This is a genomic window from Seohaeicola nanhaiensis (assembly GCF_042654245.1).
Taxonomy (GTDB): Bacteria; Pseudomonadota; Alphaproteobacteria; order Rhodobacterales; family Rhodobacteraceae; genus Seohaeicola_A; species Seohaeicola_A nanhaiensis.
Genome location: NZ_JBHSGI010000033.1, coordinates 1 through 53,821 on the forward strand (window position 1 = coordinate 1; position 53,821 = coordinate 53,821).

Annotated in this window: 60 protein-coding genes (1 of these 60 cut by a window edge); 31 read left to right on the forward strand and 29 right to left on the reverse strand. The window is 67.7% G+C overall.

What is annotated here, in order from left to right:
• Both ACFO5X_RS21185 and ACFO5X_RS21190 read right to left on the reverse strand, forming a co-directional pair.
• On the reverse strand, positions 1 to 474 hold a 474-nt coding region (locus ACFO5X_RS21185), incomplete at its 3' end, for a DUF4262 domain-containing protein (protein WP_380721037.1).
• A 66-nt stretch (positions 475 to 540) separates the two neighbouring features.
• Complete coding sequence (locus tag ACFO5X_RS21190) at positions 541 to 1,581, reverse strand: aromatic ring-hydroxylating dioxygenase subunit alpha (protein WP_380721040.1); 1,041 nt, start codon at positions 1,579 to 1,581, stop codon at positions 541 to 543.
• An 81-nt stretch (positions 1,582 to 1,662) separates the two neighbouring features.
• Here ACFO5X_RS21190 and ACFO5X_RS21195 point away from each other — a divergent pair, with 81 nt between their 5' ends.
• Positions 1,663 to 2,640 carry an amidohydrolase family protein gene (locus ACFO5X_RS21195; RefSeq protein WP_380721043.1) on the forward strand — a complete coding sequence of 326 codons (978 nt, stop codon included), beginning with the start codon at positions 1,663 to 1,665 and terminating at the stop codon, positions 2,638 to 2,640.
• Between the two features lie 216 nt (positions 2,641 to 2,856).
• On the opposite strand, the gene ACFO5X_RS21200 is transcribed toward ACFO5X_RS21195, so the two are convergent.
• A complete protein-coding gene (locus tag ACFO5X_RS21200; RefSeq protein WP_380721046.1) occupies positions 2,857 to 3,801 on the reverse strand; it encodes an L-threonylcarbamoyladenylate synthase in 945 nt (314 codons plus the stop codon).
• 138 nt (positions 3,802 to 3,939) lie between these two features.
• Between ACFO5X_RS21200 and ACFO5X_RS21205 the strand changes: the two genes are divergently transcribed.
• From ACFO5X_RS21205 to ACFO5X_RS21225, 5 genes are all read left to right on the forward strand, one after another.
• Positions 3,940 to 5,646: an acyl-CoA dehydrogenase gene (locus ACFO5X_RS21205; RefSeq protein WP_380721049.1), complete on the forward strand. Its 1,707-nt coding sequence runs from the start codon at positions 3,940 to 3,942 to the stop codon at positions 5,644 to 5,646.
• A 9-nt stretch (positions 5,647 to 5,655) separates the two neighbouring features.
• Positions 5,656 to 6,696 carry an MBL fold metallo-hydrolase gene (locus ACFO5X_RS21210; RefSeq protein ID WP_380721052.1) on the forward strand — a complete coding sequence of 347 codons (1,041 nt, stop codon included), beginning with the start codon at positions 5,656 to 5,658 and terminating at the stop codon, positions 6,694 to 6,696.
• 113 nt (positions 6,697 to 6,809) lie between these two features.
• Positions 6,810 to 7,295, forward strand: a complete 486-nt coding sequence (locus ACFO5X_RS21215; protein WP_380722340.1) for a DUF6173 family protein — start codon at positions 6,810 to 6,812, stop codon at positions 7,293 to 7,295.
• A gap of 57 nt (positions 7,296 to 7,352) precedes the next feature.
• Entirely contained in the window at positions 7,353 to 7,487 is a 135-nt protein-coding gene (locus ACFO5X_RS21220; protein ID WP_380721055.1) for an aa3-type cytochrome c oxidase subunit IV, read from the forward strand.
• Positions 7,488 to 7,501: 14 nt separating this feature from the next.
• Positions 7,502 to 8,113: a hypothetical protein gene (locus ACFO5X_RS21225; protein WP_380721058.1), complete on the forward strand. Its 612-nt coding sequence runs from the start codon at positions 7,502 to 7,504 to the stop codon at positions 8,111 to 8,113.
• Here the strand turns inward: ACFO5X_RS21225 and ACFO5X_RS21230 are convergent.
• Positions 8,102 to 8,446 (reverse strand): AzlD domain-containing protein, encoded by a 345-nt coding sequence (locus tag ACFO5X_RS21230; RefSeq protein ID WP_380721061.1) that lies wholly within the window; start codon positions 8,444 to 8,446, stop codon positions 8,102 to 8,104. The two genes, ACFO5X_RS21225 and ACFO5X_RS21230, sit on opposite strands and share 12 nt — an antisense overlap.
• A complete protein-coding gene (locus ACFO5X_RS21235) occupies positions 8,443 to 9,159 on the reverse strand; it encodes an AzlC family ABC transporter permease (RefSeq protein WP_380721064.1) in 717 nt (238 codons plus the stop codon). The genes ACFO5X_RS21230 and ACFO5X_RS21235 overlap by 4 nt, the downstream gene beginning before the upstream one ends.
• Positions 9,160 to 9,208: 49 nt before the next feature.
• Here ACFO5X_RS21235 and ACFO5X_RS21240 point away from each other — a divergent pair, with 49 nt between their 5' ends.
• The 7 genes from ACFO5X_RS21240 (at position 9,209) to ACFO5X_RS21270 (ending at position 15,268) form a co-directional block, all read left to right on the forward strand.
• On the forward strand, positions 9,209 to 10,099 hold the full coding sequence (locus tag ACFO5X_RS21240; protein ID WP_380721067.1) for a formate dehydrogenase accessory sulfurtransferase FdhD: 891 nt from the start codon (positions 9,209 to 9,211) through the stop codon (positions 10,097 to 10,099).
• Positions 10,096 to 10,635, forward strand: coding sequence for a hypothetical protein (locus tag ACFO5X_RS21245; protein ID WP_380721072.1), 540 nt, complete (start codon positions 10,096 to 10,098; stop codon positions 10,633 to 10,635). Before ACFO5X_RS21240 ends, ACFO5X_RS21245 begins: the two co-directional genes overlap by 4 nt.
• Entirely contained in the window at positions 10,635 to 11,243 is a 609-nt protein-coding gene (gene mobA, locus ACFO5X_RS21250; RefSeq protein WP_380721075.1) for a molybdenum cofactor guanylyltransferase MobA, read from the forward strand. The genes ACFO5X_RS21245 and mobA overlap by 1 nt, the downstream gene beginning before the upstream one ends.
• Positions 11,240 to 11,731: a molybdopterin-guanine dinucleotide biosynthesis protein B gene (mobB, locus tag ACFO5X_RS21255; RefSeq protein ID WP_380721078.1), complete on the forward strand. Its 492-nt coding sequence runs from the start codon at positions 11,240 to 11,242 to the stop codon at positions 11,729 to 11,731. The genes mobA and mobB overlap by 4 nt, the downstream gene beginning before the upstream one ends.
• Positions 11,728 to 12,537 carry a molybdopterin guanine dinucleotide synthesis gene (locus tag ACFO5X_RS21260; RefSeq protein WP_380721081.1) on the forward strand — a complete coding sequence of 270 codons (810 nt, stop codon included), beginning with the start codon at positions 11,728 to 11,730 and terminating at the stop codon, positions 12,535 to 12,537. Before mobB ends, ACFO5X_RS21260 begins: the two co-directional genes overlap by 4 nt.
• Positions 12,534 to 13,787, forward strand: a complete 1,254-nt coding sequence (locus ACFO5X_RS21265) for a molybdopterin-binding protein (RefSeq protein WP_380721084.1) — start codon at positions 12,534 to 12,536, stop codon at positions 13,785 to 13,787. The genes ACFO5X_RS21260 and ACFO5X_RS21265 overlap by 4 nt, the downstream gene beginning before the upstream one ends.
• Before the next feature lie 146 nt (positions 13,788 to 13,933).
• Positions 13,934 to 15,268: a hypothetical protein gene (locus tag ACFO5X_RS21270; RefSeq protein WP_380721087.1), complete on the forward strand. Its 1,335-nt coding sequence runs from the start codon at positions 13,934 to 13,936 to the stop codon at positions 15,266 to 15,268.
• 19 nt (positions 15,269 to 15,287) lie between these two features.
• Here the strand turns inward: ACFO5X_RS21270 and ACFO5X_RS21275 are convergent, their stop codons facing one another.
• The 3 genes from ACFO5X_RS21275 to ACFO5X_RS21285 all read right to left on the reverse strand — a co-directional run bounded on the left by ACFO5X_RS21275 (position 15,288) and on the right by ACFO5X_RS21285 (position 17,286).
• Positions 15,288 to 16,304, reverse strand: a complete 1,017-nt coding sequence (locus ACFO5X_RS21275) for a hypothetical protein (RefSeq protein WP_380721089.1) — start codon at positions 16,302 to 16,304, stop codon at positions 15,288 to 15,290.
• A 13-nt stretch (positions 16,305 to 16,317) separates the two neighbouring features.
• Entirely contained in the window at positions 16,318 to 16,788 is a 471-nt protein-coding gene (greA, locus tag ACFO5X_RS21280) for a transcription elongation factor GreA (protein ID WP_380721091.1), read from the reverse strand.
• Positions 16,789 to 16,905: 117 nt separating this feature from the next.
• Complete coding sequence (locus ACFO5X_RS21285) at positions 16,906 to 17,286, reverse strand: VOC family protein (RefSeq protein ID WP_380721094.1); 381 nt, start codon at positions 17,284 to 17,286, stop codon at positions 16,906 to 16,908.
• Between the two features lie 87 nt (positions 17,287 to 17,373).
• On the opposite strand from ACFO5X_RS21285, the gene soxR reads away from it, so the two are divergent.
• From soxR to ACFO5X_RS21310, 5 genes are all read left to right on the forward strand, one after another.
• Entirely contained in the window at positions 17,374 to 17,871 is a 498-nt protein-coding gene (soxR, locus tag ACFO5X_RS21290) for a redox-sensitive transcriptional activator SoxR (RefSeq protein ID WP_380721097.1), read from the forward strand.
• Positions 17,868 to 18,713 (forward strand): isocitrate lyase/PEP mutase family protein, encoded by an 846-nt coding sequence (locus ACFO5X_RS21295; protein WP_380721100.1) that lies wholly within the window; start codon positions 17,868 to 17,870, stop codon positions 18,711 to 18,713. Before soxR ends, ACFO5X_RS21295 begins: the two co-directional genes overlap by 4 nt.
• 86 nt (positions 18,714 to 18,799) lie before the next feature.
• A complete protein-coding gene (locus tag ACFO5X_RS21300) occupies positions 18,800 to 20,449 on the forward strand; it encodes an electron transfer flavoprotein-ubiquinone oxidoreductase (protein WP_380721103.1) in 1,650 nt (549 codons plus the stop codon).
• A 171-nt stretch (positions 20,450 to 20,620) separates the two neighbouring features.
• Positions 20,621 to 22,336 (forward strand): tetratricopeptide repeat protein, encoded by a 1,716-nt coding sequence (locus tag ACFO5X_RS21305; RefSeq protein ID WP_380722342.1) that lies wholly within the window; start codon positions 20,621 to 20,623, stop codon positions 22,334 to 22,336.
• Positions 22,323 to 23,159, forward strand: coding sequence for a 4-(cytidine 5'-diphospho)-2-C-methyl-D-erythritol kinase (locus ACFO5X_RS21310; RefSeq protein WP_380721107.1), 837 nt, complete (start codon positions 22,323 to 22,325; stop codon positions 23,157 to 23,159). Before ACFO5X_RS21305 ends, ACFO5X_RS21310 begins: the two co-directional genes overlap by 14 nt.
• Here ACFO5X_RS21310 and ACFO5X_RS21315 read toward each other — a convergent pair.
• Positions 23,156 to 24,154: a polyprenyl synthetase family protein gene (locus tag ACFO5X_RS21315; RefSeq protein WP_380721110.1), complete on the reverse strand. Its 999-nt coding sequence runs from the start codon at positions 24,152 to 24,154 to the stop codon at positions 23,156 to 23,158. The two genes, ACFO5X_RS21310 and ACFO5X_RS21315, sit on opposite strands and share 4 nt — an antisense overlap.
• Before the next feature lie 56 nt (positions 24,155 to 24,210).
• Between ACFO5X_RS21315 and ACFO5X_RS21320 the strand changes: the two genes are divergently transcribed.
• The 3 genes from ACFO5X_RS21320 (at position 24,211) to ACFO5X_RS21330 (ending at position 25,466) form a co-directional block, all read left to right on the forward strand.
• Positions 24,211 to 24,426, forward strand: a complete 216-nt coding sequence (locus ACFO5X_RS21320; protein ID WP_380721117.1) for a putative signal transducing protein — start codon at positions 24,211 to 24,213, stop codon at positions 24,424 to 24,426.
• Positions 24,423 to 25,184, forward strand: coding sequence for a tRNA1(Val) (adenine(37)-N6)-methyltransferase (locus ACFO5X_RS21325; protein WP_380721120.1), 762 nt, complete (start codon positions 24,423 to 24,425; stop codon positions 25,182 to 25,184). Before ACFO5X_RS21320 ends, ACFO5X_RS21325 begins: the two co-directional genes overlap by 4 nt.
• A gap of 117 nt (positions 25,185 to 25,301) precedes the next feature.
• Positions 25,302 to 25,466 carry a YdcH family protein gene (locus ACFO5X_RS21330; RefSeq protein WP_380721123.1) on the forward strand — a complete coding sequence of 55 codons (165 nt, stop codon included), beginning with the start codon at positions 25,302 to 25,304 and terminating at the stop codon, positions 25,464 to 25,466.
• Here ACFO5X_RS21330 and yddG read toward each other — a convergent pair.
• The 5 genes from yddG to ACFO5X_RS21355 form a co-directional block, all read right to left on the reverse strand.
• Positions 25,463 to 26,329, reverse strand: a complete 867-nt coding sequence (gene yddG / locus ACFO5X_RS21335) for an aromatic amino acid exporter YddG (RefSeq protein WP_380722344.1) — start codon at positions 26,327 to 26,329, stop codon at positions 25,463 to 25,465. The genes ACFO5X_RS21330 and yddG overlap by 4 nt on opposite strands.
• A gap of 11 nt (positions 26,330 to 26,340) precedes the next feature.
• Positions 26,341 to 27,288, reverse strand: a complete 948-nt coding sequence (locus ACFO5X_RS21340; protein ID WP_380721126.1) for a transcriptional regulator GcvA — start codon at positions 27,286 to 27,288, stop codon at positions 26,341 to 26,343.
• A 288-nt stretch (positions 27,289 to 27,576) separates the two neighbouring features.
• Positions 27,577 to 28,299 carry an acetoacetyl-CoA reductase gene (phbB, locus tag ACFO5X_RS21345; protein ID WP_380721129.1) on the reverse strand — a complete coding sequence of 241 codons (723 nt, stop codon included), beginning with the start codon at positions 28,297 to 28,299 and terminating at the stop codon, positions 27,577 to 27,579.
• Positions 28,300 to 28,479: 180 nt separating this feature from the next.
• Positions 28,480 to 29,655, reverse strand: a complete 1,176-nt coding sequence (locus tag ACFO5X_RS21350) for an acetyl-CoA C-acetyltransferase (RefSeq protein WP_380721132.1) — start codon at positions 29,653 to 29,655, stop codon at positions 28,480 to 28,482.
• A 128-nt stretch (positions 29,656 to 29,783) separates the two neighbouring features.
• Complete coding sequence (locus ACFO5X_RS21355; protein WP_380721135.1) at positions 29,784 to 30,626, reverse strand: EAL domain-containing protein; 843 nt, start codon at positions 30,624 to 30,626, stop codon at positions 29,784 to 29,786.
• 117 nt (positions 30,627 to 30,743) lie between these two features.
• Between ACFO5X_RS21355 and ACFO5X_RS21360 the strand changes: the two genes are divergently transcribed.
• Positions 30,744 to 31,310: a DNA-3-methyladenine glycosylase I gene (locus tag ACFO5X_RS21360; RefSeq protein ID WP_380721138.1), complete on the forward strand. Its 567-nt coding sequence runs from the start codon at positions 30,744 to 30,746 to the stop codon at positions 31,308 to 31,310.
• 74 nt (positions 31,311 to 31,384) lie between these two features.
• Here the strand turns inward: ACFO5X_RS21360 and ACFO5X_RS21365 are convergent, their stop codons facing one another.
• The 4 genes from ACFO5X_RS21365 to ACFO5X_RS21380 all read right to left on the reverse strand — a co-directional run bounded on the left by ACFO5X_RS21365 (position 31,385) and on the right by ACFO5X_RS21380 (position 33,337).
• Entirely contained in the window at positions 31,385 to 31,744 is a 360-nt protein-coding gene (locus ACFO5X_RS21365) for a hypothetical protein (protein WP_380721141.1), read from the reverse strand.
• A gap of 85 nt (positions 31,745 to 31,829) precedes the next feature.
• Positions 31,830 to 32,213, reverse strand: coding sequence for a hypothetical protein (locus ACFO5X_RS21370; RefSeq protein ID WP_380721143.1), 384 nt, complete (start codon positions 32,211 to 32,213; stop codon positions 31,830 to 31,832).
• Positions 32,214 to 32,278: 65 nt separating this feature from the next.
• Positions 32,279 to 32,632 carry a hypothetical protein gene (locus tag ACFO5X_RS21375; protein WP_380721146.1) on the reverse strand — a complete coding sequence of 118 codons (354 nt, stop codon included), beginning with the start codon at positions 32,630 to 32,632 and terminating at the stop codon, positions 32,279 to 32,281.
• Positions 32,633 to 32,767: 135 nt separating this feature from the next.
• Positions 32,768 to 33,337, reverse strand: coding sequence for a TlpA family protein disulfide reductase (locus ACFO5X_RS21380; RefSeq protein WP_380721149.1), 570 nt, complete (start codon positions 33,335 to 33,337; stop codon positions 32,768 to 32,770).
• A gap of 22 nt (positions 33,338 to 33,359) precedes the next feature.
• On the opposite strand from ACFO5X_RS21380, the gene argH reads away from it, so the two are divergent.
• From argH to ACFO5X_RS21405, 5 genes are all read left to right on the forward strand, one after another.
• The gene (argH, locus tag ACFO5X_RS21385) at positions 33,360 to 34,751 is read left to right on the forward strand and encodes an argininosuccinate lyase (RefSeq protein WP_380721151.1); all 1,392 of its coding nucleotides are present in this window, start codon (positions 33,360 to 33,362) and stop codon (positions 34,749 to 34,751) included.
• On the forward strand, positions 34,748 to 34,915 hold the full coding sequence (locus ACFO5X_RS21390; RefSeq protein ID WP_380721154.1) for an argininosuccinate lyase: 168 nt from the start codon (positions 34,748 to 34,750) through the stop codon (positions 34,913 to 34,915). Before argH ends, ACFO5X_RS21390 begins: the two co-directional genes overlap by 4 nt.
• A gap of 125 nt (positions 34,916 to 35,040) precedes the next feature.
• Positions 35,041 to 36,231 (forward strand): sugar-transfer associated ATP-grasp domain-containing protein, encoded by a 1,191-nt coding sequence (locus tag ACFO5X_RS21395; RefSeq protein ID WP_380721156.1) that lies wholly within the window; start codon positions 35,041 to 35,043, stop codon positions 36,229 to 36,231.
• A gap of 117 nt (positions 36,232 to 36,348) precedes the next feature.
• Positions 36,349 to 37,614 (forward strand): diaminopimelate decarboxylase, encoded by a 1,266-nt coding sequence (gene lysA / locus ACFO5X_RS21400; RefSeq protein ID WP_380721159.1) that lies wholly within the window; start codon positions 36,349 to 36,351, stop codon positions 37,612 to 37,614.
• Between the two features lie 33 nt (positions 37,615 to 37,647).
• A complete protein-coding gene (locus ACFO5X_RS21405; protein WP_380721162.1) occupies positions 37,648 to 40,233 on the forward strand; it encodes a TIGR02302 family protein in 2,586 nt (861 codons plus the stop codon).
• Positions 40,234 to 40,236: 3 nt separating this feature from the next.
• Here the strand turns inward: ACFO5X_RS21405 and ACFO5X_RS21410 are convergent, their stop codons facing one another.
• Positions 40,237 to 41,007, reverse strand: coding sequence for a zinc-ribbon domain-containing protein (locus tag ACFO5X_RS21410; protein ID WP_380721165.1), 771 nt, complete (start codon positions 41,005 to 41,007; stop codon positions 40,237 to 40,239).
• Between the two features lie 179 nt (positions 41,008 to 41,186).
• Between ACFO5X_RS21410 and ACFO5X_RS21415 the strand changes: the two genes are divergently transcribed.
• The 4 genes from ACFO5X_RS21415 to ACFO5X_RS21430 are packed head-to-tail and all read left to right on the forward strand — an operon-like array spanning position 41,187 to position 44,092.
• Complete coding sequence (locus ACFO5X_RS21415; protein WP_380721168.1) at positions 41,187 to 41,864, forward strand: cell division ATP-binding protein FtsE; 678 nt, start codon at positions 41,187 to 41,189, stop codon at positions 41,862 to 41,864.
• Positions 41,861 to 42,760: a cell division protein FtsX gene (locus ACFO5X_RS21420; RefSeq protein WP_380721171.1), complete on the forward strand. Its 900-nt coding sequence runs from the start codon at positions 41,861 to 41,863 to the stop codon at positions 42,758 to 42,760. Before ACFO5X_RS21415 ends, ACFO5X_RS21420 begins: the two co-directional genes overlap by 4 nt.
• Entirely contained in the window at positions 42,760 to 43,500 is a 741-nt protein-coding gene (locus tag ACFO5X_RS21425; protein WP_380721174.1) for a lysophospholipid acyltransferase family protein, read from the forward strand. The genes ACFO5X_RS21420 and ACFO5X_RS21425 overlap by 1 nt, the downstream gene beginning before the upstream one ends.
• Complete coding sequence (locus ACFO5X_RS21430; protein ID WP_380721177.1) at positions 43,478 to 44,092, forward strand: pyridoxamine 5'-phosphate oxidase family protein; 615 nt, start codon at positions 43,478 to 43,480, stop codon at positions 44,090 to 44,092. The genes ACFO5X_RS21425 and ACFO5X_RS21430 overlap by 23 nt, the downstream gene beginning before the upstream one ends.
• On the opposite strand, the gene ACFO5X_RS21435 is transcribed toward ACFO5X_RS21430, so the two are convergent.
• The 10 genes from ACFO5X_RS21435 to sucC form a co-directional block, all read right to left on the reverse strand.
• Positions 44,093 to 44,452, reverse strand: coding sequence for a hypothetical protein (locus ACFO5X_RS21435; protein WP_380721180.1), 360 nt, complete (start codon positions 44,450 to 44,452; stop codon positions 44,093 to 44,095). It lies immediately after the preceding gene.
• Positions 44,449 to 45,255, reverse strand: coding sequence for an arylamine N-acetyltransferase family protein (locus ACFO5X_RS21440; RefSeq protein WP_380721183.1), 807 nt, complete (start codon positions 45,253 to 45,255; stop codon positions 44,449 to 44,451). Before ACFO5X_RS21440 ends, ACFO5X_RS21435 begins: the two co-directional genes overlap by 4 nt.
• A gap of 6 nt (positions 45,256 to 45,261) precedes the next feature.
• Positions 45,262 to 46,650 carry a dihydrolipoyl dehydrogenase gene (lpdA, locus tag ACFO5X_RS21445; RefSeq protein WP_380721186.1) on the reverse strand — a complete coding sequence of 463 codons (1,389 nt, stop codon included), beginning with the start codon at positions 46,648 to 46,650 and terminating at the stop codon, positions 45,262 to 45,264.
• 92 nt (positions 46,651 to 46,742) lie between these two features.
• Positions 46,743 to 47,132 (reverse strand): MAPEG family protein, encoded by a 390-nt coding sequence (locus ACFO5X_RS21450; RefSeq protein WP_380721189.1) that lies wholly within the window; start codon positions 47,130 to 47,132, stop codon positions 46,743 to 46,745.
• A gap of 40 nt (positions 47,133 to 47,172) precedes the next feature.
• Positions 47,173 to 47,412, reverse strand: coding sequence for a hypothetical protein (locus ACFO5X_RS21455; RefSeq protein WP_380721192.1), 240 nt, complete (start codon positions 47,410 to 47,412; stop codon positions 47,173 to 47,175).
• 75 nt (positions 47,413 to 47,487) lie between these two features.
• Positions 47,488 to 49,002, reverse strand: a complete 1,515-nt coding sequence (gene odhB / locus ACFO5X_RS21460) for a 2-oxoglutarate dehydrogenase complex dihydrolipoyllysine-residue succinyltransferase (RefSeq protein ID WP_380721195.1) — start codon at positions 49,000 to 49,002, stop codon at positions 47,488 to 47,490.
• Entirely contained in the window at positions 48,999 to 51,959 is a 2,961-nt protein-coding gene (locus ACFO5X_RS21465; protein WP_380721198.1) for a 2-oxoglutarate dehydrogenase E1 component, read from the reverse strand. The genes odhB and ACFO5X_RS21465 overlap by 4 nt, the downstream gene beginning before the upstream one ends.
• 144 nt (positions 51,960 to 52,103) lie before the next feature.
• On the reverse strand, positions 52,104 to 52,991 hold the full coding sequence (sucD, locus tag ACFO5X_RS21470) for a succinate--CoA ligase subunit alpha (RefSeq protein WP_380721201.1): 888 nt from the start codon (positions 52,989 to 52,991) through the stop codon (positions 52,104 to 52,106).
• A gap of 96 nt (positions 52,992 to 53,087) precedes the next feature.
• Positions 53,088 to 53,552: a hypothetical protein gene (locus tag ACFO5X_RS21475; RefSeq protein ID WP_380721204.1), complete on the reverse strand. Its 465-nt coding sequence runs from the start codon at positions 53,550 to 53,552 to the stop codon at positions 53,088 to 53,090.
• On the reverse strand, positions 53,549 to 53,821 hold the end of the coding sequence (gene sucC, locus ACFO5X_RS21480) for an ADP-forming succinate--CoA ligase subunit beta (protein WP_380721207.1). It continues 921 nt past the right edge of the window; the window shows 273 of its 1,194 coding nt (coding positions 922-1,194); the start codon falls outside the window, past its right edge; its stop codon occupies positions 53,549 to 53,551. Before sucC ends, ACFO5X_RS21475 begins: the two co-directional genes overlap by 4 nt.

Genomic DNA, 53,821 nt, shown 5'->3' on the forward strand with positions numbered 1-53,821 from the left:
AGCTGTGGGATAAGTCCGCCCGGGGAAAGGGGAAGCTCGGCGTTCAGCCGGTTTGTGCAACAGAGCCGCGTCGGCGTCCCAAGGCCATTTGCCGCTGGTGCTTGGCCATATCATCTGAAACGTCCGGAAATCATGATTGCCATACAGCCAAATATCCCAGCCGAGATACTCGGGATAAAGATCTTTGGACATCAACTTGAAGATCACGTCATGTCCGTCCAGAAAGCCCGAATAGGCTTTGTCCGGCTGAAAAACTTCTCCCTTCCGCACCCTGTCGTTGTACTCGTTGACAATCCAATGCGCGAGTTCGCGCTTGAGGCCAGTGACAATCAGTTCGGGTTGATTTGACGTCTTCTCTATACCGACAGAATAGGTGAACCTTGGTCCCTCCTCGTCTTCAAAGACGTGGATAATGTGACACCCATACTCGTCAATATTCGACAGGGCCTTTGCGTCGTGAGGGTCAATTGCCATACGCGAATGATGCTTCGACTCAGAGGCGTAGACAAGGTTCTTTTGGCCTCAAAGCGGCCACAGGGCCTACCCGCTCGCCGCCTCCGCCGCAATCGCCCGCTCCACCATCCGGCGGAACCGCATGGCGCCTGCGTCCAAGCCGAGGTTCAGGGCGGGGGTCCGGGGCGCCTTCATGCCCCTGTGCACGGCTTCCAGCACGTCCTTGTCCTCGTTGAAGGCCATGGTCGCGCCGGCGAACATCTGCTGGTTGATCGCCTCGTCGTCGGCGCGGGCGTTCCTGTGCTGGAACCAGAAATAGAGCGTGTGGTCGTCGTCGACCGGGGTCATGAAGTTGTAGGAGATGTTGAGGAAGGCCTTGTCCGACAGCGGCTTGTCGGCGCCGCCGAGGCCGGCGGGCGTGTAGACGGACATGTTCACGGCGGTGGAGGGCAGGCGGCATTCGTAGTGCTGCTTGCGGTCGCAGTTGCCGGGGTAGTTGAGGATCGGCTTGTAGTAGGGTGGCGGCGGGGCGTCGAGGATCCAGCGCCAGACGGTGAGGCGGTCGCCCTCTTCGGTGATCTCGAGCGGGCGGTTGTCGGTGCCGGCGCCGCCGAAGGAGGTGACGTGCACCCAGGCGACGTGAGAGGGGTCGAGCAGGTTGTCGGTCACCCAGAGGTAATGGCAGGCGATGTCGAGCGCGCCGCGCCGGGTCTTGCCCCAGGTGGGGTCGTCGTAATGCGGGATCTCGATGATCTGGGCCGGGTCGGCCTTGTCGGCCTCGCCCATCCAGATCCAGACGAAGCCATAGCGTTCGGCCACCGGATAGGCGGCGACGCGGGCGCGGCGGGGCACGGCGTCGGGCTGGGTCGGGGCGGCGACGCAGGTGCCGGTGCCGTCGAAGGTGAGCCCGTGATAGCCGCAGACCACGCGCTCGCCTTCCAGCCGGCCCATGGAGAGCGGCAGCTTGCGGTGCGGGCAGGCGTCCTCGAGCGCGGCGACCGTTCCGTCGGTGCGGCGGAAGAAGACCAGATCCTCTCCCAGAAGTCTCAGCGGTTTCAGGCTGTTGGTGATGTCCTCGCTGCGGGCGGCGACATACCAGGTGTTGCGGATGAAGCCGGCTGACGACATGGGCGAAACCTTGGGCTGCGGATGCTTGAGCTTGGTATTAGCATATGCTTTAGTTCAGCTAAAGAGGGCAAGGGGCGGATGATGCAGCGCATCGACATGCATGCACATTATTACGGCGGCGGGCTGGTCGACTTTCTTGCCGCGCGACAGGCACGGCCGTGCCTGCGCGCGGGCGCGGACGGCGGGCGGGTGATGATGGCGATGAACGGGGAATTTCCCTTCACGCCGGCGCATCATGACGTCGGGGTGGGGCTGGCCAGGATGGCCGAGACCGGGCTGACCCGGCGCATGCTGACCTTTCCGGGCGCGCTCTGCGTCGATTCCCTGCCGGCCGATCAGGTGGCGGGGCCGATCGCGGCCTTCAACGACCATCTGGCGGGGCTGAAGGGGGATCGGCTGACGGGCCTCGCCGGGCTGCCGCTGGCGGATATGGCGCTGGCGGCGCGCGAACTGCGGCGGGTGCGGCGCGAGCTGCGGCTGCCGGGGGTGATCCTGCCGTCGGACTATTTCAACACGCTGGAGGATGCGCGGCGGCTGGCGCCGGTGCTGGAGGCGGCGAGCGCGGAGGGGTGTCTGGTGATGCTGCATCCCGGGCCGATGGCCGGGCAGGCGCCGGCACCGCTGGCGGCGGATTTCCCGCAGTATCGCACCTCGGTCATCCAGCTGCAGGCCCAGGCGGCGCAGAGCGCGCTGACGGTGGTGCTGGGCGGGATGCTGGACGCCTATCCGGGCATTCGGTTCCAGGTGGTGAACCTGGGCGGCACGCTGCCCTTCGTGTTTGAACGGCTGGAGGCGGTGGCGCGCCATCGCAATCCGGGAGAGCCGTTTCCGACTTCGCAGCTGCGGCGGATCTGGTACGACTGCGCCTCTCTGGGGCCGCGGGCGCTGGAGGCAGCGGTGGCGCTGTACGGGGCCGAGCGGATCATGCTGGGGTCGGACTATCCGATCTTTCACGACGACCCGTGGGAGGTGGCGCTGGCCCCGGCGCGGATCTCGGAGGCGGAGCGGGAACAGATCGCCTGGCGGACGGCGGCGGAACTGCTGGACGGGCTGGAGTAGCGTCCGGCCGATGACGCCCCTCCCTACCGCCCTCGAGGGTAGGGTGAGTCGGATAACGGGTGTTGAACGCGGGCGGGGGTTTTATTCGCTATTTTTAGTGGCTCGTTGGCTCGTGACGCTTTGAGCGATGAGCGATGAGCGATGAGCGATGGGCGGTGAGGCCGGGCCGGGCAGCCGGGGCCGATGCCGCTGGGCGCGGGCGGCCGCTGCGCGCGCTCAGGGCCTTGGTGCGGCGGCGCGGTGGAGGCGGTCGTTGATGGCGCGGCCGAGGCCGGTGTCGGGGACCGGGGCGACGGCGATGGGGCGGCCCGTCGCGTCGAGGCTGTGCAGGTGGGTGAAGAGATTGGCCGCGGCTTCGGCCAGGTCTCCGGTCGCGGACAGGTTGAGGTCGCAGGCCATCGGGCCGAAGCCGAGCAGTACCTCGCCGGGCTTGGCGGCCTCTGCGTTCAGCCGGACCGTGGCGGCGGGGGCGTAGTGGGACAGCAGCTGGCCCGGTGCGGTGGGCGTTTCCGTCTGCGCGGGCCGGGCGAGGGGCGCGCCGAGCACCGCCTCGATCGCCTCGGCCGCCAGGCCGCCGGGGCGGAGCAGCGTCGGCGGGCCGTCGAGGCCGACGATGGTGGATTCGAGCCCGACCGCGCAGGGCCCGTCATCGACCACGGCGGCGATGCGGTCGCCGAGGCCGGCGAGGACGTGGCCGGCGGTGGTGGGGCTGATGCGGCCCGAGGGATTCGCCGAGGGCGCCGCGACAGGGCCGCCGAAGGCGCGCAGCAGGGCCTGCGCGGTCGGATGCGCGGGCACGCGCACGGCCAGCGTGGGCAGGCCGGCGGTGACCAGCCCGGCGATGCCGTGATCGGGGCCGAGAGGCAGCACCAACGTGAGCGGGCCGGGCCAGAAGGCGGCGGCGAGGCGCTCGGCCGTATCGGTCCATATGACGTGGCGGCGCACGGCGGCGGTGTCGGGCAGATGCGCGATCAGCGGGTTGAAGCTTGGGCGGCCCTTGGCGGCGTAGAGGGCGGCGACCGCTGCGCCATTGCGGGCGTCGGCGCCGAGGCCGTAGACCGTCTCGGTCGGAAAGGCGACAAGCCGGCCATCGGCCAGCAGCCTGGCGGCGTGGGCGAGGTCGGCGGGGGTGGCGCCAAGGCGGAGGGCGGCGTGGGTCATCACGGGTGACGCGGCGTTCTGAACGGGGCCTGGGGGCCGGACGGGCTAGAAGTTCGAAGGTTGCTGTCCCATAAAGGTGCGGTGCGGCAAAGCCAAGGCTGTGCCGTCCGCCGCGTTTCGTCTGCCGAGGTTTGCCCCATGCCCTATCGCGCCCCCGTCTCCGATTTCGAATTCCTGCTGCGCCATGTCGTCGGCTTTGACCGCGTGGCCGCGACCGAACGCTTTGCCGAGGCCAGCGCGGATACGGTGAGCGCGATCCTGGGCGAGGCCGGCAAGATGTGCGAGGAGGTCATGGCGCCCCTGCAGCGCAGTGGCGACCTGCATCCGGCGCGGCTGGAAAACGGGGTGATGCGCACCTCGCCCGGCTATGCCGAGGGCTGGAAGGCCATCGCCGAGGGCGGCTGGATCGGCATCAGCGCGCCCGAGGAGCATGGCGGGATGGGGCTGCCGATCACGCTGCTGACGGCGGTCAACGAGATGATGTCGGGCGCCTGCCTGTCGCTGGAGTTGGCGCCGCTCATGTCGATGGGCCAGATCGAGGCGCTTGAGGCCCATGCCTCGGAGGCCTTGAAGGAGCTGTATCTGCCCAAGCTGATCAGCGGCGAGTGGTCGGGGACGATGAACCTGACCGAGCCGCAGGCCGGGTCGGACGTGGGGGCGCTGTCGTCCAAGGCGGAACCGAACGGCGACGGGACCTATGCGATCTCGGGTCAGAAGATCTTCATCAGCTGGGGCGACAACGATTTTGCGGAGAACGTCTGCCATCTGGTGCTGGCACGGCTGCCCGATGGCGTGGCGGGCACCAAGGGGATCAGCCTGTTCCTGGTGCCGAAGTATATCCCCGACGCGGACGGAAACCCCGGCAAGGCCAACAGCCTGAAGGTGGTCAGCCTGGAGCACAAGATGGGGCTGCACGGCTCGCCCACCTGCGTGATGCAGTATGACGGGGCGACCGGCTGGCTGGTGGGCGCGGAACATGGCGGCATGGCGGCGATGTTCACCATGATGAACAACGCGCGGCTGGGTGTCGGCGGGCAGGGCGTGGGCGCGGGCGAGGGCGCCTATCAGCACGCGCTGGCCTATGCGGGCGAGCGCAAGCAGGGCAAGGTCGGGGGCACGGGCACCATCGGCGAACATGCCGATGTGCGGCGGATGCTGACCACGATGCGGGCCGAGCTTTTCGCGTCGCGGGCGATCCTGCTGGCCTGTGCCGGGGCGATCGACATGGCCACGGCGACGGGCGAGGCCGAGTGGAAGGCGCGCGCGGCGCTGCTGACGCCGATTGCCAAGGCCTGGGGCACCGAGACCGGGATGCATGTCGCCGAGATGGCGCAGCAGGTGTTCGGCGGCATGGGGTTCATCGAGGAATCTGGGGCGGCGCAGTATTACCGCGATGTGCGGGTGACGGCGATCTACGAGGGCACCAACGGGATCCAGGCGATGGATCTGGTGGCGCGCAAGATGATGGACGGCGGCGAGGCGGCGCATCGGCTGCTGGACGAGATCGAGGCCCATGCCGAGACCGCGCGGGCCGATCTGCCCGAACTGGCCGAGGCGGTCTGGCAGGCGGCGGAAAGCCTGCGCGAGGCGACCGACTGGCTGAACGGGCGCAAGGAGATGAACGACCGCTTCGCCGGCGCGGTGCCCTATCTGCGCGCCTTCGCGCGGGTGCTGGGCGGGCATTACCACCTGGCCGCGGCCCAGGCGGAGCCGGGCAGCGCGCGGGCGCGGCTGGCGGCCTTCTACATCGAGCGGCTGCTGCCCGAGCATGCGGGGCTGCTGGCCCATGCGCAGGCGGGGGCCGGGGGGCTCTACGACCTCAGCCTCGACGATCTGGCGGCCTGAGCCTTGGATATGGATCCGCGCAAGGGCGCGCTGCGCTATCCCTGGGACACGCCGCCCGAGCCGGGCCAGTGGACCGAGGTGGCGACGGGCGTGCTGTGGATCCGCCTGCCGCTGCCGATGAAGCTGGATCACGTCAACGTCTATGCGCTGGACGACGGCGACGGGTGGACGGTGATCGACACCGGTTTCGGATCGCGCAAGACCCGCGAGATGTGGGAGGCGCTGATGCGGGGCGTGCTGGGTGGCAAGCCGGTGCGCCGCGTGGTGATGACGCATCACCATCCCGACCATATCGGCAATGTCGGGTGGTTCCAGTCCGAGTTCGGCGCGGAACTGCTGTCGACCCGCACCGCCTGGCTGTTCGCGCGGATGCTGCTGCTGGATCACCCGCCGCTGCCGGTACCCGAGACGCTGGCCTTCTGGCGCAGCGCGGGGATGGATCCGGAGATCCTGGAACAGCGCGCGGGCGAGAAGCCGTTCAACTTTGCCGATGTCGTGCATCACATGCCGCTGGGGTTCACCCGGATGCAGGAGGGCGAGACGATCCGCATGGGCGGTCGCACCTGGGATATCCGCACCGGCGACGGCCATGCGCCGGAACATGCGACCTTCTGGAGCCGGGACGACACTCTGGTGCTGACGGGCGACCAGATCCTGCCGTCGATCAGCCCGAACATCGGTGTCTATGCGACCGAGCCCGAGGCCGATCCGTTGCAGGGGTGGCTGGACAGCTGCAACAAGTTCCTGCCCTTCGCGCGGGAGGATCATCTGGTGCTGGGCGGGCACAAGCTGCCGTTCACCGGGCTGCCGTTCCGGCTGCATCAGCTGATCGACAACCATCATGGCGCGCTGGAGCGGCTGACCGCGTTCCTGGAGCAGCCGCACACTGCCGCCGACTGTTTCGCGACGCTGTTCAAGCGGACGATCGGGGTGGAGATCTATGGCCTCGCGCTGGTCGAGGCGGTGGCGCATATGAACCACCTGTGGCGCACCGGGGCGGTGCAGCGGACGCGCCGGCAGGACGGGGCCTGGCTGTATCAGCGGATCTGAGCCGGCAGCGGCGCGAAGGCGGTGGCGGCGCGCGGGCGAAGCGGGTAGCACTGGCGTGCCCCCGCCCGGGCGAGACCCAGACAGCAGACGTGAGAGCCGGAGCCTTGACCCAGATCCCCGAGACCGACATCGCCACCGCCGCCGAGGCCGAGGAGGCCGCCACCCTGCCGCGCCTCTACGAGGTCCATGCGGAGGACGCGAGTTGCGAGGGGCTGGACTGCGTCCCCGAGGTGCTGAACCGCCCGGTGACCGGCAAGAGCGCGGCGCAATGGGCCTATGAGCGGCTGATCCTCTATATCCAGAACTTCGAGAAGCAGCTGGATGGCGAGCATGAGGTGGCGATGGGGTTCACCGGCAGCGAGGCCGGGGTGCTGCGGATCGAGGGGATGGGCTATTTCGACCCGGATATGCTGACCTTCTACGGCACCGATCTGGACGGCGCGCGCACCCAGATGGTGCAGCATGTGAGCCAGCTGAACGTAATGCTGCGCGCCGTGTCCAAGCCGAAGGCGGAAGGCCAGGCGCGGCGGATCGGGTTCCGGCTGGCGGAACATCTGGAGGACGGCGGCGCCTCGCCGCAGGACGAACAGACCGGGTGACACCGCTGTTCGAATCCGCTATCCAGCGGCAAAGCAAGTCAAACGGAAAGCGCGAAGATGGCCGAATACAAACATGGCGAGATGGACATCACGGACCAGACCGCCACTTTCGACGGGTTCATGAAGTTCGTCACCCGCGCGGTGATCGTGATCCTTGTGCTTGTCGTCTGGATGGCGATCTTCATCACCTGATCCGGACCGTTTCCATGTTCACCCGTTTCCTGATGGCAGCCACCGTCGCGGTGGCGCTGGCCGGCTGCGCCGCCAAGCAACCCTATGCCGACGACGCGACGATTGCGCGCGTGCGCTACAGCGATCCGTCGCATCCGTCGCTGACGCTCTACACGATGGTGAACAACCGGACCGGCGCGGGCGGGCATTCGGCGCTGATGATCAATGCGTCGGAGCGGGTGATCTTCGACCCGGCGGGATCGTTCAAGGTGGATGTCGTGCCCGAGCGCGACGACGTTCTGTTCGGGATCACTCCGGCGGTCGAGGCGGGCTATCGCAGCGCCCATGCGCGCAGCACCTTCAGCGTGGTCAGCCAGAAGATCGACGTGACGCCCGAGCAGGCCGAGACGGCCTATCGGCTGGCGCTGTCCAATGGCGCGGTGCCCGGCGCCTTTTGCGCCAATGCGACCTCGTCCCTGCTGAGCCGCGTGCCGGGGTTCGAAGGGATCAAGACGACCTTCTATCCGACCAATCTGCGCGACCAGGTGGCGCAGCTGCCTGGGGTGGTGACGGACACCTATTACGAGGGTGACAGCGCCGACCTGAAGGACGGCATCGCCAAGTCGAACGCGGCGCTAACCGAGTAACCAGAGCAGCAGGTAGAGCGTGGCCGCGCCGCCCGCGATGGCGGCGATCACGTTCTTTGTCCACAGACCGATGGCCAGCGTGACCGCGGCCGCGGCCAGGCGCGGCGCGTCCGGGTGGCCGCCGGTGGCCGAGGGCCAGATCACCAGCGGCGTGACCAGCGCGGGCAGCATCGCCACCGCCGTGTAGCGCAGGTGGCGCAGCAGCCAGGGCGGCATCGCCCGGCTGCCGACCAGACCGATGAAGATGAAGCGCAGCGCGAAGCTGCCCACGGCCATGCCGATGATGACGGTCCAGAGCGTGACCGGATCGAAGGGGACGCCGGAATTGGTCATGTCAGGGCTCCCTTGCGGGCGAGCCAGAGCTCGGCCTGGGCGCCGGCGATCATGCCGGCGAGCCCGGCCACAAGCAGGCCGAGGTTATAGGGGATGCCGACCGCGAGGATCGCGACGATGATCGAGACCAGCATCGCGACCACATGCGCCGGGGTGCGCAGCATCGGCGCGATCATCGCGAGGAAGGCGATGGGCAGGGCGAAGTCGAGCGCCCAGGAGTCGGGGATCTGCGCGCCGAGCAGGGCGCCGGCCAGCGTGGTGCCGAACCAGATCGGAGCGATCAGTCCGTTGGTGCCGAAGAAATAGGCCACCCGCTGTTGCAGGGTCATCTCGGGCTCTTTCTCGTATTGCACGATGGCCAGCGAATAGGACTGGTCGACGGTGAGATAGGCCGCGAAGATGCGCTGCCAGAGAGGGGCGGCACCGAGATAGGGCGTCAGCGAGGCGGAATACATCGCCACCCGCAGGTTCACCGCCAGGGCGGAGGCCAGGATGATGAGCGTCGGCGCCTCTTCGCGCAGCAGTTGCAGGGCGGTGAACTGGGCCGAGCCGGCGAAGACGGTGACGGTGAAGGTCATGATCTCGACCAGCTTCAGCCCGGCTTCGGCGGCGAGCACGCCGAAGAGCAGACCGAAGGGGCCGGCCACGAAGACGAAGGGGACGCTGTCGCGGACGGCCTTCCAGAAATACGATTTGGGTGTGGCCGATGGCATGGACTGTCCCTAGACTGCGCCGGACCGGACTATCGGTGATCTGGAGGGGTTGCAATTGGCGACGGGGCTGGACCTTGAGGATTTCTTGATCGCGCCCGATCCCTCGGCGCCGCGGTTGACGCGCGCGGTCGAGGGGCTGGACCAGACCGGCGCGCCGACCGCGCTGGCGGTGGTCGAGGAGCGGCCGCTGACGATCTACCTGAACGCGCAGGAGATCGTGACGGCGATGACCATCGGCGATTATCCCGAATATCTGGCGCTGGGGTTCCTCAAGAACCAGGGGATGTTGCTGGCGGACGACGTGGTGACCGGCGTCGATTACGACGAGGAACTGGAAACCGTCGTGGTGCGCACCAGGCGCAAGACGTCCTACGAGGAGAAGCTGAAGAAGAAGACGCGCACCTCTGGCTGTGCCGTCGGCACTGTCTTTGGCGACATGATGGAGGGGCTGGAGGGCGTGACCCTGCCGGCGGGCGAGTTGCGCACCTCGTGGCTTTATGCGCTGTCGGCCAAGATCAACCGGACGCCCTCGCTCTACCTGGAGGCGGGGGCGATTCATGGCACGGTGCTGTGCCGGCAGGACCGGCCGCTGGTCTATATGGAGGACGTCGGGCGCCATAATGCGGTGGACAAGATCGCCGGCTGGATGGTGCAGACGGGCGAGGGGGCGGCGGACAAGATCCTCTATACCACCGGGCGGCTGACCTCCGAGATGGTGATCAAGACGGCGATGATGGGGATTCCGGTGCTGGCCTCGCGGTCGGGATTTACCGCCTGGGGGGTGGAGATCGCGCGGCAGGTGGGGCTGACGCTGATCGGGCGGATGCGGGGACAGCGGTTCGTCTGCCTGTCGGGCGCCGAGCGGCTGGTCTGGGACGCCGACCCGAGCGCGGTGCCCGAGGAAGAGCGGAAGCACCGGCGGAAGAGCGCGGCGGAATGAGCTATGCGTTCGACTATGACCTGACGGAGAAAGAAGCCGTTCGCGGCGCAAAGCTCATTCGGGTTGCCGTATACCCGGCACTATGGCGCTGGGTGGTTGAATTGCACGGCTTTGTTATTGGCCTCAGCATTGCCGTTGCGGGCTTTTTCCTTTCGGCAGCCATCTTGCGGCTGGCTGGAATTCGCTTCTCCGAGCGTCTTTTTCTCTATAATGCTCTGGCTTTGCTGTTCATCGTGCTTGTTCTCCTGGGCGGCAGAGTATTGCGCCGTCTCCCCATGAGAAAAAAGCTTGAAAGTGCTTTGATGCGCGGCCAACACGTCGCGCTTTCCAGCGATGGCATCCGGTTCTCGAATGACCGCAGCCATTCATTTACCGATTGGCGTGATATTTCGTCTCTTCGGTCCGCGAAGGGGCTGACCATCGCTATTTACGGGGACACGGGTTTCGCTTTTCCAGACCGGATCCTTGCCTTGGCTGGCGATTTAGAGGCAGTTAAGGCGCAGCTGTTTCGCTGGCATGCCGAGGCCAACGCGTGATGCAACACCCCCTCGGCGTGATCCTGGCGGGCGGGCTGGCCACGCGCATGGGCGGGGGCGACAAGGGGTTGCTGTCGCTGGGCGGTGAGACGCTGCTGGGCCGGGTGATCGGGCGGCTGGAGCCGCAGGTGGCCGCGCTGGCGCTGAATGCCAATGGCGATTCGGGGCGGTTCGCCGGGCTGGGGCTGCCGGTGCTGGCGGATAGCGTCGCGGGCTATGCCGGGCCGCTGGCGGGGGTTCTGGCGGGGCTGGACTGGGCGGCGGCGCAGGGCGCCGAGAGCATAGTGACGGCGGCGGCCGATACGCCGTTCTTTCCCGAGGATCTGGTGCCGCGCCTGCTGCTGGCGGGCGAGGGGATGGCGCATCCGCTGGTGCTGGCCGCGACGCGCGAGGGCGGGCGGCTGAACCGGCATCCGACCTTCGGGCTGTGGCCGGTGGCGCTGCGCGACGATCTGCGGGCGGCGCTGGAGGGCGGGTTGCGCAAGGTGGTGTTGTGGACCGACGGGCATGGCGGCCGGGTGGCGGAGTTTCCGACCGCGCCCTTCGACCCGTTCTTCAACGTCAACACGCCCGAGGATCTGGCCGAGGCGGAGCGGCTGGCGGGATGAGGCTCTATGGTGTCACGGGCTGGAAGAACGCGGGCAAGACCACGCTGATGGAGCGGCTGGTGAGTGAGATCACCGGACGCGGCTTCAGCGTGTCGACCGTCAAGCACGCGCACCACGCCTTTGACGTGGACCATCCGGGGCGCGACAGCTGGCGGCACCGCGAGGCGGGCGCGCGCGAGGTGCTGGTCGCCTCGCACGCGCGGGTGGCGCTGATGACCGAGCTGCGCGGCGCACCGGAACCGCCGCTGGAGGAGTTGCTGGCGCGGCTGGCGCCGGTCGATCTGGTGCTGATCGAGGGTTACAAGCGCGAACGCCATCCCAAGGTCGAGGCGTTTCGCGCGGTGACGGGGTCGCCTCTGATCGCGCGCGAGGATGCGAGCATCAGGGCGGTGGCGGCGGATGTGGCGGTTGCGCTGGACCGGCCGGTTTTTGCGCTGGACGATATCGCGGGGATCGCCGGGTTCATCCTGCGGGAGGTGGGGCTGTGAGGTTCGACCGCTTCGTGATGGTGGACTGGTCGGGCGGGAACGACCGGGGCGCGACGCCCAAGCGGGATGCGATCTGGGCCTGTGCGGATGGCGCGGCGCCGGTCTATCTGCGCAACCGGCAGGTGGCCGAGGACTGGCTTTGCGACCTGATCGAGGGCGAGCTGGCGGCGGGGCGGCGGCTTGCGCTGGGGTTCGACTTTCCCTTCGGCTATCCGGCGGGCTTTGCCGGGGCGCTGGGCGTGGCGGGGCCGCTGGCGCTGTGGGACTGGTTCGCGGCGCGGATCGAGGATGCGCCGGGAGGCAACAACCGGTTCGATCTGGCGGGCGAGATCAACCGGCGGTTTGGCGGGCACGGTCCGTTCTGGGGCAACGGGCTGAAGCGCGAGATCGCAGGGCTGCCGCGCACCAAGGCGGGGTATCGCAACCCCTTCCCCGAGCGGCGGGCGGTGGAGCATCTGGCGAAGGGCAGTTTCACTTGCTGGCAGATGTCCGGTGCCGGGGCGGTTGGCAGTCAGGTGATGATGGGCCTGCCGATGCTGGCCCGGCTGCGGCGGCGCTTTGCCGGGCAGGTGGCGGTCTGGCCGTTCGAGGCGCTGGACAGACCGGTGGCGCTGCTGGAGATCTGGCCCTCGCTGGACATGCCACCGGTGCCGGAGGGATGGATCCGGGATGCCTGGCAGGTGCGGCATGTGGCGGAGGCGCTGGCGGGGATGGCTCCGGCGGCGCTGGCCGGGTTGCTGGACATTCATGCGCCCGAGGAAGGATGGATCCTGGGTGTGCCGGGTGCGGTGGAGATGGCGGCATGACCGGGGCGCCGCCGCTGAAGAACGACTGTTTCGCCCTGCCGCCGGGGATCGACTGGACTCCGGTGGACGAGGCGCTGGCGCTGCTGCGCGACCGGCTGGGGCCGGTGACGGCGGTGGAGCGCGTGCCGCTGGCGCAGGCGGCGGGGCGGGTGCTGGCCGAGGAGGCGGTGGCGCTGCGGTCGAACCCGCCGCAGCCCAATACGGCGGTGGATGGCTATGGCTTTGCCGGGGCGCGGGACGAGGGCGAGCACCGCCTGCCGCTGGTGGCCGGGCGGGCGGCGGCGGGGGTGCCCTTTGCGGGCGCGGTGCCAGCGGGCCATGCCGTGCGGGTGCTGACGGGCGCGGCGCTGCCCGAGGGCGTCGATACGGTGATCCTGCAGGAGGATGTGGCGGCGTCGCCTGAGGCCATCGCCTTTCACGGGCCGCTGAAGCAGGGGGCGAACACGCGCCGGGCGGGCGAGGACGTGACCGCCGGGGCGGTGGCGCTGACGGCGGGGCGCGTGCTGACGCCTGCCGATCTGGCGCTGATGGCGGCGGTGGGGCTGGACCGGGTGGCTGTGCGCGCGCGGCTGCGGGTGGCGGTGCTGTCGACGGGCGACGAGGTGGTGGAGCCGGGTCAGGCGGCGGGACCGGGGCAAATCTACGACGCCAACCGGCCGATGCTGCTGGCCCTGCTGGCGCGCTGGGGGTTCGAGGCGGTCGACATGGGCCGGGTGCCCGACGACCGCGCCGCCCTGCGCGCGCGGCTGGACGCGGCGGCGCAGGGGGCGGAGGCGATCCTGACCAGCGGCGGCGCCTCGGCCGGGGACGAGGACCACGTGAGCGCCCTGCTGACCGAGGCCGGGGCGATGCAGGAATGGCGCATCGCGGTGAAGCCGGGCCGGCCGCTGGCGCTGGGGCTGTGGGACGGCACGCCGGTCTTCGGCCTGCCGGGCAATCCGGTGGCGGCGCTGGTCTGCACGCTGGTCTTCGCGCGGCCCGCGCTGGGGCTGCTGGCCGGGCAGGGATGGGCGGCGCCGCAGGGGTTCGAGGTGCCCGCGGGTTTCGAGAAGCGCAAGAAGCCGGGGCGGCGCGAGTATCTGCGCGCGCGCATCCGCGAGGGGCGGGTGGAGGTCTTTGCCTCGGAAGGGTCGGGGCGGATCAGCGGGCTGAGCTGGGCGGAGGGTCTGGTCGAGCTGCCGGACGGGGCGGTGCATGTGCGCCCCGGCGATCCCGTGCGGTTCCTGCCCTGGGGCAGTTTCGGGCTCTGAGTCCGCCCGTGTGAAGCGGGTCACAGACGGGCGGGCCTGTTCCGTGTCTGGTGTCTGTGGAAGCATCGAACCCGCACCCCCCTGGGACTGGCCTGCGTTGCCGCGCAGGGGCCTGTCCGGTCAGGGACCGACACGAGGAACACGGCATGTGGATTTCCATCAAGGCCCAGGACGGCGATACGCTCGACACCATTGCCAAGCGCTACAAGAACCGGGATCCGAAGGCGATCCTGCAATACGATGGCAACAAGAAGATCGCCGCGCGCCTGAAGAAGGGCGAGGCGCTGGCCAAGGGCGAGACCGTCTGGGTGCTGGACCCCAAGGGCAAGGTCTATATCGTCAAGGGGCCGAAGGGCGAGGTGGTTCTGGACGAGAAGGAATACAAAGCCCTCCAGAAGGACGTCCATGCAAAGATGGACCAGTTCCTGGAGCGGCAGCGGATCAATTACAACTATGCTGTCGGGCGCCATGATGCCCAGCTGAAGATCAACGAGGATCAGTGGTTTGTCGCCTCGGTGGTCGGCACGATCAGCTCGGTCGACGAGCCGAAGAACGGCTGGAAGGTGGCGCAGGCGGCCTACAAGGCCCTGAAAAAGGTGGTGAACGCGCGGGATTACAAGGGCTTTCCTGCGGCGGCGCTGGTCTGCGAGAAGGAAATCGCCAAGTATACCAACGATGTGCACAACTGGATCGAGGGGCTGATCAGCACCGCCGAGGGCACGGTCACCGTGCTGACCGGGGTCAAGGAGGTGGGCAAGTTCTGCGGCGTGCTGGCGGCGGTGACGATCGCGGCACCGGCGACCCTGGGGGCGGCGGTGGTTGTCGGCGCGGCGTCCTCGGCGGGGGTCGGGCTGCTGTACGACGGGGGCGAGAACGTCGGGCTGGCGGCGAACGGCATGAAGACCATGTCGGCCGCCGAGATCGGCAAGCGCTTTGCGGCCAATGCGGCGACCGGGGCCATCGCGGCGGGGATCCTCGGCAAGCTGATGCCGATGCTGAAGGGCCCGCTGGTGAAGGCGCTGACCAACAACACCCTGCTGCGCACTCAGGCGGCGCGTCTGGCCAAGGGGCTGGGCGGACGGGTGTTCATGAAAGAGCTGGAGATCGCCTGCGAGAAGATCCTGCCCGGGATGACGGAAAAGGGCACCATCCATATCCTGGCGATTCAGGAGCGGGTGCTGATGGAGGCGGCAAGCAAGTTCCTGGTGCGCGCCGGAAACGGGCTGCTGCACAAGCTTCTGCAGACCGGGAAGGTCGTCCGCTATATCGAGGATGTGCTGATCGGCTGGATCCAGTCGGTGCCCGCCGCGCTGAACGACGGCAAGAGCCTGGTCGACGAGGCGGTGAAGGTGATCGTCAAGTCGGGCAAGGTGGATGCGATTTTTGACGATCTGATCGACGAGAACATGGACGCCTTCCGCAAGGAACTGCGCGTGGTGCTGGAAGCGCATCTGTCGAAGTATGCGAAGAAGGCGGCGTAAGCCGCCGGTGTGCAGGCCCTCAGTCGAACGTCCCCGCCACGCGGCCGAGCAGCATGAAGGCGCGGGCGGTGCGGGTTTCGGCGAGGGCCTGGATTTCGGCGTCGGTGGCGGTCTGTTCGAACTGGGCGATCATCCGGTCGAAGAGGCGCAGGAAGTGGTGCGCGGCGTCGCGGAAGATCGGGTCCTGTTTCATCCGGCCGGCGGTCAGGGCCAGCGAGGTGCGGTCGCGCACGCCGCCAAGCGCCGCGACGGCGCGGCCGCGGGTGCCCTGGGCGAACTGGCGCCAGACGTCGGGGCGGGCCATGTCGGGGCGCAGGTCGTCCATGTAGATGCCGTCCTGGCTGAGCAGGGTCAGCACATCCTGGCTGGCCTGGATGATCTGCGCGGTCCGGCGGTCGCGCATGGCGCGGCGCAGGGCGGCGAAGCCGGCCTCGTCCTCGGCGGTTTCCGGGAAGTTGAGCGCGCGGACGAAATCCTCGGTCGCGGGGGGCTGGGCCAGCGCCTCGGCGGGGGTGCCGAGCGCCAGCATTCCCTGATCCTCGGCCGGTTCGGCGGGGGCCTGAGGCCGGGGCGCGGGCGCGCGGTCGCGCCGTGTGGTGAAGGTGGCGAGCGCGGTTTCGGCCTTGCGGGTGGAGGCGGCGATCTCGTCCAGCTTCTTGGCGACGGAAATCTCGGAGCCCATCGCGTTGCGCTGCGACTGGGCGACATAGGCCTGGCGGATGCCGTCGATGGCGGCCTGGAGGCGGGCGCTTTCCTCGCGGAAGACGCGCTGCGAGCGGGCGGCGGTGGCGGCGACCCAGATGATCGCCACGGGCAGGAAGATGGTCAGCAACGTGACCAGAAAGCGCATGCCGTCGAAGCTCGGGCGGCTGTCCTCGGGCACCAGCATGAAGAAGATCAGAGTGCCGCCGACCCAGATGACCGAGACGATCAGCGCGACCACCTCGATCCCGGTGATCGCGGGGCTTTGCGGACGGTCGTAGATGCCCAGCGGGGTCGACTGGGGGTCTTGCGGGTTGCGCTCGGGGGTGGACATGGCCTTCCCCCGCTCAGCCGAAGACGATTTTCAGTACTTCGTAGGAGCGCTCGCCGCCGGGGGTGCGGACTTCGACGGAATCGCCCTCGGCCTTGCCGATCAGGGCGCGGGCGATGGGTGACTTGATGTTGAGCAGGCCCTTTTCGATATTCGCCTCATGCTCGCCCACGATCTGCCAGGTGCGTTCCTCGTCGGTGTCCTCGTCCACCAGGGTCACGGTCGCGCCGAACTTGATCGGGCCCGAGAGCTTGGCGGGGTCAATGACCTCGGCCAGCGACAGCACGCCTTCGAGTTCCTTGATGCGCCCTTCGATGAAGGACTGCTTTTCGCGCGCGGAATGGTATTCGGCATTTTCCGACAGATCGCCATGTTCGCGCGCCTCGGCGATGGCCGCGATGATGGCGGGGCGCTCGACCGACTTCAGCTGCTTGAGCTCGGATTCGAGCGCAGCATGGCCGGCGGGGGTCATCGGGATCTTGTCCATTGGCCTCGTCTACTACAAAAACCGGCGCCCCGCCGCATGGTGCGCCGGGGCTGCCGCTGGAATCGCATTACAAGAGACTCAATGCCGGGCCAAAATGCAAGGGGCCACGGCGGCAAATCATTGCTGATGGCTGGCGACCTCCCATTCGATCCCGTCGGAATCGTCGAAATAGAACCGCCGTCCGGGGGCGTAGGAGGCGTGGTTTCCGGGGGTGAATCCGGCGGCGCGCACGCGGTCTTCCACGGCGTCGATGTCGTCGGTGAAGACGGCGACGTGATTCAGCCCGCCCACGGTGCGGTAGCTGTCTTCGCGCGAGGGTTTCGCGCCGGCGTGGCTGAAGAGGGCGAGATAGCCCTGGTCGGTGCCGACGTGGACGGTGAAACCGGTCTGCATCGCCGGACCCTGCCAGCGGATGCGCCAGCCGAAGACCTCGCACAGCCAGGCGGCGGTGGCCTTGCTGTCGGAGACGGTGATGTTGGCGTGTTCGAGTTGGGCCATGGGTTTTCCTTTTGGGCGTGTTTTCGATGGAGTCACTTTCCGATCTCAAGTAAGGTTTAGGTCAAGAATAAAGAGTGGTTTGAAAACATGGCATTGGCAAAGAACATCAAGGGGCTGCCGATTGGCTGGGTGGCCGAGCGGACGGGGCTGAGCGTGTCGGCGATCCGGTTCTACGAGACCGAGGGGCTGGTGCGGCCCGGGCGCGACCGGGGCGGACGGCGGGTGTTCGAGCGGGGCGACGTGCGGCGGCTGTCCTTCGTGATGATCGCGCAGCGGCTGGGGTTTGGCCTGGCCGAGATCCGGGCGGCGCTGGACGCGCTGCCGCAGGGGCGCACGCCGACGCGGGACGACTGGACGCGGCTGGCCGAGGGGTTCCGCGACCGGATCGACCGGCGGATGGCCGGGCTGGCCGCGCTGCGGGAAAAACTTGACGGATGCATAGGCTGCGGTTGCCTTTCGCTGGACCGATGCGCCATCTATAACCCGGACGACGGTGCGGCGGATCTTGGTGAGGGTCCGCGCTTTCTGCTGGGCGACAGCCTGGAGGCACCGCAGGACGAACCGAGGGGAGATCGGGCGGGATGACGGATATGCAGCAGGCGAAATTCGAGCGCTTCCGGGCGATGCACTGGGACAAGGGCGCTTTCGTCATGCCCAATCCCTGGGACGCGGGCACGGCGCGGATCCTGACCCAGATGGGGTTTCAGGCGCTGGCCACCACAAGCGCGGGTTACGCCTTTTCGGTGGGCAAGCGCGATTCCCATGCCGGGCTGACGCGGGCCGAGATTCTGGAGAACGCGCGCCAGATCGTCGAGGCGACCCATCTGCCGGTGTCGGCCGATCTGGAGGACGGGTTCGGCTTTGCCCCCGAGCTCTGCGCCGAGACGGTCGAGCTGGCGGTGGGCGTCGGGCTGGTCGGCGGGTCGATCGAGGATGCCACGGGCCACCCCCATGCGCCGATCTATGAGACCATGCTGGCCGCCGAGCGGGTGGCCGCCGCCGCGGATGCGACGCGGGGCAAGCCGTTCCTCTTGACCGCGCGGGCCGAGAACTTTCTCTGGGGGCGGCACGACCTGAAGGACACGATCGAGCGGTTGCAGGCCTATTCCGAGGCGGGGGCGCATGTGCTTTACGCGCCGGGGCTGTCGGACATCAACGATATCCGCACGCTGTGCCGCGAAGTGGACAAGCCGGTGAACGTGGTCATGGGGCTGGTCGGCCCTACCTTCACGGTGAGCGAGCTGGCCGAGGCGGGGGTCAAGCGGATCAGCGTCGGCGGATCCTTTGCCCGGGCGGCGCTGGGCGCGCTGATGCGCGCGGCGGACGAGGTTCTGGAACACGGAACGTTCCGCTATGCCAAGGATGCCGCGCGCGCGAGCACGCTGACCGAGATGATGTCGGATGCGAAAGCGACCGACCGCACGTAACGCCCGGTTGCGATTGACCGCGGCCTTCGGCAGAAGGTATTAGCCGCGAAACAAAATTGCGCCTCCAGCCACCAGAGGAGCCCGAAATGGCCGAAGTCGAACGCGAAGCAATGGAATACGACGTTGTGATCGTCGGGGCGGGGCCGGCGGGCCTGTCAGCGGCGATCCGGCTGAAACAACTGGACGCCGACCTGAACGTGGTGGTGCTGGAGAAGGGCTCGGAAGTCGGGGCGCATATCCTGTCGGGTGCGGTGCTGGACCCCTGCGGTCTGGACGCGCTGATCCCTGACTGGAAAGAGAAGGGCGCGCCGCTGAACGTGCCGGTGCGCGAGGACAACTTCTATATGCTGGGCGAGGCGGGCAAGATCCGCATCCCAAACTGGCCGATGCCGCCGCTGATGAACAACCACGGCAACTATATCGTGTCGATGGGCAACGTCTGCCGCTGGATGGCGGAACAGGCCGAGGCGCTTGGCGTCGAGATCTTTCCGGGCATGGCCTGCTCGGAGATGGTTTACGGCGAGAATGGCGAGGTCAAGGGCGTGGTGGCCGGCGAGTTCGGCAAGGAAGCCGATGGCAGCATGGGCCCGAACTATGAGCCCGGGATGGAGCTGCACGGCAAGTATGTCTTCATCGCCGAGGGCGTGCGCGGGTCGCTGGCCAAGCAGCTGATCGCGAAATACGACCTGTCCAGGGGCCACTGCCCGCAGAAGTTCGGCCTGGGCATGAAGGAGATCTGGGAGATCGACCCGGCCAAGCACCGCGAGGGCACGGTGACCCATACGATGGGCTGGCCGCTGGGCGGCAATGCCGGCGGCGGGTCGTTCATCTATCACCTTGAGAACAATCAGGTCTACGTCGGTTTCGTGGTCCACCTGAACTACAAGAACCCCTACCTGTTCCCCTACATGGAATTCCAGCGCTTCAAGCACCACCCGATGGTGGCCGAGCTGCTGAAGGGCGGCAAGCGCGTGGCCTATGGCGCGCGGGCGATCAGCGAGGGCGGCTGGCAGTCGATGCCGAAGATGGTTGCGCCGGGCGTGGCGCTGCTGGGCTGTTCGGTCGGCATGGTCAACGTGCCGCGCATCAAGGGCAACCACAATGCGATGCTGTCGGGCAAGGCGGCGGCCGAGGCGGCCTATGCGGCGATCCAGGCGGGGCGGGCCAGCGACGAGCTGACCGACTACGAGACCGAGGTGCGCGGCGGCGCGATCGGGCAGGACCTGAAGAAGGTCCGCAACGTAAAGCCGTTCTGGTCGAAGTTCGGGCTGCTGGCGAGCCTGGGCCTGGGCGGGTTCGACATGTGGACCAATACCTTTGGCTTTTCGCTGTTCGGCACCCAGAAGCACGGCAAGACCGACGCGGCCGCGACCGAGGAGGCGAGCCAGCACACGCCGATCGACTATCCCAAGCCCGATGGCAAGCTGAGCTTTGACCGGCTGACCAATGTCAGCTTCTCGATGACCAACCACGAGGAAAGCCAGCCGCCGCATCTGACGCTGAAGGATCCGGAGGTGCCGGTGAAGGTGGATCTGGCGAAATACGCCGGGCCGTCGCAGCGCTATTGCCCGGCCGGGGTCTATGAGTTCGTGGAGGATGACGCGGGCAATCCGAAGTTCGTCATCAACTTCCAGAACTGCGTGCACTGCAAGACCTGCGACATCAAGGATCCGCCGCAGAACATCGTCTGGACCACGCCGCAGGGCGGCGACGGGCCGAACTATCCGAACATGTGAGACTGGCGCCGCCGCAGGGTTTGCCCTGACGGCGGCAACAATTCCCTGTTCACGCGGATTTTAGGCAAAAACCACACGCCTTGTCGGCGGCTTTCGGCGCCCGGCATTGCCTGTCCGGTTGCAAGGGCTTAGCTTGAAAGCGACCTGTCCATCATCCGAGGTAGTCGCGTGATCAAGGCAATATCCAAGGCGGCAGCGCTGGCCGCCGTGTTTTCGACGGTACTCCCCCTTTCGCTGCAGGCCGAATCCGCTTCGGGCGCCTATCTCGCCGGGCGGCAGGCGCTGTTCACCAGCGATTTCGACGCGGCGGCGACCTATTATTCGCGCGCGCTGGCGCGCGACCGGGACAATCCGCAGCTGATGGACAATGTGGTGCTGGCGCAGCTGGCGCTGGGCCAGATCGACCGGGCGCTGCCGGTGGCCGAGCTGATGGAGGCGCGGGGGCAGCGCAGCCAGGTGGCGCATATGGTCATGGTGTCGAGCCTGATCGCCAAGGGCGATTACGACGGCCTGCTGGCGCGCGACCCCGAGACGCTGGGCATCGGCCCGCTGGTGGACGGGCTGCTGAAGGCCTGGGCGCTGATGGGCAAGGGCGACACCGAGGCGGCGAAGGCGGCCTTCGACGATGTGGCCAAGCAGAACGGGCTGCGCAATTTCGCCATGTATCACAAGGCGCTGGCACTGGCGAACGCGGGCGATTTCGAAGGGGCCGAGGCGATCTTTGCCGCAGGCAACGGCGCGCTGTCGCGGATGAGCCGCCGGGCGGCCATCGCGCGCGCCGAGATCCTGTCGCAGCTGGGCAAGAACGAGACGGCCCTGGACGTGCTGGCCGAGGCGTTCAACGCCGGGTTCGATCCGGGCCTGACCAATATCGCCGACCGGCTGGCCGCGGGCGAGACGCTGCCCTTTGACATCGTGACCTCGGTGCAGGACGGGATGTCGGAGGTGTTCTTCTCGATCGGGCAGGCGCTGATGGGCGAGAGCTCGGACGACTATGCGCTGGTTTATGCGCGGATCGCCGGCTATCTGCGGCCCGGCCATATCGACGCGCTGCTGGTGAGCGCGGAACTGCTGGACAACATCAAGCAATACGATCTTGCCGTGGCGACCTATCGCCAGGTGCCGGCGGACAGCCCAGAGCACAGCGCCGCCGAACTGGGCCGCGCCGAGGCGCTGCGCCGCGCGGCCAAGCCCGATGCGGCCATCGAGGTGCTGGAGCGGCTGAGCCTGGATGTCCCGTCGCAGCCGATGGTCTTTTCGGCGCTGGGCGATCTGTATCGCCAGCAGGAGAAATACGAGGCTGCGGTGCGCGCCTATGACAAGGCGATCGAGTTCACCGAAGAGGGCGCGGCGGGCGAATGGTTCCTGCTTTATGCCCGCGGGATCAGCCAGGAGCGGCTGAAGGACTGGGACAAGGCCGAGGCCGACCTGCGCCATGCGCTGGAGCTGAACCCCGAGCAGCCGCAGGTGCTGAACTATCTCGGCTATTCGATGGTCGAGCGGCGCGAGAACCTGGAAGAGGCGCTGGGCATGATCGAGCGGGCCGTCGCGGCACGGCCGGACAGCGGCTATATCCTCGATTCGCTGGGCTGGGTGCAATATCGTCTGGGCCGCTATGACGAGGCGGTCGGGAACATGGAGAAGGCGGTCGAGCTGATGCCGGTCGACGCCGTGGTGAACGACCATCTGGGCGATGTGTTCTGGGCGGTCGGACGCTATCGCGAGGCGCGGTTCCAGTGGCGACGCGCGCTGTCCTTCGTGGACCTGAGCGATCCGGGCAACGAGGCCGACCCGGACCGGATCCGGCGCAAGCTGGAGGTCGGGCTGGACAAGGTGCTGGCCGAGGAAGGCGCACCGCCGCTCAAGGTTGCGAATGGCAGCAAATGAGGTCTTCGCCCCGGCGAAGATCAATCTGACACTGCATGTCACCGGCCAGCGGGGCGATGGCTATCACCTGCTGGATTCGCTTGTGGTCTTTGCCGGGATCGGCGACACGGTGGCGGTTGCGCCCGCCGGGGCGCTGTCGCTGACGGTCGAGGGGCCGGAGGCGGCGGCGCTGTCGGGCGAGGGCGACAATCTGGTCTTGCGGGCGGCGCGGCTGATGGGTGCGGAGCGCGGTGCGGCGATCCGGCTGGTCAAGCGGTTGCCGGTGGCCTCGGGCATTGGCGGCGGCTCGGCCGATGCGGCGGCGGCGCTGCGGGCGCTGGCGCGGCTGTGGGGCGTCGCTCTGCCGGACGAGCGGCAGGTGCTGGGCCTGGGTGCGGATGTGCCGGCCTGTCTGGCCGGGCATCCGGCGCGGATGCGGGGGATCGGCGATGACCTCGCGCCGGTGCCGGGCCTACCTGAAATGGATATCGTGCTGGTCAATCCGGGCGTCGCGGTGCCGACGCCCGAGGTGTTCCGGCGGCTGGAGCGGCGGGACAACCCGCCGATGCCGGCCGAGTTGCCACGCTGGCGCGATGCGGGCGACTTCGCCGGCTGGCTGGCAGAGCAGCGCAACGACCTGCTGGCGCCGGCGCTGGCGGTGGCGCCGGTGATCGGCGAGGTGCTGACGGCGCTGCGCGGCACCGACTGCCTGTTCGCCGGCATGTCGGGATCGGGGGCGACCTGTTTCGCGCTCTATCCGCCGGGGAGTGCGGAGTCCGCGCGGGCGCGGATCGACGGGGCGCATCCCGGATGGTGGAGCGCGGCGGGACCGGTGCTGCGCTAGTTCAGCCGGTCGACCACATAGGCGGCGAGATCGGAGAGCATGTCGCGCACCGGGGCCTCGGGCAGTGCGGCCAGGGCGGCGCGGGCGGTGTCGGCCCAGGCGAAGGCGTCGGCGCGGGTGGCCTCCAGCGCGCCGTGGCGGCGCAGCAGGCCCTGCGCGGTGTCGAGGTCGCCCGGTTCCTGCTTGCCGGTGCCGATGACGCGCTGCCAGAAGGCGCGTTCGCCCTCGTCGGCGGCGGCGATGGCCTTGATCACCGGCAGGGTCAGCTTGCCTTCGCGGAAATCGTCACCGACGTTCTTGCCGGTGGCGGTGCTGTCGCCCTGATAGTCGAGCAGGTCGTCGGCGATCTGGAAGGCGATGCCGAGCGCGTCGCCATAGGCGTGGAGCGCGCGCACCTGGTCCTCGGGCGCGCTGGCGATGACGCCGCCCACCTCGGTTGCGGCCGAGAAGAGCGCCGCCGTCTTGCCGCGCACGATCTGGAGGTAGGTCGACTCGGTCGTGGCCAGGTTGCGGGCGGCGGTGAGTTGCAGCACCTCGCCCTCGGCGATGGTGGCGGCGGCATTGGCGAGGATGTCGAGCACCCGCAGCGAGCCGGTTTCGACCATCAGCTGGAACGAGCGGGCGAAGAGGTAGTCGCCGACCAGGACGCTGGACTGGTTGTCCCAGAGCAGGTTCGCCGTGGGCCGGCCCCGGCGCTGCTGGCTTTCATCGACGACGTCGTCGTGCAGCAGGGTGGCGGTGTGGATGAATTCGACCGTGGCGGCGAGCTTGACGTGATCGTCGCCGCTGTAGCCGCAGAGCCGGGCGGCGGCGAGCGTCAGCATCGGGCGCAGGCGTTTGCCGCCGGCCTCGACCAGATGGGCCGTCACCTCGGGGATGCGCGGGGCATGTTCCGAGGCCATCCGCGCGCGGATGAGTGCGTTGACTGCGGCCAGATCCTCGGCCAGCAGGGCGGCGAGCCTGTCATGCGGTTTCTGAGCTATCACGACGTCCATCGAACTTCCGCTTCAAGGCTCGACAAGGCGCCGGACCTGACCTTACATCCCCAGTCATGAAGGAACTCTTGCGCAGCACCGACCCGACGATCTTTGCCTTTGCCTCGGCCCTTCTTCGGGGCGAGGATATAGACTGCTTTGAGATGGACGTAAACATGAGCGTCCTCGAAGGAGGGTTGGGCATCTTGCCGCGCCGGCTGCTGGTGCGGAGCGAGGATTACGACCGCGCGGCGGTGGTGATGCGCGACAACGGCATCGCGCTGTCGTCGTGAGTTTCGCGGCAGACGAGCTGACCCGCGACGCCTTTCTGCGCGGGCGGATCTGGCTGTATCAGCCGAAGCTTGGGTATCGCGCCGGGATCGACCCGGTGCTGCTGGCCGCGGCGGCGCCGGTGCGGGACGGGCAGGAGGTGCTGGACCTTGGCTGTGGCGCGGGCGCCGCGGCGCTGTGCCTGCTGGCGCGGGTGCCGGGGGCGCGGGTGACCGGGCTGGAGATTCAGCCCGAGTATTGCGAGCTGGCCGAGCGGAATGCGCGTGAGAACGGGGTCGATTTTCACCCGGTTCTGGGCGATGCCGGCGATGGCGGGCGGGCCCTGGCGGGGCGGAACTTTGACCATGTGATCACCAACCCGCCCTATTACCGCGCCGGGGCGCATACGCTGGCGAGCGATGCGGGGCGGCAGAGGGCGCTGGGCGAACAGGTGCCGCTGGCGGACTGGATCGCAACGGCGGCGAAGCGGCTGAAACCGCGCGGCTATCTGCACATGATCCAGCGGCCCGACCGGGTGCCCGACATGCTGGCGGGCTGCGCCGGGCGGCTGGGGTCGCTGGAGCTGTTGCCGCTGGCCCCGCGCGCGGGCCGGGCGCCCGAACTGGTGATCCTGCGGGCGCGCAAGGACGGGCGCGCGGCCTTTCGCCTGCACGCGCCGCTGGTGCTGCATCAGGACGATATGCATCTGGGCAACGGCAAGAATTACAGCCCCGCGATCCTGGCGGTGCAGCGCGATGCGGCGGCGCTGCCCTGGCCGTAGGGTTAAGCGGGAGACCGCCAGTGTAACAGTTTGTTGACCATGATCTTTCCAGGGCGCGTGACAGACTCGGACGAATGTGCTCAACTACAATTGCAAGTTGTTCAAAGGAGGATCGTGATGAGCCTTAGCGCACACCTGACCGAACTGAAGAAAAAGCACGAACATCTGAGCAATGAGGTAGAAAGCGCCCAGCGGCATCCGGGAATGGATCAGCTGGTGCTGGCATCCCTGAAGAAGCAGAAACTGAAGCTCAAGGAAGAGATTCAGCGTCTATCGCACTAGGCGCGTCTGAAGCTGGCGCGCGCTGCGATCAGCGCGCCGCCGGTGATTAGAACGGCGGCGATGGCCAGCGACCAACTGGGCGCAGCCAGGCCGGACACGACCAGCAGCACAGTGGACAGCAGCGGCGCGGCGTATGAGCTGGTGCCGAGCAGCTGGATATCGCCCCGTTTGACGCCGACGTCCCAGACATAGAAGGCCAGCCCCACCGGGCCGAGCCCCAGAGCGATTGTCGCTGCCCAGCCGGCAGGTCCGACGGGCCAGACGGTCTGTTCGAAGGCCAGGTGCAGCGGGGCCGACAGGATCGCCGTGGCGATACAGAAGACCGCGACCGAGGCGGTGGGTGTCGTGCCAAACCGGCGCGAGACGACAGAATAGGTCGACCAGGTGAGCGCGCAGGCGAAGGCCAGCCCATAGCCGGCGGCGTATTGCGTCTGGAACCCGGTGCTGCCGCCGCTGATGATCAGTGCCGCCCCGGCAAAGCCCAGAGCCGCGCCCAACAGGTGCGCGGCGCGCAGTCGTTCGCCCGGCAGCAGGCCCGAGAGCAGCACAATCAGCAGCGGCCAGAGGTAGGCGATGAGCCCGGCCTCGGCCGCAGGCGCCAGGCGCAGGGCCGAGAAATAGAGCGCGTGGTAGCCGAAAAGCCCTAGCGTGCCAAAGGCATAGACAGGCAGCGGCACGGCGCGCAGCTGGGCCAGCCCGCCGGTCGCCATGGTCCAGATCAGCCCCAGCACACCGCCGATGGCGAAGCAGATGGTGTTCAGCAGCAGCGGCGGCACCGGGGCCGAGCCGACGGTGAGCGTGGCGAGCAGCGCCCAGAGCAGGACGGCGACAAAGCCGATGGCGGTGGCGCGGGAGCGGGTCATGGTATGGCGGCTCATGGGGCGGGCACTTCTTCGACGGGGATGATGGTGAGGCCTTCGGTGACGCTGGCGGTCTTGGCGATTTCGGCGAGGATCCAGTCGCGGAAGGCGCGGATCTGGGGACGGTTCTCGCTGCCCTGGGCGCAGATGAAGCGGAACTGCGCGCGGGTGGAGATGGCGACGCCGTAGGGTGCGACGAGGCGGCCTTCGTGGATGTCCTTGATGACCAGCGCGCGGCGGCCCAGCACCACGCCGGCGCCCGCCATGGCGGCATCGACAGCGTGGTCGGCCTGGCTGAAATGCGCGCCTTGGGTGGGGCTGTGGTCGATGCCCACGGCGCGGAACCAGACGGGCCAGTCGCAGGGCGGGTCGAGGAAGGCGATCGAGTCGTCAAAGATCAGCGGCGCGGCGCGCAGGCTGTCGGGGGTCGGATAGCGCTCGGCCAGTTCGGGAGTCATCACCGGGGTCAGCCATTCGTTGGCGAGCGGCAGCGAATAGAGGCCGGAATCGGGGCCGTAGCCAAAGCGGATCGCGACGTCGATATCGTCGCGGTCGACGTCCATGATACGCAGGCTGGCGGAGAAGCGCAGCTCAACCTCTGGATGAGCGCGGGCAAATTCGTAGAGTCGCGGGGCCATCCATTTCGCGGTGAAGGCGGGGCCGGCGGTGACGGTCAGCGTGGTGGTGTCGTGCAGCCGCCGCGCGGCGGCCCAGGCGGCGTTCAGGGCGCGGAAGCCCTCGGCGGTGCCGGGGGCGAGGGCGCGGCCGGCCTCGGTGAGTTCGACGGCGCGGTTAAGGCGGCGGAACAGCGGTTGGCCCAGATGCTCTTCCAGCGACTTGATCTGGAAGGAGAGCGCGGCGGGGGTCACGTGCAGCTCGTCCGCGGCCTTGGCGAAAGACATGTGCCGCGCGGCCGCATCGAAGGCGCGCAGGGCAGTCAGCGGAGGCAGGGCGGCGGACATGGACGGTCAAGTTATTCTTGTGTGAATGCCGGGAAAGTCTCGTTTGTGCGGGGAACTGTCAAGGATGATATTGGGGTCAGTCCAGTTTTGCTGATCCAAGGAAATCCCCCGATGATCGAGATTGCCACCACGACCGTCACCGCCGATGCCTATGTCCGCGCCCATGTGGAACGGGGCCGGGCGATCCGCAGCGCCCTGGCCTGGCTGTTCGGCCGCCGCTGAGCGCCGCGCAGGGCAAACAGAAAGGCCGGTTCGCAGGAACCGGCCTTTTGTATTCGTGGAGCGTGTTCAGCCGAAGAACTGCGCGCCGTTGGCCGAGATGGTCGAGCCGTTGATGAAACCGGCGTCGTCGGAGGCGAGGAAGACCACGCAGCGCGCGATCTCTTCCGGCTCGCCCAGACGGCCGGCCGGGATTTGCGCGATGATCGATTCGCGCACCTTTTCCGGGACCGCCATCACCATGTCGGTGGCGATATATCCCGGGCAGACCGCGTTGGCGGTGATGCCGAACCGCGCGCCTTCCTGGGCGAGGCTGCGCACGATGCCGATGTCGCCGGCCTTGGTGGCGGCATAATTGACCTGGGCGAACTGGCCCTTCTGGCCGTTGATCGAGGAGATCACGATGACGCGGCCGAACTTGCGCTCGCGCATCCCGGACCAGACCGGGTGCACGGTGTTGAAGACGCCGGTGAGGTTGGTGTCGATCACCTCGTGCCACTGCTGCGGGGTCATCTTGTGGAAGGGCGCGTCGCGGGTGATGCCGGCGTTGGCGACCACCACGTCGATGGGGCCGATGTCGGCTTCGACCTTGGCGATGCCTTCCTTGGAGGCGTCGTAATCGGCCGCGTTCCACTTGTAGGTCTTGATGCCGGTTTCTTCGGTAAATTTCGCCGCGGCTTCGTCGTTGCCCGCATAGGTCGCGGCGACGGTATATCCGGCGGCCTTGAGCGCCCTGGAAATCGCCGCGCCGATTCCGCGCGAGCCCCCGGTCACAAGTGCAGTTCTGGCCATGGTCATGTCTCCTCCTTCAGGAATTCCGTTGTAACTCTGTTACCCGTCAGCCTTGAGATACGCAACAATCTTGCGTGATGAAAATTCACGCCACGGTGCCGATCAAAGGGGCATGGGGCATAAATCTTTGGCATGGCACAAAAAAAGGCGCCCGAAGGCGCCTTTCCGTCCGGCCGGTTGTTACGGCCGTTCGACACACATCGCCACGCCCATCCCGCCGCCGATGCAGAGCGTGGCGAGGCCCTTCTTGGCGCCGCGGCGCTGCATCTCGAACAGCAGGGTGTTGAGGATGCGTGCGCCCGAGGCGCCGATGGGGTGGCCGATGGCGATGGCGCCGCCGTTCACGTTGACGATGGACGGATCCCAGCCCATGTCCTTGTTGACCGCGCAGGCCTGGGCGGCGAAGGCTTCGTTGGCCTCGACCAGATCCAGATCCTCGGGCTTCCAGCCGGCCTTGGCCAGCGCCTTGCGGCTGGCGTAGATCGGGCCGACGCCCATGATCGACGGGTCGAGCCCGGCGGTGGCGTAGGAGGCGATGCGGGCGAGCGGGGTGATGCCGCGCTTTTCCGCCTCGGCCGCGCTCATCAGCAGGACGCCGGCGGCGCCGTCGTTGATGCCCGAGGCATTGGCGGCGGTCACCGAGCCGTCCTTGGTGAAGGCCGGGCGCAGTTTCGCCATCGCGTCGAGCGTGGCGCCGTGACGGATGTATTCGTCGCTGTCCATCACCGTCTCGCCCTTGCGGGTCTTGATGGTGAAGGGGATGATCTCGTCGGCGAACTTGCCGGCCTTCTGGGCGGCTTCGGCCTTGTTCTGGCTGGCGACGGCGAATTCGTCCTGCGCCTCGCGGCTGATCTGCCACTGCTGCGCGACGTTCTCGGCGGTCTGGCCCATGTGATAGCCGTTGAAGGCGTCCCAGAGGCCGTCGCGGATCATCGTGTCGATGAAGGACATGTCGCCCATCTTCTGACCGTTGCGCAGGTTCTGCGCATGCGGGCTCATCGACATGTTTTCCTGGCCGCCGGCGGCAACGATCTCGGCATCGCCGAGCTGGATGTGCTGGGCGGCGAGCGCGACGGCGCGCAGGCCCGAGCCGCAGACCTGGTTGATGCTCCAGGCGGCGCTTTCCTTGGGCAGGCCGGCGTTGATATGCGCCTGGCGGGCCGGGTTCTGGCCCTGGGCTGCTGTCAGCACCTGGCCGAGGATGGTCTCGCTGACCTCGCTCTTGTCGATGCCGGCGCGTTCGACGAGGGCCGTCAGGACGGCGGCGCCGAGGTCGTGTGCCGGGGTGTTGGCGAAGGAGCCGCCAAAGCTCCCGACGCCGGTACGCGCGGCCGATGCGATTACTACGTTGGTCATGGTTGCATTTTCCTCTGCAGGGACCGGAGCGCCGTTCTACCTCGCACGTCGCGGTCGGCTTCCGTTCATCCCGCCCCGATCAATAACGGATCGGCGGTCGTGCGGCAACCGGCTGGCGTGCCGCAGGGTCAGGCGGGGCGGCGGGCGTCTTCGGCGACGGCCCAGTCCGGGCGCAGGGTGGGGGCGGCGAAGAGGTGGCCCTGCAGGCATTCGACCCCGGCGCGGACGAGAAATTCGGCATCCTCGACCCGTTCGATGGCATTGGCGATCACCATCATGTCGAATTCGCGCGCCACCGCGACCAGCGCCTTGACCACGGCCTGATTGCCCGAGGAGCGGGCGACGCCGTGCACGAACTGGGCGTCGATCTTGACGGCGTCGAAGAAGAATTCGCGGAACTGGCGGAAACTGGTCTGGCCGCTGCCGAAATTGTCGAGCGCGAAGGCGACGCCGTGGATCTGCAGCCGGTCCATCAGATCGATCACCAACTCGGGGAGGGCGGCGGCCGAAGCCTCGCCGATTTCGAGCATCAGCCGTTCGCCGAGGCGCGGGGCCTGTGCGAGGGAGGATTCGAGCAGGTCGAGCCAGGGCCGGTAGCCGATGGAACGTGCGGAGAGGTTGATCGAGAGCCGCAGGCGGGGGTGGCGCGCAAGGGTGCGCAGGCCGATGTCGAGCGCCTGACGGTCGAGCGTGCGGCCGAGTTCCGTATCCTCGATCAGCGGCAGGGCGTCGCGCAGCGGGAGGATTCGGCCGGTGGCGTCGAAAATGCGGATGAACCCTTCTTGAAAGAGCGCGTCATGGGGCGGCTGGGCGCGGAACACCGGCTGGAAGGCGAGCGCCGTTTCGCCATGGCGGATCGCTGCGGCGAGGGTGTCGATAAGGGCATCATCACGACCTTTCGCGGCCGCGGCGAGGGGGCTTTCCTCGCCCTCGGGCACAGGGCCGCGCGAACGTCTTTGCAAAATGCGCATGGCGCCTCCGGGGTCTGGCCGCTGGCGCCTGGTTTGACCGAGAGAGATGAATCCGGGTTTAACCTTCGGCTTTTCCGGTGTTTTGATGAAACTTGGCCGGGCTGAAGGAGATCGGGGATGCAACGCTGCGACTGGGCGGGGGAGGACCCGATTTATGTGGCTTATCATGACACGGAGTGGGGCGTGCCCGAATACGACAGCCGGGCGTTGTGGGAAAAGCTGATCCTGGACGGGTTTCAGGCCGGGCTGAGCTGGATCACGATCCTTAAAAAGCGCGACAATTTCCGGGCGGCGTTTGCCGGCTTCGACCCGAACGTCGTGGCAGGATGGGGCGAGGCCGAGGTGGCGCGGCTGCTGGGCGATCCGGGGATCATCCGGCACCGCGGCAAGATCGAGGCGACGATCACCAATGCGCGGGCCTGGCAAGGGATCGAGGCGGCGGGCGGGTTCGACCAGTTCCTGTGGGACCGGGTGGGTGGCAAGCCGATCCAGAACGCCTGGGCGAATCGCGGTGAGGTGCCGACCTCCACGGCGCTGTCGGAGCAGATTTCGAAGGACCTGAAGCGCGCGGGGTTCCGGTTCTGCGGGCCGACGATCGTCTATGCCTTCATGGAGGCGGTCGGCATGGTGAACGACCATGTCACGACCTGCCACCGCCATGCCGAGGTGGCGCGGCTGGGGTAGCACGGCGTTTTCCGGCAGGGAACCTGTCCGGATTCCTGCGAGGACTTCCGAATTGGCCTGACCGGCCTGGCGGTTTAGGGCAGCTGCATCACGCCGCTTTTGCCCTTGCCGTATTCGCGGATGAACTCCACCGACTTTCCGGCGATCCGAACGACCTGGCAATCGGTGCCGAGCTGCCGTTTGCCCATGACCGCATTTCGGCAATACATCCGGTTCTGCCAGACCCAGGCGGCGTTGAATTTCTGCTCGAAGATCCGCCCGACGGTGGTGCCGTCGGATTTGACGGTCATCCAGTCCTTGCCCGCAGTCAGTTTCCTGTCGACGACCAGCGCGCGGAAATCGGCCTCGGAATTGATGCGTTTGAAGTTTTCCGCGTGAAGGATGGTGGCGGCAAGCGTGGCGACGCAGGCGAGGCAGAGCGTGGTAATTCGCATGATATTCCCCCGATGAAATGAAATAGGCGCAGTTCAATACGCCAATTCTATCACAGGGCGTGCTTTTTGCCAAAGGCGGAGGACGTCAGATCCCCGCCCGCAGCCGCCAGGCGGCGCGTTCGTCCTGGGAGAGCGCGAGCCGCACGGCAGGGGCCTTGATGTCGGGGAAGCGGATGTGCAGGCCCTGCCGGATGTTGGAGGCCTGCGCGCCGAGCAGGGGGCGGGCCCCGATGTCGCGTCCGAAGGCCCAGACCAGGCCGAAGCCGGCGGCGGTTTCGAGCAGGGCGAAGTGGCCGCTGGCGGCGAGGGTGACGGCGCGGGCGGGCTCCTCGGGGAAGTGGCTTTCCCAGGCGGTGCGGGCGCTGTCCTCGGTCAGGGTCACGGGGATCGACCTGACCTGCAGGTATATCCCGATGGCAATTGCGGCAATTCCGCAGAGGATCATGATGAAAAGAGTATGCGGCGGCACGAGAACCCTCCGCGGGCGATGTTGCTCACGGTTAACGGCGACGTTGCTCGCAGTTCAGGAAATTGTCAAAGCAGTCTTTGCGTTTCCGCCAGGCGGGGTGCGGATTTTTCCAGAAGCCGCGGGTCGGTCTGCCCCAGAAAGTGCAACGCCGCGAGCGGTTCGCCAAAAAGCGCCACCCGGATGTCGGGATTTCGCGACATCACGCGGATGAACCGCCGGGCAATGGAGCGGCCCGGTTCGCTGTCGGCCACGATGGCGATGCGTTTGGCGCGGTTGTGCATCAGGAAAAGGCCGCTGACCAGTTCGCTGATGTTATCAATGACCTCAGGGTCGAATGTGAGCCATTTGATGTCTTCGAGATACACGATTTCGTCCAGAGTACGATGGTATCGGGGGTCGATCTCGAGCCGGTCGAACATCTCGACGGCATCGCGTGCGCGCGGGAAGCCAGAGTAGACGATCTTGGCCGCGTTCAGGTCAGGAAATATGACATAACTGCAGGGCATTTTACTCCCGTTCGGACCGGACCAGTACAGGAGAGACGAAATACCGCCTCAATCTGCCATATCTCCGGTCAGTCTCCGAATGATTTCTTTGGCGCTGTCCGAATTCCAGTCGGCGTCGCCGATCAGGCGCGCGATCTCGTTGCCCTCGGCATCGATCAGGACGCTGACGGGCAGGCCCAGCACGCCCATCTCGCGCGCGACGGCCTGTTTGGGATCCTGATGCCGGGGCAGGTCGGTGACGCCGATCTCGGCGAAGAATTTCCTGATGCCGTCCGGCGAGTTACGCCCGGTGGCCAGCGTCAGCACCTGGAAGCGATCGCCGCCGAGTTCGGTCTGCAGGGCCTGGAGGGCGGGCATTTCCTTGCGGCAGGGGGCGCACCATGTGGCCCAGAAGTTGAGCAGGATCACCTTGCCGCGGAAATCCGCCAATGTGGCGGTGCCGGCATCGTCGGCGAGCTGGAATTCGGCGGTGGAGGCGGGCTGCGGTTCGGCGTGGAAGCTGAGTTTCTTCATGTCGCCGTCGCGCAGCGCCTCGAGCGCGGCGATGTCGGTGGCGGCGGCGGCGTTTGCAGACAACAGCAGGGCCATATAAAGGATCAGGGAACGAACGGGACGCATGATTTCTCCAAGGGCTGCAAGAATGACAGACAAGACCGCCAACCAGATGTGGGGTGGCCGCTTCGCCGCGGGACCCGATGCCATCATGGAGGCGATAAATGCCTCGATCGGGTTTGACAAGCGACTGGCCGGGCAGGATATCGCCGGTTCGCGGGCCCATGCCGCCATGCTGGCGGCGCAGGGCATTGTTAGCGATAGCGATGCCGAGGCGATCCGGGAAGGTCTGCTCACGGTGTTGTCAGAAATCGAGGGCGGCAGCTTTGTTTTCTCGACCGCGCTGGAAGACATTCATATGAATGTGGAATCCCGGCTGAAGGAGATCATCGGAGAGCCCGCGGGGCGGCTGCACACGGCGCGGTCGCGCAACGATCAGGTGGCGACCGACTTCCGTCTGTGGGTGCGCGACCAGTTTGACGCGGCCGAGGGCGGGCTGCTGGCGCTGATCCGCGCCCTTCTGACGCAGGCCGAGGCGGGGGCCGATTGGGTGATGCCGGGCTTTACCCATCTGCAGACCGCGCAGCCGGTGACCTGGGGCCATCACATGATGGCCTATGTCGAGATGTTCGGCCGCGATCTGTCGCGCGTGCGCGATGCGCGCAAGCGGATGAACGAAAGTCCGCTGGGCGCGGCTGCGCTGGCGGGGACGTCGTTTCCGATCGACCGGCACATGACCGCCGCCGCGCTGGGGTTCGATGCGCCCTGCGCCAATTCGCTGGATGCGGTGAGCGACCGTGACTTTGCGCTGGAGTTCCTGTCGGTCGCCTCGATCAGCGCGATGCACCTGTCGCGTTTTGCCGAGGAGCTGGTGATCTGGTCTTCGGCGCAGTTCCGGTTCGTCGCGCTGTCCGACCGGTTTTCGACCGGGTCGTCGATCATGCCGCAAAAGAAGAACCCGGATGCGGCCGAGCTGATCCGCGCCAAGGTGGGGCGCATCTTCGGGGCCAACGTGGCGCTGATGATGGTGATGAAGGGCCTGCCGCTGACCTATTCGAAGGACATGCAGGAGGACAAGGAGCAGGTGTTCGACGCCGCCGACAACTGGATGCTGGCGCTGGCGGCGATGACCGGGATGGTGGCCGACATGACCGCACGGCGCGACAATCTGGCGGCGGCGGCGGGCAGCGGGTTCTCGACCGCGACGGACCTGGCCGACTGGCTGGTGCGGGTGCTGAACCTGCCGTTCCGCGAGGCCCACCATGTGACGGGCAGCCTGGTGGCGCTGGCCGAGAAGAAGGGCTGTGATCTGCCGGACCTGAGCCTGGCCGAGATGCAGGGCGTTCATGCGGGCATCACGCAGGATGTCTTTGCTGTTCTCGGCGTCGAGAATTCGGTAAACTCGCGCATGTCCTATGGCGGGACCGCGCCCGAGCAGGTCCGCGCCCAGATCGACAGGTGGAAAGCGAGGCTGGCATGAAACGTGTGGCGCTTCTTCTGATCCTGCTGGCCGGATGCGGCGCCGACGGCGAGCCGGTCCAGCCGACGATGGCGGCGCGGGTGGGCATCGGCAGTTCCGGCGCCCATGCGGGCGGGGCGGTCGGGCTGAACACCGGGCGGGTCGGGCTGACGGTCGGTTTCTGAGGGCCGGCCTGAACGGTCGGTGACCGCAGCATTTGCGGGATTTCAGAAACAATCGCGCCCAATTCCCGCCATTTTTGCCTGTTACCCGGATTTCCAGACCCTGACCTGGCTGAAGGAGACCGGACATGACCACCGCCACGATGGAGGACAAGGCGCTTCTGGCTGTGCCCGCGCGCCCGGCGCCGCCGCCGGCCTCGCTGATCGTCGAGGTCGCCCGCACCTTCGGGGTCAGCCCGTTCAGGCAGCTGGGCGAGATGACGCGGTTGCATTTCGGCCCCGGCCGGGTGGCGGGGCCCGAGTATTACGCCGCCGGGCTTTACGATCCGGCGATGAGCCCCGATGAGAAGCGGGCCTATGTCGGGCTGAAGGGCAACCAGCGGCTGAACGGCCGCCTGTCGCCGGACGAATTGGTGACGTTGATCGACTTTGTGGCGAACAAGGTGATGTTCACCGCGCTGATCCGCCAGCTGGGCATCGGCACGACCGAGACGCAGGCGGTGGTGTCGAACCTGCGGCAGTATGGAACGCTGCCGAACCCGGGGACGCCCGAGGAACTGGCCCGCTTCCTGCGTGAGGAGGCGCGGTTTCCGCTGTTCGGCAAGCCGACCGTGTTCAGCGGCAGCTACGGGTCGGTGCTGCTGGAGCGGATCGAGGGTGACAGTCTGGTGCTGGGCAACGGGCGGAAGGTGTCGCTGGAGGGGTTCTGCAAGGAGATCTTCGCTGATTACGCCGGAGGCTATGTGTTCCAGACGGCGCTGCGCCAGCATCCCGAGATGGAGGCGATGACGGGCCGCGCGGTCGGGTCGATCCGTATCGTCACGGTGCGCGACGGGGCGGGGCCGGATGTGCTCTATGCGTTGTGGAAGATCCCCTCGCCCGAGGCGATGAGCGACAATTTCTGGCAGGACGGCAGCATGATCGCGCCGCTGGACGTGGCGACGGGGCAGGTCGGGCCGGCACGCACCGGCACCGGGCTGAAGTCGCGCGATATCGCGGTGCATCCTGTGTCGGGCCGCGCCTTCGAGGGCTTTGCGGTGCCGCACTGGCAGGCGGCGCGCGAGGCGGCGATCCGGGCGCATGCGCTGTTCCCGGAGTTCGGCGTGATCGGCTGGGACGTGGCGATTTCGCCCGAGGGGCCGGTGATCATCGAGTGCAACGACAATCCGTTCCACACGCTGTACCAGCTGTCGCATCGGCGTGGCATCCTGAACCCGGCCTTCCTGCCGGTCTTCGACCGGGTGGCCGAGGCGAGCCGGAAGAAGCTGGAGGACCGCAAGGCCCGCGTGAAGGCGGCGAAGGCGCGGCACAAACGCTGAGGGCGGAGCCGAAATCCGGCAAGGATTTTGGACGTTTTCCGTGCCGGAAAACGGCGCTTGGCCGGGGCGCGCGTGCGCGGTGTTGATTGCGCGCCGATTCCGCCGTAAATGCGCGGAATGGATCACTTTCTCTATCGCGACGGCGCGCTCTACGCCGAGGACGTGCCCGTCGCCGAGATTGCCGCGGCGGTTGGCACGCCGTTCTATGTTTATTCGACCGCCACCCTGCTGCGCCATTACCGCCTGTTCGACGAGGCGCTGGCGGGCGTGCCGCATCTGGTCTGCTATGCGATGAAGGCGGCGGGCAATGTCGCCATTGTCAAGACGCTGGGCGACGCCGGGGCTGGGATGGACGTGGTGAGCCAGGGCGAATACCTGCGCGCCCGCGCCGCCGGCGTGCCGGGCGAGCGGATCGTCTTTTCGGGCGTCGGCAAGACCGCAGAGGAGATGCGCACGGCGCTGAGCGGCGGGATTCGCCAGTTCAACGTCGAATCCGAGCCCGAGATGGAGGTGCTGAACGCGGTGGCCCTGTCGCTGGGCACCGTCGCGCCGATCACCATCCGGGTGAACCCGGATGTCGATGCGAAGACCCATGCCAAGATCGCGACCGGCAAGTCCGAGAACAAGTTCGGCATCCCGATCGCGCGGGCGCGCGCAGTCTATGCCCACGCCGCCCGGCTGCCGGGGCTGAAGGTGGTGGGCATCGACGTGCATATCGGCAGCCAGCTGACCGAGCTTGCGCCCTTCGAGCAGGCCTATGCCAAGGTGGCCGAGCTGACCGAGGCGCTGCGCGCGGACGGGCATGTGATCGAGCGGCTGGATCTGGGGGGCGGTCTGGGCATTCCCTATACCCGGTCGAACGTCGCGCCGCCGCTGCCGACGGACTATGGCGCGATGATCCAGCGGACGCTGGGGCATCTGGGCTGCGAGATCGAGATCGAGCCGGGGCGGCTGATCGCGGGGAATGCCGGGCTGCTGGTGTCTTCGGTGATCTATGTGAAGTCGGGCGAGGGTCGGGATTTCCTGATCCTCGATGCGGCGATGAACGACCTGATCCGCCCGGCGATGTATGACGCCCATCACGACATCATCCCGGTTGTCGAACCCGCGCCGGGGACCGAGCAGCGGCCGTTCGACGTGGTGGGGCCGGTCTGCGAGACGGGCGACACCTTTGCCCGGGGCCGCGACCTTCCGCCGGTGGCGGCGGGCGATCTGGTCGCCTTCCGCAGCGCGGGGGCCTATGGCGCGGCGATGGCGAGCGAATACAACGCCCGTCCGCTGGTGCCCGAGGTGCTGGTGAACGGCGATCAATTCGCGGTTATCCGCCGACGGCCGACCTTTGACGAAATGATAAATCGCGATACTATACCCTCGTGGCTCTAGCGCGCCTCAGCGCCGGACCACAAGGAGACCCGTATGGCCCCATCCCCCGGCCCTGATCCCGCGCTGCGCGCCCTGCGCCTGCCGCTGGCGCTGACCCGCGCCGGGATGGTGGCCGAGCAGGTGCTGCGGGCGTTCTGGCCGTTGATGACCGTGATCATGCTGGCGCTGGCCGTGCTGATGCTGGGCCTGCACGATATGGTGTCGGTCGAGGTGGTCTGGGGCGGCGGCGTTCTGGTGGCGCTGGGCCTTTTCGGGACGCTGATCTGGGGCATTCGCACATTCCACTGGCCGACGCGCGCCGAGGCGCTGGCGCGGCTGGACGAGACTCTGCCGGGGCGGCCGATCCAGGCGCTGATGGACCGGCAGGTGATCGGCGAGAGCGATGCGGCCTCGGCCGCCGTCTGGCGCGCGCATCAGGCGCGGATGGCGGCGCGGGCGGCCAATGCCCGGCCGGTGCGGCCGAACGTGCGGCTGTCGCGCGCCGATCCCTTCGCGCTGCGCCATATCGCGACGCTGGCGCTGGCGGTGGCGATCATCTTCGGGTCGGTCTGGCGGGTTGGCACGGTGGCCGAGATGACTCCCGGTTCAGCGCAGGCGGCAAGCGGGCCGACCTGGGAGGGCTGGATCGAGCCGCCGCGCTATACCGGCAAGCCGACGATCTATCTGGCGGATATTCAGGGCGACCGGCTGGACATCGCGCAGGGCAGCAAGATCACGCTGCGGTTCTATGGCGAGGTCGGCGCGCTGACGCTGGCCGAGACGGTGTCGGGCCGGGTCGGCGCGCTGCCCCCCGCCTCGGACGTGGCGCAGGAATTCACTGTGGTGCAGGACGGCGAACTGCGCATCGACGGGCCGGGCGGCAAGACCTGGAAGGTCTCCGTCGTGGCCGATGCGCCGCCTACGGTCGGGGTCGCGGGGCCGCCCGAGGCCGAGGCGATGGGCACGATGACGCTGCCCTTCACGGCGAGCGACGATTATGGTGTGGTGGGCGGCACGGCGGTGATCGCGCTGGATCTGGGCGCGGTCGACCGGCGCTATGGGCTGACGGCCGAGCCGGATGCGCGCGAGGCGATCAGCGTGCCGCTGCCGATGCCGATTGCGGGCGACCGGGCGGAGTTCACCGAGAAGCTGATCGAGGATTTCTCGGAGCACCCCTGGGCCAATATGCCGGTGACCTATACCCTGAGCGTGCAGGACGCGGCGGGGCAAAGCGGGCAGAGCGAGGTCTATTCGGCGACGCTGCCGGGGCGGCGGTTCTTCGATCCGCTGGCGGCGGCGGTAATCGAACAGCGCCGCGATCTGCTGTGGTCGCGGGACAATGCGCGGCGCGTGTCGCAGATGCTGCGCGCGGTGAGCTACAAGCCCGAGGATATCTTCCGGTCGGAAACCGCCTATCTGCGGATGCGGGTGATCCTGCGGCGGCTGGATGCGCTGTCGCGCGATGGGTTGCAGGCCGAGCATCAGACCGAGATGGCCAAGGCGCTGTGGGATCTGGCGGTGCTGCTGGAGGATGGCGACCTGTCGGACGCGCTGGAGCGGTTGCGGCGGGCGCAGGAGCGGCTGACCGAGGCGATGAAGAACGGCGCCTCGGATCAGGAGATCGCCGAGCTGATGCAGGAGCTGCGCAGGGCGAGCGACGATTACATCCGTCAGCTGTCGCGGCAGGCGCAGAACGAAAACCAGAATGGGGCGGACCAGCCGAATTCGGGCAGCGACCCGAATTCGATGCAGATGACGCAGAACGATCTGCAGAAGATGATGGACCGCATTCAGGAGTTGATGGAGCAGGGCCGGATGGCCGAGGCGCAGCAGGCGCTGGAAGAGCTGCAGCAGCTGATGGAGAACATGCGCGTGACCCAGGGGCAGGGCGGTGGCCAGTCCCAGGGGCAGCAGGCGATGGAGGGGCTGGCCGAGACGCTGCGCAACCAGCAGGGCCTGTCGGACGACGCCTTCCGCGATCTGCAGGAACAGTTCAATCCGGGCGCGAACGCGGGCCAGAACCAGGGCAACGAGGGCCGCAACGGCGGTCAGGGCCGGGGGCAGAGCCACGAGGGCCAGGGCGGCCGGGGCGAGGGCCAGGCGCAGAATGACGGCGAGGGCCAGCAGGGCGGCGGCGAGGGGCAGGACCTGCAAGGGTCGCTGGCCGACCGCCAGCAGGCGCTGCGCCGCGAGCTGGACCGCCAACAGGGCAGTCTGCCGGGTGCCGGCACGCCCGAGGGCGACGCCGCGCGCGATGCGCTGGGCCGCGCCGGGCGGGCGATGGACGATGCCGAGCAATCGCTGCGGCAGGACGATCTGGCCGGGGCCATCGACAACCAGTCCGAGGCCATGGAAGCGCTGCGCGAGGGGATGCGGGCGCTGGGCGAGGCGATGGCGCAGGAACAGCAGCAGCCGGGGCAGGGCACGGCCGAGGGCTCGCAGCGGGCGCGCAACCGTGACCCGCTGGGCCGCGATGCGGGATCGAACGGGTCGATCGGCACGGAAGAGAGCCTGTTGCAGGGCGAGGATGTCTATCGCCGGGCGCGGGAACTGCTGGACGAGATCCGCCGGCGCAGCGGCGACACCTCGCGCCCGCAGGTCGAGCTGGACTACCTGAGGCGCCTGCTCGACCGGTTCTGAGGTCTAGCGCGGGACGTAGGCGGCGAGCTTGGAGTCGATCCAGAGCCGCGCGGCATTCACTGTTTCGACATAGCTTTGCAGCGCCGGCGCGGTTGCCGGCACCGCCTTGGCAATCGCGTCGGCCTGGAGGTAGACCACCACCAGCAGCGCGGCGAGCACGAGGACGAGGCTGAAGCCGCGCATGAAGCCGCTGCGCCGGGGCGGTGCGGCGACCGGGAAGTCGACCTTGGCCTGTTCGGGCGCGGGCTGCGGCGCGGGCTTGTCGCTGGCGGTGAGCGTCGAGTTGATCTCTTCCACATCGGGCAAAAGGCGGCTGCGGGGCCGGTCGGGGGCGGGGGGCGGCGTCTCGCCGCGCAGGCGGGCCATGCGGTCGCGCGCCTCGCGCCCGGCGTTCGAAGGCTCGGAGGGCGGCAGCGAGTCGAGGCCGAGGTCGCCCTGGCTTTCCAGCGTTTCGCCCTCGCGCGCGCGCAGGCGGCTTTCGTGGGCGGCCTCTTCGCGCAGGATCTCGGCGACATCGGGGTCGATCTGGCGCGGCGTCGGGGCGCGGGTCTCGGGGCGCGGCGGCGCGGGGTCCGGCCGCGGCGGCGGTGGCGGCGGGGGAGGAGGCGGCGGCTCGGGCGCTGCTTCGGGTTCAGGCTCGTCCAGCGGATAGTCGGGATGCGCCTGAAACCAAGTGTCGCCGCAGTTCGAACACTGGACGTCCCGCCCGTCGGCCGGGATCACCTCGTCGGGGACCTCGTACTGCGCGCCGCAATTCGGGCATGTGATACGCATCGGGCACTCCTGCTATGGTAAACTGCCTGTGTGTTCTTTTTCGGGACACCTTAAGCAAATGTCGCTGCCGCGAAAAGTGACTTTCGCCGGGAGCCGCAACTGAGCGCGCCGGCGTTGCAAATGCGCGTTGAACCACAGCGCGTTCTTCGGCAAAAGGTCGGACGAAAGCAGGTGCAGGCGTGATCACTCTCGACAATGTGGGATACAGCTATGGCGGCGGCGATCTGCTGAGCGACGTCAGCATGCGGCTGAACCCCGGTTCGTTCCATTTCCTGACCGGCCCTTCGGGCGCGGGCAAGACCACGCTGCTGAAGCTGTGCTATGGCGCGCTGATGCCGACGCGGGGGCAGGTGACGCTGTTCGATGCCGACCTGCGGGCGCTGGACCGCGACCAGATGGCGCTGATGCGGCGGCGGATCGGCGTGGTGCATCAGGACTGCCGGTTTCTGGACCATCTGCCCCTGCGCGAGAACATCGCGCTGCCGCTGACCGTTTCGGGCCGCGACGTGGCGGCGGAGGGTGAGAACCTTTCCGAGCTGATGCAATGGGTGGGGCTGGCCGGCCGGGCCGATGCGCTGCCGCCGGAGCTGTCGGGCGGGGAGCGGCAGCGGGCGGCGCTGGCGCGCGCGGTCATCATGTCGCCCGATGTGATCATCGCGGACGAGCCGACCGGCAACGTCGACTGGGAGATGTCGCAGCGGCTGCTGACCCTGCTGATCGAGCTGAACAGGATGGGCAAGGCGGTGCTGGTGGCGAGCCACGATCTGGCGCTGATCCGCGCGGCCAAGAGCCAGGTGCAGGCGCGGGTGCTGCGGATTTCCAACCACCGGTTGCAGCTGGCGGGGGCGGACCTGTGAGCGCGGGGACGATCCGCACGCTGCTGATGGGCGATGCGCAGGCCGCACGGGTGGTGCCGCCCTCGGGCGCGACGGCGCATCTGACGCTGTTCGCGGCGGGGGCGATGGCCTTTCTGGCGGTCTTTGCGCTGGCGCTTTCGCTGGCGTCGGGGCGGCTGGCGGATCGCTGGGCCGAGGAGCTGGCGCGCAGCGCGACGCTGCGCATCAGCGCGCCGGCCGACCAGCGTGCGGCGCAGACCGCCGCCGCGCTGGCGATCCTGGCCCAGACGCCGGGTGTGGCCAGCGCCCGTGCGCTGACGAGCGAGGAACAGGCGGCGCTGCTGGCGCCCTGGTTCGGGGCGGATGTGCCGATCGAGGCGCTGCCGGTGCCGCAGCTGATCGAGGTGATCGGCGATGCTGATGGATACGATGCCGCGGGGCTGCGGCTGCGCCTGTCGGCCGAGGTGCCGGGCGCGATCCTGGACGATCACACGCGGTGGCGGCGGCCTCTGGTCGAGGCCGCCAACAGCCTGCGGCGGCTGGCGGTGATCTCGGTCCTGCTGATCGGGGGCGCGACGGCGGCGATGATCACGCTGGCGGCCAATGCGGCTCTGGCGGCCAATGCGCAGGTGATCGAGGTGCTGCGGCTGGTGGGCGCGCGCGACCGTTATATCGCGCAGGCCTTCGTGCGCCGCTTTACCCTGCGCGCGCTGATCGGCGCGGGCGTCGGCATGGCGGCGGGGATGCTGGGGGTGGCGCTGCTGCCCGAAGCCTCGGACGAGGGCGGGTTCCTGACCGGTCTCGGCTTTCAGGGCGCCGGCTGGCTGGTGCCGCTGCTGATCCCGCCGCTGGGGGCGCTGGTGGCCTTTGCGGCCACCTGGTATGCGGCGCGCCGCCGTCTTGGAGAGCTGAGCTGATGGCCTATGCGTTTCAATGGATCCGGTCGCTGATCTTCATCGTGACGATCTATGCCGGGATGCTGGTTCTGGGCATCGTCTTTGCCCCCTTCGCGCTGTTCACGCGCGAGGCGGCCTTCATGGCCTGCAAGAGCTTCTGCGTCTGGACGCGGTGGAACGCGCGCTGGATGATCGGGCTGCGCACCGAGGTGCGGGGGCCGGTGCCGGAGGGCGAGGTGATCGTCGCGGCCAAGCACCAGTCGTTCCTGGATATCCTGCTGATCTTCCAGACCGTGCCGCGCGCAAAGTTCATCATGAAGAAAGAGCTGATGTGGACGCCGATCATCGGGCTGTATGCCAAGCGGGTCGGCTGCATTCCGGTGGACCGGGGCCGGAAGGGCGCGGCGATTGCGAAGATGGTGAAGGACGTGGCGAAGGAATTCACCGATCCCGGCCAGCTGGTGATCTATCCGCAGGGCACCCGTGTCGCGCCGGGCGCCAAGCTGCCCTACAAGGCAGGGACGGCGGTGCTGTACGAGGCGCTGGCCGAGCCATGTTATCCGGCGGCGACCAATGTGGGGCTGTTCTGGCCGCGCAAAGGCATCCTGCGCAAGCCGGGGCTGGCGGTGGTGGAGTTCCTGGACCCGATGCCGCCGGGAATGGCGCGCGCGGCCTTCATGGCCGAGCTTGAATCGCGGATCGAGACCCGGTCGGACATGCTGATGAAGGAGGCCGGATTTGACCCAGAGCGCCTACGTTGAGGATATCGCCTCGCTGGAAGCGCTGTATGGCACGCCGCCCCAGGCGGCGCTGGTCAAGGTCGCCCGGCGGATGACGCCGGCCTATCGGCGGTGGATCATGGAATCGCGGCTTTGCGTGCTGTCGACGGTCGGGCCCGAGGGCACCGACGGCAGCCCGCGCGGCGACGAGGGGCCGGTGGTGGCAGAGCTGGATCCGGGAACGCTGGCGATGCCGGACTGGCATGGCAACAACAGGCTGGATTCGCTGCGCAATATCGTGCGGGACGGGCGGGTGTCGCTGATGTTCATGGTGCCGGGATCGGCCAATGTGATGCGGGTGAACGGCACCGCGCGGCTGAGCACGGATGAGGCTTTGCGCCGGCTGTTCGAGAAGAAGGGGCGGCTGCCGACGACGGTGATCGTGATCGCCATAGCCGAGATCTACAGCCAGTGCGCCCGGGCGCTGCTGCGGTCGGGCACCTGGGGCGACGTGCAACCGCCCGAGGGGCTGCCGACCTCGGGGCAGATCCTGACCGAGATGACGAATGGCGGCATCGACGGCGACGCCTACGATCAGGCCTGGCCGGCGCGGGCGGCGCAGACGATGTGGTGATCAGCCGTTGACCGGCGGCAGGGTGATGCGCGTCGGTTGTGGCGGCGCGGGGTCCGGGTGAGAGAGCCGGGCCAGCGCGATGATGACGATCACGAGGATCACCAGCAGGCCGGCCACCAGCGCGGGCAGGCGCACCAGCCAGCGGCGCAGCGGCGCGTGGTCCTGGTTGCGCCCGGCCAGCCAGACGGCGGAGGCAAAGGCGCCCGCGACGATCTGCCAGCCGAAGAAGGCCATCAGCCGGTTCAGGCCGCGGGTGAAGCCGTCGCCCGCGCTTTCGATGCTGAGGAAGGCCGCGACGGAGGCGGCATAGGCCAGCGCCCAGCCGGCCAGAAGCACCCAGATCAGCGCCTTGCGGGTCATTGTGGCGCCGCTTCGATCCGCGCCCAGGCGGGGCGCAGGATGTCGTCGCCGATGGCGAGGTTCAGGCGGTCGCGGACCAGCGTGGCGAAGGCGGCGAAATCGGGCAGGGGCGCGCGGGTCTGAGTGTCGGGGCCGTGCAGCGTGACCATGCGGTCGAAGACGCCGATGCGGGTGGCGCCGTCGTAGCCCGCGAGCATCAGGTGGTTGGGGAAGACGGTCATCGGCCAGTTGGCGCAGAGCCAGTTGGCGGCCTGCAGCTCGGTCTCGCCCATGAAGGCGTCGTCGAAGCCGTAGAGCGAAGCCCAGCTGTCGCCGTTCAGACGCTCGACCACGGTTTCGCCGCTGATCGGGTCGCTCACCAGCCGGTAGGTGCCGTTGGGCGCCTCCTGCGGGCCGGTGAGGCCGATTTCCAGCGGGGCGAGGGGGCTGTGGCCGCCAAAGCCCGCGTCGGCGAGCCAGTCGCGACCCTCCAGCGTGACGCGAAGTACGAGGTGGGTGCGCGCGCCGCCCTGGGGGGCGCCGTTGCGGACGCGGCCCAGCGTCGGGCGGAGGTCATAGCCAAGGGCGGTGAGGGCGGCGGCGAAGAGGCCGTTCAGCTCGAAACAATAGCCACCGCGCTGGCGGCGCACCAGCTTTTCGAAGGTCGCCGAGAGGTCGGGCGTGATGCCGAGAAACGGGTCGAAGGTTTCGAAGGGGATCGCCCGCATCTGCGCCACTTGCAGAGCGCAGAGCGCGGCCACGGAGGGCGCGGAAATGTCCGCGCCCACACGGGCCCGCCAGGCGTCGAGATCGAACCCCTGCATCGCGGATCAGGCGTGAATCGCCCCGTCGCCGCAGGCCAGCGCCGCCTCGCGCACCGCCTCGGAATAGGTTGGGTGGGCGTGGCAGGTCAGCGCCACATCCTCGGCCGAGGCGCCGAATTCCATCGCAACGCAGATTTCGTGGATCAGGTCGCCCGCGCCGGGGCCGATGATATGGCAGCCGAGCACGCGGTCGGTTTCGGCATCGGCGAGAATCTTGACGAAGCCTTCGGCCTGGAAGACCGCCTTGGCGCGGGCGTTGCCCATGAAGGGGAACTTGCCGACCTTGTATTTGACGCCATCGGCCTTGAGCGTCTCTTCGGTGGCGCCGACGTTGGCGACCTCGGGGGCGGTGTAGATCACGCCGGGGATGACGCCGTAGTTCACGTGGCCATGCTTGCCCGCGATCTGTTCGGCCGCGGCCATGCCTTCGTCCTCGGCCTTGTGGGCCAGCATCGGGCCTTCGATCACGTCGCCGATGGCGTAGATTCCCTTGACGCTGGTCTGCCAGTCCTTGCCGACGGCGATCTGGCCGCGTTTGGTCATCTCGAGCCCGAGCTTGTCGAGGCCGAGTCCGTCGGTGAAGGGCTTGCGCCCGGTGGCGACCAGCACGGTGTCGGCGTCGAGGACGTGTTCGCTGTCGTCCTTTTTCAGCTTGTAGGTCACCTTGGCCTTGCCGCGGCTGACCTCGGTCTTTTGCACCGCCGCGCCCATGACGAAGGAGAGGCCCTGCTTCTTGAGGATGCGCTGGAAGGTCTTCTGCACCTCGCCGTCCATGCCGGGGGTGATCGCGTCGAGATATTCGACGACGGTCACCTGCGCGCCGAGGCGGGCATAGACGCTGCCGAGTTCCAGGCCGATCACGCCGGCGCCGATGACGACCATGGTCTTCGGCACCTTGCCGAGCGTCAGCGCGCCGGTGGAGGTGACAACGGTTTTCTCGTCCACCTCGACCCCGGGCAGCGAGGCGGGTTCGGAGCCGGTGGCGATGACGATGGTTTTCGCCTCGTGCACCTCGTAGCCGACCTTGACCTTGCCGGCCTCGGGCACGGTGGCCCAGCCCTTGATCCAGTCGACCTTGTTCTTCTTGAACAGGAATTCGATGCCCTTGGTGTTCTGGCTGATGGTCTCGTCCTTGTAGGCGAGCATCTGCGGCCAGTCGACGCTGGGCGCCTTGCCCTTGAGGCCCATGGTGGCGAAGTTGTGTTCGGCCTCGTGCAGCATGTGGGAGGCATGCAGCAGCGCCTTGGACGGGATGCAGCCGACGTTCAGGCAGGTGCCGCCCAGCGTCTCGCGCCCTTCGACGCAGGCGGTCTTGAGGCCCAGCTGCGCGCAGCGGATCGCGCAGACATAGCCGCCGGGACCGGCGCCGATGATGATCACGTCATAGTTGGCCATGGGTCAGGTTCCTTTGTCTGGTCGGGGAGGGGGCGCCGCCCCCCGCCGCCCTGCGGGCGACTCCCCCGGAATATTTTTGAAGAGAAGAAGCATCAGGTCAGCGCCGCCAGAAGCATGAGGACCGTCGCCGCGAGGCCGACGGTCCAGACCGCGGAGCGCCAGGGCGAGAGGCCGAACAGATAGGCCGGAACGTAGAGCAGGCGCGCGGCGAGGTAAACCCAGGCGCAGGCGGCGGTGAGCGCGGTGGACTGGCCGCCGAGGGTGACGACGACGACGGCCAGGGTGAAGAGGATCAGCCCTTCGAAATGGTTGTTGAGCGCGCGCTGGGCGCGGCCGGCGTAGCCGGTGAGCTGGCGCGGTTCGTCGCGGGGCCCCAGCGCGTAGCGGCTGCCGACCTGGCGGTTGGCGAGGATCGAATAGAGCAGGAACTGGGCGACTTGCAGCAGGCCGGCCAGCGCCAGCGCGGTGAGTTCGGCGGTCATGGCGCGGGCCGGGGGCGCGGGAGGGTCATTGCGGGGCCCCTCACGCCGTCTTGAGGAACCGGGCGCGCGCGCCGCTGCCAAGCGCCGCTTCCTTGTCGAGCCAGGCCTGGGCGCGGGCGCGGTCGTTGACCTCGAACAGGCAGGTGATGGCGCTGGCGTCATCGGCGCCGCGCCACATCTGGAGCAGGGTCAGCCCGGCGTTCGAGCGGTTTTCGGCATCGGCGTCGAAGGCGGATTGCCAGTCGGCGCCGGTGGCGGTGAAGTCGATGAGCAGTTGCATGGTTTTGGTCCTCCGGTTCGGCGGGACAGGCCCCGCCCTACGCATATGTAGGGCGGGTTCTTCCCGCCGCCCGTTTCAGAGATCCATCAGCAGACGGCGCGGGTCTTCCAGCGCTTCCTTGACGCGGACGAGGAAGGTGACCGCGCCCTTGCCGTCGACGATGCGGTGGTCGTAGCTGAGGGCGAGATACATCATCGGGCGGATGACGATCTGGCCGCCGACGACGACGGGGCGGTCCTGGATCTTGTGCATGCCGAGGATGCCCGACTGCGGCGGGTTCAGGATCGGCGAGGACATCAGCGAGCCGTAGACGCCGCCGTTGGAGATGGTGAAGGTGCCGCCCTGCATCTCGGCCATCGAGAGCTTGCCGTCGCGGGCGCGGGCGCCCTTTTCGGCGATGGCCTTCTCGATGTCGGCAAAGCTCATCCGGTCGGCGTCGCGCACCACGGGGACGACGAGGCCGGTGGGCGTGCCGGTGGCGATGCCCATGTGCACGAAGTTCTTGTAGACGATGTCGGTGCCGTCGATTTCGGCGTTGACCTCGGGCACTTCCTGCAGGGCGTGGCAGCAGGCCTTGGTGAAGAAGGACATGAAGCCGAGCTTCACGCCGTGCTTCTTCTCGAACAGCTCCTTGTATTCGTTGCGCAGGTCCATGATCGCCTTCATGTCCACCTCGTTGTAGGTGGTCAGCATGGCGGCCGAGTTCTGCGCGTCCTTGAGGCGGCGGGCGATGGTCTGACGCAGCCGGGTCATCTTGACCCGTTCCTCGCGCGCGGCGTCATCGGCGGCGACGGGGGCGCGCGGCATCGCGGGCGCCTCGGCCTGGGTCGGGGCGGCGCGGGTGGCGGCGATCGCGGACTTGACGTCTTCCTTCATGATCCGCCCGTCGCGGCCGGTGCCGGTGACCTGATCGGCGGAAAGGCCGGCCTCGGCCATGGCCTTCTTGGCCGACGGCGCATCCTCGCCCGCCTTCTGGGCCGGAGCCGCGGCGGGTGCCTCGGCCGGGGCGGAGGCGGCGGCGGCGGCGCCGGCCTCGCCCGAGATCACGGCGAGCTTGCCATTGGCCTGCACCGTGCTGCCCTCGGCGGCGACGATTTCAGCCAGGACGCCGGCGGCGGGGCTGGGGACCTCGACGCTGACCTTGTCGGTTTCGAGTTCGCAGAGCATCTCGTCCTGGGCGACGCTGTCGCCGACCTTCTTGAACCAGGTGGCGACGGTCGCCTCGGTCACGGATTCACCAAGCGTGGGGACCATGACATCGACCTTGCCGCCGGAACCGCCCTTGCCGGCCGGCTTGTCGGCCTTGGGCGCCTCGGCCTTGGGGGCCTCGGATTTGGCGGCGGGTTTTTCGCCCGAGGCGGAAATGGTGGCCAGCAGGGCGTTGACGCCGACGGTCTCGCCTTCCTTGGCGACGATCTCGCCCATCACCCCGGCGGCGGGGCTGGGCACCTCGACCGTGACCTTGTCGGTCTCGAGCTCGCAGAGCATCTCGTCGACCGCGACGGCGTCTCCCGGTTTCTTGAACCAGGTGGCGACGGTGGCTTCGGTGACGGATTCGCCCAGCGTGGGCACACGGACTTCGGTGGTCATGCGTTGGTTCCTTCAATGGTCAGCGCTTCGTCGACGAGCGCCGCTTGCTGGGTCTTGTGCTGGCTCGCGAGGCCGGTGGCCGGGCTGGCCGAGGTCGCGCGGCCGACGTAGCGGGGGCGTTGCGACGTGGCGCCGATGCGGTTCAGCACCCATTCGATATTGGGTTCGATGAAGCTCCACGCGCCCTGGTTCTTGGGCTCTTCCTGGCACCAGACCATGTCTGCGCCCTTGAAGCGTTCCAGTTCCTTCACGAGGCTGATGGCCGGGAAGGGATAGAACTGTTCGATGCGCAGCAGGTAGACGTCGTCGATGCCGCGGGCGTCGCGTTCCTCGAGCAGGTCGAAGTAGACCTTGCCCGAGCACATCACCACGCGGCGGATCTTGTCGTCGGCCTTGAGCTTGGTGTCCGAATTGCCCTTCTGCGCGTCGTCCCAGAGGACGCGGTGGAAGCTGGAGCCGGTGGTGAAATCCTCTGTCTCGGAAATTGCCAGCTTGTGGCGCAGCAGCGACTTGGGCGTCATCAGGATGAGCGGCTTGCGGAAGCTGCGGTGGATCTGGCGACGCAAGATGTGGAAGTAGTTGGCCGGAGTCGTGCAGTTGGCGACGATCCAGTTGTCCTGGCCGCACATTTGCAGGAAGCGTTCGAGCCGGGCGGAGGAGTGTTCCGGGCCCTGGCCTTCGTAGCCATGGGGCAGCAGGCAGACGAGGCCCGACATGCGCAGCCACTTGCTTTCGCCCGAGCTGATGAACTGGTCGAACATGATCTGCGCGCCGTTGGCGAAATCGCCGAACTGTGCCTCCCACATCACCAGCGCGTTGGGTTCGGCCAGCGAATAGCCGTATTCGAAGCCGAGCACCGCGTATTCCGAGAGCATCGAGTCGATGACCTCGTAATGGGCCTGGCCGTCGCGGACGTGGTTCAGCGGGTAGTAGCGTTCTTCGGTGTCCTGGTTGATCAGGCCCGAGTGGCGCTGGCTGAAGGTGCCACGGGTGGCGTCCTGGCCGGCGAGGCGGACGCGGTAGCCTTCGGTCAGGAGCGAGCCGAAGGCCAGCGCCTCGCCCGTGGCCCAATCGAACCCCTTGCCGGTCGAGAACATCTCTTTCTTGGTCTCGAGCAGGCGTTCCACCGTCTTGTGCAGCGGGAAGCCCTCGGGCGCGCGGGTCAGCGCCTGGCCGATTTCCTTCAACGTCTTCTTGGTGATCGCGGTTTCGCCGCGGACGTATTCTTCCTTGTTCTTGTCCAGATGCTTCCAGCGCCCGTCCAGCCAGTCGGCCTTGTTGGGGCGATAGTCCTTGGCGGCCTCGAATTCCTCGTTCAGGCGGGCCTGGAAGGCGGCCTTCATGTCCTCGATCTCGCCCTCGGGGATCAGGCCGTCTTTCACCAGCCGGTCGGTGTAGAGGCTGAGGGTCGTCTTGTGGCCCTTGATCCGCTTATACATGATCGGGTTGGTGAACATCGGCTCGTCGCCTTCGTTGTGACCGAAGCGGCGATAGCAGAAGATGTCGATGACCACGTCCTTGTGGAACTTCTGGCGGAATTCGGTCGCCACCTTGGCGGCGTGGACCACGGCCTCGGGGTCGTCGCCGTTGACGTGGAAGATCGGCGCCTCGACCATGAGGGCGATGTCGGTCGGATAGGGCGAGCTGCGCGAGAAGTGCGGCGCGGTGGTGAAGCCGATCTGGTTGTTGACGATCAGGTGCATCGTCCCGCCGGTGCGGTGGCCGCGCAGGCCGGAGAGGCCGAAGCCCTCGGCCACGACGCCCTGGCCGGCAAAGGCGGCGTCGCCGTGCAGCAGGATCGGCAGAACCCGGGTGCGGTCGCTGTCGTTCAGCTGGTCCTGCTTGGCGCGGGCCTTGCCCAGCACCACGGGGTTCACTGCCTCGAGGTGGCTCGGGTTGGCGGTCAGCGAGAGGTGCACCTTGTTGCCGTCGAATTCACGGTCCGAGGAGGCGCCGAGGTGGTATTTCACGTCGCCCGATCCGTCGACGTCCTCGGGCTTGGAACTGCCGCCCTGGAATTCGTTGAAGATGGCGCGATAGGGCTTCTGCATCACGTTGGCCAGCACGCTGAGCCGGCCGCGGTGGGGCATCCCGATGATGATTTCCTGCACCCCCAGCGCGCCGCCGCGCTTGATGATCTGCTCCATCGCGGGAATCAGCGCCTCGCCCCCGTCGAGACCGAAGCGCTTGGTGCCCATGAACTTCACATGGCAGAACTTTTCGAAGCCCTCTGCCTCAACCATCTTGTTCAGGATCGCCTTGCGGCCCTCGCGGGTGAAGGTGATTTCCTTGTCGAATCCTTCGATACGCTCTTTCAGCCAGCCGGCCTGTTCGGGGTCGGAGATATGCATGTATTGCAGCGCGAAGGTGCCGCAGTAGGTGCGTTTCACGATCTCGACGATCTGGCGCATCGAGGCGACCTGGAGGCCCAGGACGTTGTCGATGAAGATCGGCCGGTCCATGTCGGCCTCGGTGAAGCCGTAGGATTTCGGGTCGAGCTCGGGGTGGGGGTTCTGGTCGCGCATCCCCAGCGGGTCGAGGTCGGCGACGAGGTGGCCACGGATGCGATAGGCGCGGATCAGCATGAGCGCGCGCACGGAATCGAGCACCGCGCGCTTGATCTGCGCATCGGAGACAACCGCGCCGGCGTCGGCGGCCTTGGCCGCGATCTTCTTGCCCGCGGCCTTCGCCTCGGTCGGCGCCCATTCCCCGGTGAGCGCGGCGGTGAGGTCGTCGTTCGGCACCGGCGGCCAGTCGGGGCGGGCCCAGGAGGGGCCCTGCGCCTCGGCCTGCACGTCCGTCCCGGCATCGCCCAGCGCGCGGAAGAACTCGGCCCAGGCGGCGTCCACCGCGCTCGGGTCGCCGGCATATTGGGCGTAGAGCTGCTCCAGATATTCGGCATTCGCCCCCTGCATGAAGGAGGAGGCGTGGAATTGGGCGTTGTTCTGTTCGGTCATGGGGTCACCTCTTGGGGGTTGGGACCGTTCGGGTTGGACAGAGGGGTGGAGGGGGAAGGGCGCGGCCGCGCACGCAGGACGATCCGGCCGGGCCCAAGGGCCCTGTGCCGTCCGATCGTCCCGCGCGCTGCGATGGCATCCGGCTTACCCCAGGTCGATGGCCTTGAGCACGGCCTCGCCGAGGCCCGCCGGGCTGTCGGCGACCACGATGCCGGCCGACTTCATGGCTTCGATCTTGCTCTCGGCGTCGCCCTTGCCGCCGGCGACGATGGCGCCCGCGTGGCCCATGCGACGGCCCGGAGGGGCGGTGCGGCCGGCGATGAAACCGGCGGTCGGCTTCCAGCGGCCCTTCTTGCGCTCGTCGGCCAGGAACTGCGCGGCTTCCTCTTCGGCCGAACCGCCGATTTCGCCGATCATGATGATCGACTGGGTTTCGGGGTCGGCCAGGAACATCTCCAGCACGTCGATGTGTTCGGTGCCCTTGATCGGGTCGCCGCCGATGCCGACGGCCGAGGACTGGCCGAGGCCCGCGTCCGAGGTCTGCTTGACCGCCTCATAGGTCAGGGTACCCGAGCGGGACACGACGCCGACCGAGCCGCGCTTGTGGATGTGTCCGGGCATGATGCCGATCTTGCAGGCGCCGGGCGTGATGACGCCGGGGCAGTTCGGCCCGATGAGGCGCGACTTGGAGGTCTGCAGCGCGGCCTTGACCTTCATCATGTCGAGCACCGGGATGCCCTCGGTGATGCAGATGATCAGCGGCATCTCGGCGTCGATGGCTTCCAGGATGGAATCCGCGGCGAACGGCGGCGGCACGTAGATCACGCTGGCGTTCGCGCCGGTGACATCCATCGCCTCGTGGACCGAGTTGTAGACCGGCAGGTCGAGGTGGGTTGTGCCGCCCTTTCCGGGTGTCACGCCGCCGACCATCTTGGTGCCATAGGCGATGGCCTGTTCGGTGTGGAAGGTCCCCTGGCTGCCGGTGATGCCCTGGCAGATGACCTTGGTGTTTTCGTTGACGAGTACGGCCATTTCGGCTCCTTCGGTTTTCACTGCTGCGTCACCGGGGTGACGAATTTTTGTTTTGGCACCGGCGTCTTAGGTCAGCCGGCGATGATTGGTTGACCGCTAACGCTTCGTGATCGAGACATCGACAAAGTTGGTCAAAAGCGGGTTGATTTTAATGATCGCAGGTTGGCCATTGATCGTCACCTCGATTGAAGTTCTGCGGCCCTTGCGGCTCGCGTGGCTGACTGATTTCCCAGATTTCGCCAGTGCTCGTAACACGGACTCGCCCGCATCTACCGGGTCGAGACCATATGCGAAGATACCACAGGGACGACCTTCTGACTTCTGCACACGCCCATGGAGGACGTGCGACCCCCAAGTGCCATCCTTTTGCGCCTGCATTCCCACCGCGGCAAAAGCGCGGGGAATTTCAGCGTAGTTCGGAAAAGCGGCAACGCACGTGTCCATGAAGGCCGATACCAATGTCGACATATCCGCACCGTCACTGGCCGCAGTCCGCTCAGCAGCGGACAGCGTTGCTGCTCCACTGAGCGCCGTTGCCAATGTCAGTGCGGTCAGTCTCACCCCTTGACCGCCTTGACGATCTTCTCGGCCCCGTCCGACAGGTTGTCGGCGGCGATGACGTTGAGGCCGGAGGTGGCGATGATCTCCTTGCCCTTCTCGACGTTGGTGCCTTCGAGGCGGACGACCAGAGGGACCTTGAGGCCGACTTCCTTGACCGCGGCGATCACGCCTTCGGCGATGACGTCGCAGCGCATGATGCCGCCGAAGATGTTGACCAGGATGCCGTTCACGTTCGGGTCGGACGTGATGATCTTGAACGCCTCGGTCAC

Bases quoted from the DNA above. Each gene is read 5' to 3' on its own strand.
- ACFO5X_RS21190 (WP_380721040.1), bottom strand. From the start codon at position 1,581: ATGTCGTCAGCCGGCTTCATCCGCAACACCTGGTATGTCGCCGCCCGC.
- ACFO5X_RS21195 (WP_380721043.1), top strand. From the start codon at position 1,663: ATGCAGCGCATCGACATGCATGCACATTATTACGGCGGCGGGCTGGTC.
- ACFO5X_RS21200 (WP_380721046.1), bottom strand. From the start codon at position 3,801: ATGACCCACGCCGCCCTCCGCCTTGGCGCCACCCCCGCCGACCTCGCC.
- ACFO5X_RS21205 (WP_380721049.1), top strand. From the start codon at position 3,940: ATGCCCTATCGCGCCCCCGTCTCCGATTTCGAATTCCTGCTGCGCCAT.
- ACFO5X_RS21210 (WP_380721052.1), top strand. From the start codon at position 5,656: ATGGATCCGCGCAAGGGCGCGCTGCGCTATCCCTGGGACACGCCGCCC.
- ACFO5X_RS21220 (WP_380721055.1), top strand. From the start codon at position 7,353: ATGGCCGAATACAAACATGGCGAGATGGACATCACGGACCAGACCGCC.
- ACFO5X_RS21225 (WP_380721058.1), top strand. From the start codon at position 7,502: ATGTTCACCCGTTTCCTGATGGCAGCCACCGTCGCGGTGGCGCTGGCC.
- ACFO5X_RS21230 (WP_380721061.1), bottom strand. From the start codon at position 8,446: ATGACCAATTCCGGCGTCCCCTTCGATCCGGTCACGCTCTGGACCGTC.
- ACFO5X_RS21235 (WP_380721064.1), bottom strand. From the start codon at position 9,159: ATGCCATCGGCCACACCCAAATCGTATTTCTGGAAGGCCGTCCGCGAC.
- ACFO5X_RS21245 (WP_380721072.1), top strand. From the start codon at position 10,096: ATGAGCTATGCGTTCGACTATGACCTGACGGAGAAAGAAGCCGTTCGC.
- mobA (WP_380721075.1), top strand. From the start codon at position 10,635: ATGCAACACCCCCTCGGCGTGATCCTGGCGGGCGGGCTGGCCACGCGC.
- mobB (WP_380721078.1), top strand. From the start codon at position 11,240: ATGAGGCTCTATGGTGTCACGGGCTGGAAGAACGCGGGCAAGACCACG.
- ACFO5X_RS21265 (WP_380721084.1), top strand. From the start codon at position 12,534: ATGACCGGGGCGCCGCCGCTGAAGAACGACTGTTTCGCCCTGCCGCCG.
- ACFO5X_RS21270 (WP_380721087.1), top strand. From the start codon at position 13,934: ATGTGGATTTCCATCAAGGCCCAGGACGGCGATACGCTCGACACCATT.
- ACFO5X_RS21275 (WP_380721089.1), bottom strand. From the start codon at position 16,304: ATGTCCACCCCCGAGCGCAACCCGCAAGACCCCCAGTCGACCCCGCTG.
- greA (WP_380721091.1), bottom strand. From the start codon at position 16,788: ATGGACAAGATCCCGATGACCCCCGCCGGCCATGCTGCGCTCGAATCC.
- ACFO5X_RS21285 (WP_380721094.1), bottom strand. From the start codon at position 17,286: ATGGCCCAACTCGAACACGCCAACATCACCGTCTCCGACAGCAAGGCC.
- soxR (WP_380721097.1), top strand. From the start codon at position 17,374: ATGGCATTGGCAAAGAACATCAAGGGGCTGCCGATTGGCTGGGTGGCC.
- ACFO5X_RS21295 (WP_380721100.1), top strand. From the start codon at position 17,868: ATGACGGATATGCAGCAGGCGAAATTCGAGCGCTTCCGGGCGATGCAC.
- ACFO5X_RS21300 (WP_380721103.1), top strand. From the start codon at position 18,800: ATGGCCGAAGTCGAACGCGAAGCAATGGAATACGACGTTGTGATCGTC.
- ACFO5X_RS21310 (WP_380721107.1), top strand. From the start codon at position 22,323: ATGGCAGCAAATGAGGTCTTCGCCCCGGCGAAGATCAATCTGACACTG.
- ACFO5X_RS21315 (WP_380721110.1), bottom strand. From the start codon at position 24,154: ATGGACGTCGTGATAGCTCAGAAACCGCATGACAGGCTCGCCGCCCTG.
- ACFO5X_RS21320 (WP_380721117.1), top strand. From the start codon at position 24,211: ATGAAGGAACTCTTGCGCAGCACCGACCCGACGATCTTTGCCTTTGCC.
- ACFO5X_RS21330 (WP_380721123.1), top strand. From the start codon at position 25,302: ATGAGCCTTAGCGCACACCTGACCGAACTGAAGAAAAAGCACGAACAT.
- yddG (WP_380722344.1), bottom strand. From the start codon at position 26,329: ATGACCCGCTCCCGCGCCACCGCCATCGGCTTTGTCGCCGTCCTGCTC.
- ACFO5X_RS21340 (WP_380721126.1), bottom strand. From the start codon at position 27,288: ATGTCCGCCGCCCTGCCTCCGCTGACTGCCCTGCGCGCCTTCGATGCG.
- phbB (WP_380721129.1), bottom strand. From the start codon at position 28,299: ATGGCCAGAACTGCACTTGTGACCGGGGGCTCGCGCGGAATCGGCGCG.
- ACFO5X_RS21350 (WP_380721132.1), bottom strand. From the start codon at position 29,655: ATGACCAACGTAGTAATCGCATCGGCCGCGCGTACCGGCGTCGGGAGC.
- ACFO5X_RS21355 (WP_380721135.1), bottom strand. From the start codon at position 30,626: ATGCGCATTTTGCAAAGACGTTCGCGCGGCCCTGTGCCCGAGGGCGAG.
- ACFO5X_RS21360 (WP_380721138.1), top strand. From the start codon at position 30,744: ATGCAACGCTGCGACTGGGCGGGGGAGGACCCGATTTATGTGGCTTAT.
- ACFO5X_RS21365 (WP_380721141.1), bottom strand. From the start codon at position 31,744: ATGCGAATTACCACGCTCTGCCTCGCCTGCGTCGCCACGCTTGCCGCC.
- ACFO5X_RS21375 (WP_380721146.1), bottom strand. From the start codon at position 32,632: ATGTTCGACCGGCTCGAGATCGACCCCCGATACCATCGTACTCTGGAC.
- ACFO5X_RS21380 (WP_380721149.1), bottom strand. From the start codon at position 33,337: ATGCGTCCCGTTCGTTCCCTGATCCTTTATATGGCCCTGCTGTTGTCT.
- argH (WP_380721151.1), top strand. From the start codon at position 33,360: ATGACAGACAAGACCGCCAACCAGATGTGGGGTGGCCGCTTCGCCGCG.
- ACFO5X_RS21390 (WP_380721154.1), top strand. From the start codon at position 34,748: ATGAAACGTGTGGCGCTTCTTCTGATCCTGCTGGCCGGATGCGGCGCC.
- ACFO5X_RS21395 (WP_380721156.1), top strand. From the start codon at position 35,041: ATGACCACCGCCACGATGGAGGACAAGGCGCTTCTGGCTGTGCCCGCG.
- lysA (WP_380721159.1), top strand. From the start codon at position 36,349: ATGGATCACTTTCTCTATCGCGACGGCGCGCTCTACGCCGAGGACGTG.
- ACFO5X_RS21405 (WP_380721162.1), top strand. From the start codon at position 37,648: ATGGCCCCATCCCCCGGCCCTGATCCCGCGCTGCGCGCCCTGCGCCTG.
- ACFO5X_RS21410 (WP_380721165.1), bottom strand. From the start codon at position 41,007: ATGCGTATCACATGCCCGAATTGCGGCGCGCAGTACGAGGTCCCCGAC.
- ACFO5X_RS21425 (WP_380721174.1), top strand. From the start codon at position 42,760: ATGGCCTATGCGTTTCAATGGATCCGGTCGCTGATCTTCATCGTGACG.
- ACFO5X_RS21435 (WP_380721180.1), bottom strand. From the start codon at position 44,452: ATGACCCGCAAGGCGCTGATCTGGGTGCTTCTGGCCGGCTGGGCGCTG.
- ACFO5X_RS21440 (WP_380721183.1), bottom strand. From the start codon at position 45,255: ATGCAGGGGTTCGATCTCGACGCCTGGCGGGCCCGTGTGGGCGCGGAC.
- lpdA (WP_380721186.1), bottom strand. From the start codon at position 46,650: ATGGCCAACTATGACGTGATCATCATCGGCGCCGGTCCCGGCGGCTAT.
- ACFO5X_RS21450 (WP_380721189.1), bottom strand. From the start codon at position 47,132: ATGACCGCCGAACTCACCGCGCTGGCGCTGGCCGGCCTGCTGCAAGTC.
- ACFO5X_RS21455 (WP_380721192.1), bottom strand. From the start codon at position 47,412: ATGCAACTGCTCATCGACTTCACCGCCACCGGCGCCGACTGGCAATCC.
- odhB (WP_380721195.1), bottom strand. From the start codon at position 49,002: ATGACCACCGAAGTCCGTGTGCCCACGCTGGGCGAATCCGTCACCGAA.
- ACFO5X_RS21465 (WP_380721198.1), bottom strand. From the start codon at position 51,959: ATGACCGAACAGAACAACGCCCAATTCCACGCCTCCTCCTTCATGCAG.
- sucD (WP_380721201.1), bottom strand. From the start codon at position 52,991: ATGGCCGTACTCGTCAACGAAAACACCAAGGTCATCTGCCAGGGCATC.